At 70.4% G+C, this 57,671-nt stretch carries 53 protein-coding genes and 2 tRNA genes (1 of these 55 running past the window's edge); 17 read left to right on the forward strand and 38 right to left on the reverse strand.

Annotation, left to right across the window (positions count from 1 at the left end):
- From ABS52_09040 to ABS52_09085, 10 genes are all read right to left on the reverse strand, one after another.
- Positions 1-2,850 (reverse strand): hypothetical protein (locus tag ABS52_09040; protein ODT03349.1); only part of this gene is annotated, 2,850 nt, incomplete at its 3' end.
- Between the two features lie 10 nt (positions 2,851-2,860).
- Positions 2,861-4,942, reverse strand: a complete 2,082-nt coding sequence (locus tag ABS52_09045) for a hypothetical protein (protein ODT03350.1) — start codon at positions 4,940-4,942, stop codon at positions 2,861-2,863.
- Positions 4,942-5,877: a hypothetical protein gene (locus ABS52_09050; GenBank protein ODT03351.1), complete on the reverse strand. Its 936-nt coding sequence runs from the start codon at positions 5,875-5,877 to the stop codon at positions 4,942-4,944. The genes ABS52_09045 and ABS52_09050 overlap by 1 nt, the downstream gene beginning before the upstream one ends.
- A 3-nt stretch (positions 5,878-5,880) precedes the next feature.
- On the reverse strand, positions 5,881-6,918 hold the full coding sequence (locus ABS52_09055; GenBank protein ODT03352.1) for an AAA family ATPase: 1,038 nt from the start codon (positions 6,916-6,918) through the stop codon (positions 5,881-5,883).
- A 12-nt stretch (positions 6,919-6,930) separates the two neighbouring features.
- The gene (locus ABS52_09060) at positions 6,931-7,689 is read right to left on the reverse strand and encodes a hypothetical protein (protein ODT03353.1); all 759 of its coding nucleotides are present in this window, start codon (positions 7,687-7,689) and stop codon (positions 6,931-6,933) included.
- On the reverse strand, positions 7,686-10,319 hold the full coding sequence (locus ABS52_09065; GenBank protein ODT03354.1) for a hypothetical protein: 2,634 nt from the start codon (positions 10,317-10,319) through the stop codon (positions 7,686-7,688). The genes ABS52_09060 and ABS52_09065 overlap by 4 nt, the downstream gene beginning before the upstream one ends.
- Complete coding sequence (locus ABS52_09070) at positions 10,316-11,107, reverse strand: hypothetical protein (GenBank protein ID ODT03355.1); 792 nt, start codon at positions 11,105-11,107, stop codon at positions 10,316-10,318. Before ABS52_09070 ends, ABS52_09065 begins: the two co-directional genes overlap by 4 nt.
- Before the next feature lie 326 nt (positions 11,108-11,433).
- The gene (locus ABS52_09075) at positions 11,434-13,725 is read right to left on the reverse strand and encodes a hypothetical protein (GenBank protein ID ODT03356.1); all 2,292 of its coding nucleotides are present in this window, start codon (positions 13,723-13,725) and stop codon (positions 11,434-11,436) included.
- 258 nt (positions 13,726-13,983) lie between these two features.
- Complete coding sequence (locus ABS52_09080; GenBank protein ODT03357.1) at positions 13,984-14,460, reverse strand: CDP-paratose 2-epimerase; 477 nt, start codon at positions 14,458-14,460, stop codon at positions 13,984-13,986.
- 96 nt (positions 14,461-14,556) lie between these two features.
- Entirely contained in the window at positions 14,557-15,063 is a 507-nt protein-coding gene (locus ABS52_09085; protein ID ODT03358.1) for a hypothetical protein, read from the reverse strand.
- 146 nt (positions 15,064-15,209) lie between these two features.
- Here ABS52_09085 and ABS52_09090 point away from each other — a divergent pair, with 146 nt between their 5' ends.
- Complete coding sequence (locus ABS52_09090) at positions 15,210-16,745, forward strand: hypothetical protein (protein ID ODT03359.1); 1,536 nt, start codon at positions 15,210-15,212, stop codon at positions 16,743-16,745.
- Positions 16,746-16,754: 9 nt separating this feature from the next.
- On the opposite strand, the gene ABS52_09095 is transcribed toward ABS52_09090, so the two are convergent.
- Together ABS52_09095 and ABS52_09100 are read right to left on the reverse strand one after the other, a co-directional pair.
- Positions 16,755-17,318 carry an isopentenyl-diphosphate delta-isomerase gene (locus tag ABS52_09095; protein ODT03360.1) on the reverse strand — a complete coding sequence of 188 codons (564 nt, stop codon included), beginning with the start codon at positions 17,316-17,318 and terminating at the stop codon, positions 16,755-16,757.
- A 172-nt stretch (positions 17,319-17,490) separates the two neighbouring features.
- A tRNA-Met gene (locus ABS52_09100) sits at positions 17,491-17,564 on the reverse strand.
- Between the two features lie 223 nt (positions 17,565-17,787).
- Between ABS52_09100 and ABS52_09105 the strand changes: the two genes are divergently transcribed.
- The gene (locus tag ABS52_09105) at positions 17,788-18,240 is read left to right on the forward strand and encodes a hypothetical protein (GenBank protein ODT03361.1); all 453 of its coding nucleotides are present in this window, start codon (positions 17,788-17,790) and stop codon (positions 18,238-18,240) included.
- On the forward strand, positions 18,240-18,698 hold the full coding sequence (locus tag ABS52_09110) for a hypothetical protein (GenBank protein ODT03362.1): 459 nt from the start codon (positions 18,240-18,242) through the stop codon (positions 18,696-18,698). The genes ABS52_09105 and ABS52_09110 overlap by 1 nt, the downstream gene beginning before the upstream one ends.
- Before the next feature lie 72 nt (positions 18,699-18,770).
- Here ABS52_09110 and ABS52_09115 read toward each other — a convergent pair.
- The 8 genes from ABS52_09115 to ABS52_09150 form a co-directional block, all read right to left on the reverse strand.
- Positions 18,771-18,844: transfer RNA gene (locus ABS52_09115), tRNA-Met, on the reverse strand.
- A 57-nt stretch (positions 18,845-18,901) separates the two neighbouring features.
- The gene (locus ABS52_09120) at positions 18,902-19,189 is read right to left on the reverse strand and encodes a hypothetical protein (protein ODT03363.1); all 288 of its coding nucleotides are present in this window, start codon (positions 19,187-19,189) and stop codon (positions 18,902-18,904) included.
- Between the two features lie 12 nt (positions 19,190-19,201).
- Positions 19,202-20,488 (reverse strand): phosphopyruvate hydratase, encoded by a 1,287-nt coding sequence (locus ABS52_09125; GenBank protein ODT03364.1) that lies wholly within the window; start codon positions 20,486-20,488, stop codon positions 19,202-19,204.
- 65 nt (positions 20,489-20,553) lie between these two features.
- Positions 20,554-21,315, reverse strand: a complete 762-nt coding sequence (locus ABS52_09130) for a hypothetical protein (GenBank protein ODT03365.1) — start codon at positions 21,313-21,315, stop codon at positions 20,554-20,556.
- Entirely contained in the window at positions 21,315-22,265 is a 951-nt protein-coding gene (locus ABS52_09135; protein ID ODT03366.1) for a thiamine-phosphate kinase, read from the reverse strand. The genes ABS52_09130 and ABS52_09135 overlap by 1 nt, the downstream gene beginning before the upstream one ends.
- A 10-nt stretch (positions 22,266-22,275) precedes the next feature.
- On the reverse strand, positions 22,276-23,805 hold the full coding sequence (locus ABS52_09140; protein ODT03367.1) for a hypothetical protein: 1,530 nt from the start codon (positions 23,803-23,805) through the stop codon (positions 22,276-22,278).
- A gap of 31 nt (positions 23,806-23,836) precedes the next feature.
- A complete protein-coding gene (locus tag ABS52_09145) occupies positions 23,837-24,022 on the reverse strand; it encodes a hypothetical protein (GenBank protein ID ODT03368.1) in 186 nt (61 codons plus the stop codon).
- A gap of 63 nt (positions 24,023-24,085) precedes the next feature.
- On the reverse strand, positions 24,086-24,472 hold the full coding sequence (locus ABS52_09150) for a hypothetical protein (protein ID ODT03369.1): 387 nt from the start codon (positions 24,470-24,472) through the stop codon (positions 24,086-24,088).
- A 357-nt stretch (positions 24,473-24,829) separates the two neighbouring features.
- Between ABS52_09150 and ABS52_09155 the strand changes: the two genes are divergently transcribed.
- Both ABS52_09155 and ABS52_09160 read left to right on the forward strand, forming a co-directional pair.
- Positions 24,830-25,477, forward strand: coding sequence for a hypothetical protein (locus tag ABS52_09155; protein ID ODT03478.1), 648 nt, complete (start codon positions 24,830-24,832; stop codon positions 25,475-25,477).
- A 63-nt stretch (positions 25,478-25,540) separates the two neighbouring features.
- The gene (locus tag ABS52_09160) at positions 25,541-25,933 is read left to right on the forward strand and encodes a hypothetical protein (GenBank protein ID ODT03370.1); all 393 of its coding nucleotides are present in this window, start codon (positions 25,541-25,543) and stop codon (positions 25,931-25,933) included.
- 103 nt (positions 25,934-26,036) lie between these two features.
- Here the strand turns inward: ABS52_09160 and ABS52_09165 are convergent, their stop codons facing one another.
- From ABS52_09165 to ABS52_09180, 4 genes are all read right to left on the reverse strand, one after another.
- The gene (locus ABS52_09165) at positions 26,037-26,525 is read right to left on the reverse strand and encodes a hypothetical protein (protein ODT03371.1); all 489 of its coding nucleotides are present in this window, start codon (positions 26,523-26,525) and stop codon (positions 26,037-26,039) included.
- A complete protein-coding gene (locus tag ABS52_09170; GenBank protein ODT03372.1) occupies positions 26,522-26,989 on the reverse strand; it encodes a hypothetical protein in 468 nt (155 codons plus the stop codon). Before ABS52_09170 ends, ABS52_09165 begins: the two co-directional genes overlap by 4 nt.
- A gap of 24 nt (positions 26,990-27,013) precedes the next feature.
- On the reverse strand, positions 27,014-27,328 hold the full coding sequence (locus ABS52_09175) for a sulfur relay protein DsrC (protein ODT03373.1): 315 nt from the start codon (positions 27,326-27,328) through the stop codon (positions 27,014-27,016).
- A gap of 76 nt (positions 27,329-27,404) precedes the next feature.
- Complete coding sequence (locus ABS52_09180) at positions 27,405-28,673, reverse strand: oxidoreductase (protein ODT03374.1); 1,269 nt, start codon at positions 28,671-28,673, stop codon at positions 27,405-27,407.
- A 277-nt stretch (positions 28,674-28,950) separates the two neighbouring features.
- Between ABS52_09180 and ABS52_09185 the strand changes: the two genes are divergently transcribed.
- The 7 genes from ABS52_09185 to ABS52_09215 all read left to right on the forward strand — a co-directional run bounded on the left by ABS52_09185 (position 28,951) and on the right by ABS52_09215 (position 34,421).
- A complete protein-coding gene (locus ABS52_09185; protein ID ODT03375.1) occupies positions 28,951-29,517 on the forward strand; it encodes a hypothetical protein in 567 nt (188 codons plus the stop codon).
- Between the two features lie 92 nt (positions 29,518-29,609).
- Complete coding sequence (locus ABS52_09190; protein ODT03376.1) at positions 29,610-30,203, forward strand: hypothetical protein; 594 nt, start codon at positions 29,610-29,612, stop codon at positions 30,201-30,203.
- 178 nt (positions 30,204-30,381) lie between these two features.
- Positions 30,382-30,624, forward strand: coding sequence for a hypothetical protein (locus ABS52_09195; protein ID ODT03377.1), 243 nt, complete (start codon positions 30,382-30,384; stop codon positions 30,622-30,624).
- A 49-nt stretch (positions 30,625-30,673) separates the two neighbouring features.
- Positions 30,674-31,219, forward strand: a complete 546-nt coding sequence (locus ABS52_09200) for a hypothetical protein (protein ID ODT03378.1) — start codon at positions 30,674-30,676, stop codon at positions 31,217-31,219.
- Between the two features lie 17 nt (positions 31,220-31,236).
- Positions 31,237-31,773, forward strand: coding sequence for a hypothetical protein (locus ABS52_09205; GenBank protein ID ODT03379.1), 537 nt, complete (start codon positions 31,237-31,239; stop codon positions 31,771-31,773).
- Between the two features lie 120 nt (positions 31,774-31,893).
- Positions 31,894-32,820: a hypothetical protein gene (locus ABS52_09210; protein ODT03380.1), complete on the forward strand. Its 927-nt coding sequence runs from the start codon at positions 31,894-31,896 to the stop codon at positions 32,818-32,820.
- Complete coding sequence (locus tag ABS52_09215; protein ODT03381.1) at positions 32,817-34,421, forward strand: hypothetical protein; 1,605 nt, start codon at positions 32,817-32,819, stop codon at positions 34,419-34,421. Before ABS52_09210 ends, ABS52_09215 begins: the two co-directional genes overlap by 4 nt.
- A gap of 96 nt (positions 34,422-34,517) precedes the next feature.
- Here the strand turns inward: ABS52_09215 and ABS52_09220 are convergent, their stop codons facing one another.
- Positions 34,518-35,153 (reverse strand): peroxidase, encoded by a 636-nt coding sequence (locus ABS52_09220; GenBank protein ID ODT03382.1) that lies wholly within the window; start codon positions 35,151-35,153, stop codon positions 34,518-34,520.
- Positions 35,154-35,478: 325 nt separating this feature from the next.
- Here ABS52_09220 and ABS52_09225 point away from each other — a divergent pair, with 325 nt between their 5' ends.
- The 3 genes from ABS52_09225 to ABS52_09235 all read left to right on the forward strand — a co-directional run bounded on the left by ABS52_09225 (position 35,479) and on the right by ABS52_09235 (position 38,608).
- A complete protein-coding gene (locus ABS52_09225) occupies positions 35,479-36,231 on the forward strand; it encodes a hypothetical protein (GenBank protein ID ODT03383.1) in 753 nt (250 codons plus the stop codon).
- A gap of 284 nt (positions 36,232-36,515) precedes the next feature.
- Positions 36,516-37,121: a hypothetical protein gene (locus ABS52_09230; protein ID ODT03384.1), complete on the forward strand. Its 606-nt coding sequence runs from the start codon at positions 36,516-36,518 to the stop codon at positions 37,119-37,121.
- A 272-nt stretch (positions 37,122-37,393) separates the two neighbouring features.
- Positions 37,394-38,608, forward strand: coding sequence for a hypothetical protein (locus ABS52_09235; GenBank protein ID ODT03479.1), 1,215 nt, complete (start codon positions 37,394-37,396; stop codon positions 38,606-38,608).
- A gap of 116 nt (positions 38,609-38,724) precedes the next feature.
- Here ABS52_09235 and ABS52_09240 read toward each other — a convergent pair whose 3' ends face one another.
- The 13 genes from ABS52_09240 to ABS52_09300 all read right to left on the reverse strand — a co-directional run bounded on the left by ABS52_09240 (position 38,725) and on the right by ABS52_09300 (position 54,319).
- Positions 38,725-40,023, reverse strand: coding sequence for a serine hydroxymethyltransferase (locus tag ABS52_09240; GenBank protein ID ODT03385.1), 1,299 nt, complete (start codon positions 40,021-40,023; stop codon positions 38,725-38,727).
- Entirely contained in the window at positions 40,020-40,472 is a 453-nt protein-coding gene (locus ABS52_09245; protein ODT03386.1) for a ribose 5-phosphate isomerase B, read from the reverse strand. Before ABS52_09245 ends, ABS52_09240 begins: the two co-directional genes overlap by 4 nt.
- A 164-nt stretch (positions 40,473-40,636) precedes the next feature.
- The gene (locus tag ABS52_09250; GenBank protein ID ODT03387.1) at positions 40,637-41,713 is read right to left on the reverse strand and encodes a leucine dehydrogenase; all 1,077 of its coding nucleotides are present in this window, start codon (positions 41,711-41,713) and stop codon (positions 40,637-40,639) included.
- Between the two features lie 105 nt (positions 41,714-41,818).
- Positions 41,819-42,982: an acyl-CoA dehydrogenase gene (locus ABS52_09255; protein ID ODT03388.1), complete on the reverse strand. Its 1,164-nt coding sequence runs from the start codon at positions 42,980-42,982 to the stop codon at positions 41,819-41,821.
- Positions 42,983-43,078: 96 nt separating this feature from the next.
- On the reverse strand, positions 43,079-43,927 hold the full coding sequence (locus ABS52_09260; GenBank protein ODT03389.1) for a 3-hydroxybutyryl-CoA dehydrogenase: 849 nt from the start codon (positions 43,925-43,927) through the stop codon (positions 43,079-43,081).
- A gap of 6 nt (positions 43,928-43,933) precedes the next feature.
- Positions 43,934-44,824 (reverse strand): hypothetical protein, encoded by an 891-nt coding sequence (locus ABS52_09265; GenBank protein ODT03390.1) that lies wholly within the window; start codon positions 44,822-44,824, stop codon positions 43,934-43,936.
- Positions 44,825-44,853: 29 nt separating this feature from the next.
- Complete coding sequence (locus ABS52_09270; protein ID ODT03391.1) at positions 44,854-46,059, reverse strand: acetyl-CoA acetyltransferase; 1,206 nt, start codon at positions 46,057-46,059, stop codon at positions 44,854-44,856.
- Positions 46,060-46,240: 181 nt separating this feature from the next.
- Positions 46,241-47,227, reverse strand: coding sequence for a hypothetical protein (locus tag ABS52_09275; protein ID ODT03392.1), 987 nt, complete (start codon positions 47,225-47,227; stop codon positions 46,241-46,243).
- Entirely contained in the window at positions 47,224-49,191 is a 1,968-nt protein-coding gene (locus tag ABS52_09280) for a hypothetical protein (protein ODT03393.1), read from the reverse strand. Before ABS52_09280 ends, ABS52_09275 begins: the two co-directional genes overlap by 4 nt.
- A gap of 194 nt (positions 49,192-49,385) precedes the next feature.
- Positions 49,386-49,745 (reverse strand): mannose-6-phosphate isomerase, encoded by a 360-nt coding sequence (locus ABS52_09285; GenBank protein ODT03394.1) that lies wholly within the window; start codon positions 49,743-49,745, stop codon positions 49,386-49,388.
- 24 nt (positions 49,746-49,769) lie between these two features.
- Positions 49,770-51,110 carry a hypothetical protein gene (locus ABS52_09290; protein ODT03395.1) on the reverse strand — a complete coding sequence of 447 codons (1,341 nt, stop codon included), beginning with the start codon at positions 51,108-51,110 and terminating at the stop codon, positions 49,770-49,772.
- Between the two features lie 3 nt (positions 51,111-51,113).
- On the reverse strand, positions 51,114-53,039 hold the full coding sequence (locus ABS52_09295; protein ID ODT03396.1) for a threonine--tRNA ligase: 1,926 nt from the start codon (positions 53,037-53,039) through the stop codon (positions 51,114-51,116).
- On the reverse strand, positions 53,024-54,319 hold the full coding sequence (locus ABS52_09300) for a hypothetical protein (GenBank protein ODT03397.1): 1,296 nt from the start codon (positions 54,317-54,319) through the stop codon (positions 53,024-53,026). Before ABS52_09300 ends, ABS52_09295 begins: the two co-directional genes overlap by 16 nt.
- Here ABS52_09300 and ABS52_09305 point away from each other — a divergent pair.
- The gene (locus ABS52_09305; GenBank protein ID ODT03398.1) at positions 54,318-57,071 is read left to right on the forward strand and encodes a valine--tRNA ligase; all 2,754 of its coding nucleotides are present in this window, start codon (positions 54,318-54,320) and stop codon (positions 57,069-57,071) included. The genes ABS52_09300 and ABS52_09305 overlap by 2 nt on opposite strands.
- Positions 57,059-57,671: the start of a hypothetical protein gene (locus ABS52_09310; GenBank protein ODT03399.1), read on the forward strand. Its footprint extends 833 nt past the window's final position; the window shows 613 of its 1,446 coding nt (coding positions 1-613); the start codon lies at positions 57,059-57,061; its stop codon lies beyond the right edge, outside the window. Before ABS52_09305 ends, ABS52_09310 begins: the two co-directional genes overlap by 13 nt.

Here is a 57,671-nt window from a genome sequence, read left to right on the forward strand (position 1 = left end):
CACGGCGGCCGCCGACGCGCCGGCGACCCGCTCACGCAGGCGGTCGAGGTCATCCGCGATCTGCCCCTCGAGGTTGTTCGCGTACTCGCGTGAAGCGCCGCGCATCACGTCGCGCGAGAAGCGGATCTTGTCGTCGATCCGTCCCTCGCGAATCGCGTTCGCGGCATCCTTCAGCTTGCGCGCCGTCTCCGCGCGATCGCGCAACGCGTCGCGCGCGAGCTGGTCCAGTTGCTGCTCCAGCGCTTCCACGCCCTGCGCCATCTGCTCCTTCCGGTCGTCGAGCCGTCGCTCACGTTCCGCGCGGTTCTCCCCGTCGCCCAGGCGCGCGACCTCTTGCTGCACCTCCCGCTGCTGGCGGGCGAGCTCGCGCGCGCGCTCGGCCGCCCCCTCGACTCCGCGGGTGGTCTGTCGGCCACGCGACTCCTCCAGCAGCCGTCGCGCCGACTCCAGGCGATCCTGCGCTGCCGTCCCGCTGCCACGCCCCTGCTGCCCGTTGCCGGCCGCCGAGCGTCGCATCGCATTGGCCGCGTCCTGCAGCGCGCGGGCCGTCTCCTGCAGCTCGGGCGACTGTTGTTCCCGCGCCAGGCGCTCGAGCCGTCGGGCCAGCTGCTCGGCCTCCTCGGCCATCTGGCGCCGCCCGCCGCCCCCGCTCCCTCCCGCCGCCCCGGTCTGCGCGCGCTGGCGCGCGCGCTCGTTCTCCTGCTGCTGCCGGGCCGCCAGCCGCTTCAGGCGTTCCAGTGTCTCGTCCACCTCGCGACCGGCTTGCTGCTGCGCCCCGCTCTGCACCTGCTCGTACTGGTTGCGCAGCTTGTCGGTTTCCAGCTCGAAGAGGTCGGCCAGGTCTTCGGCGTCGGCGTTCGCGCCGCCGCCGCCCCCTCCGCCACCGGACTGCATGCCGACCTGCACTTCCCGGAACAGCGCGTCCACGCGCTCCAGCAGCTGCAACGCACGCTGCTCGGGCGCCAGCGCCTCCTTCAGCTTGCGTGTGGCGAGCAGTTCCTCCGCCGTCCCCATCTCCGCCACGACCTTCGGCATCAGCCCCGCCATCACCCGGAAGGTAGTGTCGGCAGCCTGCACGGCCGGCCGCTGAATGCGCGCGAGCGTCTGTTGCACCTGCTCGCGCAACTGCCCCTGCGCGAGGTGGATCGTCGTCACGTCGTTCCGGAACGCGGCGGTCTCGGTGGCCGGCCGGTCGCGCTCGGTCTTGAAGGTGGCCGAGATGATCTCCCGCTGCCGCGCGACCAGCGTCCCCGGATTGTCCCCGCCCTGGCCACTGCCCCCGCCGCCCCCCTGCTGGTTCTGCCGGTACTCGCGGTCGAACGGACGGATGGTCAGGAAGTAGATGTCGGTGGTCGCCCGCTTTGCCCCCGTGACGGCGTCGTTGTCCCACGCCGTCACGAAGTAGGAAACGATATCGCCCGGCTGCAGCCCGAGTTCCTCCAAGAAGAGCGTGTGCCCGGCCGAGAGCTCGCGCGGCCGTCGCCCGCGCCCGTCGGAGAGCACGACCGTCTTCGTCTCGCCGCCATTGACCTGGTAGTGCAGCTCGACGCGCCCCACACCGTAGTCATCCGTGGCCTCGGCCTCGACGAAGACCTCCTCGACGCTCGTCGGGCGCACGTCGCGTCCGGGCTTCCGCACCATCACCTGCGGTGGAAGGTCATCCATCGCGTCGATGACGTAGTCCACGTTCCCCGCCACGCGCGTCCCGTCGGCACTCTGGAGCTCGACCCGGTAGAATCCGTCGCGTCGCACGACAATGGTCGCCGAGAGCGTCGAGTCATCGACCGGCAGCAGCGCCGCCGCCGAATCGCCGTCGAGGACGAGGCGCCCGCCTGCCACCGCGCGCGTCGCGCGCACGCGAATCGTCACCCGGGTCCCCTTCACCGCCGCGATGTCCCCCACATCATCGAGACGCTCGACGGCAAGTCCGGTGTAGGGCGGGAACTGCAGCTCGAGGTCGACGCGACGAACGGCGGGCAGCTCCTTCACCGCCAGCTTGAACGGCGGCGACCGCACGCCGTTGGACTCCACGAAGTACTCGGCGCCCTCCTCGACATCGAACAGTCGCGCGGTGAATCGCGTGGAGTCGCGCGCCGGGCCCATGGGGACGTGCTCCCACTCCCCATTCGCTCCCCGCCTCAAGGAGAGCTCGACGACGTCGCTGGCGAAGCCGAGGAGCCGCGCCCCGATCTCGACGTCGCTCCCCCGCGCCACGGTCGCGTCGCCGGGGGTGACCTCGATGGCGTACACCGGAGCCGCACCGGCGTCGCGCCACGGGACCAGGAGGAGGCGCGCCGACTGGCCCACCCACGACGGACCGAGCAAGACGAGCGCCGCGAACGACGCCGCGATCAGCGCCGAGAGCGCCAGCGCACCACGGGTAACACCGTCCTCCAGGCGACCGACGGCCGGCGTGCGCGCGAGACGGCGAGCCGCGTCGCGGAACAATCCGTGCGTGAGGAGGGCCGAGCGCCCGTCGTCTGGTAACTGGACCTGCGCCACCTCGACCGCACTCAGCACCGCACCGCCCAGCTCCGGGACGCGCTCCTCCAGGTACAGCGCGAGCCGTGCATCGGGCACTCGCCGCACGAGGGGATACACCATCCATCGTCCCGCGACGGCCGCCACGAGGATGCCGAGTCCCCATCTCGCGGCCGTGATCCCCTGCGCGGGAAAGCGGGTCGCCTGGAGGGCGGCGGCAGCGATCCAGAACGCGATCAGCGCCACCCCGAGCGTCACGGCGAGTCCCACCGCCGCGTGCCGCCAGCGCCAACGGCGCCGCAACCCGTTGAGTGCGTCGGCCAGTGGACGCGACGAGCCGCTGACGGTCGGTTCGGCGAAGGTTGCCATGGCTCCGCTCCTACTTCGGCTGTAATCGCCGCTGCGAGACCCGCCCGGCCAGCCAACCCTCGGCAAGCAGGACCAGTGTCGCCACGACCAGAAGGTACCACCAGATCGACTGTCGGCGCTCCTGCTCCACCAGGCGCTGGGCCGGGTCGGCCGTCCCCTGGCTCACGACCACGTCGTCGTCCGGTGCGAGGGCGTTGACGAGCCGCACGGGATCGAAGGTCGCGAACTCGAGCTCGGCCGGGGCGGGGTTGGCCGCGACCAGGCGCGGCCGCTCGTTAGGTACGCCGGCGCGCCGCATCTCGTACCACCCCGCCTGGCGCAGCTCCAGCGCCGGCGGCGCCCCCGCGCCCCCGACGGCGATCCGCTCCCCATCCGGCGTGCGGACCGTGAAGCGCTCCCCTCCATTCGACGCGTTGCGGTCCCCTGCCGCGTCGGTGAGGTCGACCGACTCACCGACCGCGTACGACCCGCGCTCCGGACGGTAGTCCGCGGCATATCGCACCAGCTGGTGCAGGAAGGGGAGGTAGACGGCCTGTCGCGGAAGGTCGTTCCACACTCCGTCCAGGCTGCTCCCCCACGTGATCACCCGGCCGCGCCCCACCCGGTGCTCGGCGAGGGCCACGGCCCCGTCGTCGAACCGGGCCAGGGCCCCGCTTTCCACCTGCAGCGGGCGATACCGGAAGAAACGGGCAGACGAGAGGTCGCCGCTGCGGGCGGCTCCAAAGATCGAAAGCGCTGGGTGCGTGCGATCGAGGTACCCGAGGACGCCGCCACGACCGCCCAGCCGATCGACCGGGTCCCCAACGGCGCCCGGCAGGAGGGCCCCGCCCTCCCCCGCGAAGGCGCGCGACGAGGCCCGCTCGCCTAACGCGCTGAGTATCCCGCCGCCGCCTCGCACGAACTCGAGCAGCGGCGCGCCACCGATGCCCGCGGGGACCCCCGCGTCGTTCAGCAGCACCAGTTGTCGCCCCACCAGGTCCGCCGCCGTGACGCTCCGCGATCTCGCCACTCGCACCTCGAAGGTGGGCTGGTCGCCGATCGCCAGGGCCCGGCGCACGAAGATCCCTCGTTCCGCGGGTGCATCCGAGTGCTCGACCAGCAGGACGCCAATGCTCGGCGGCCGGCGAAGCCGGAACAGGAACGCGTCGTCACCGGGGAAGGCATCGGCGTCGAGCACGACGCGAGCGGGGGCGCCCTCGCCTGCCACCGTCACCGGGGCGAACGTCACCGTCCCCCCACCATCGCTCGGCAGGTCGATGCGCCGTTCGTCCACCGTGCGCCCGTTCACCTCCAGGCGTGCCGCGACACCCTTCACCGCCGGCCCGGCGTTCACCACGCGGGCGCTCACGACCACGCGGTCGCGCGGCGCGCTCGCATCGCGACGCAAGTCAACCGACCGGACGGAGCGATCGGCCACCTCCCCGGCGCCGACGTCGACCGGGACGATCTTCGTCCCCGGCGGGAGCGTCACATCGTCGTCCAGGTCCCACGCGCTGCGCTGGAAATCGCTCACCACCATGACCTCCTTCAGCGGGAGCGCCGTCCCCGCGAGGATCCGCCTGGCGAGCGCCACCGCCGGGGCAAGGCGCGTCCCGGCATCGCTCGGCATGATGGAATCCAGCGCGGAGCGCAGCGCGGCGCCATCGGCCGTCGCCTCGTTCACCGCCGTCGCCCGCACGTCGAAGGGGACCAGCGTCAGTCGATCGCCCTTCCCCAACGAGCCGAAGCGGTCACGCACGGCCCGCTGGGCGGACGTCCACCGCTCACCGTGTCGCATGCTCATGGAGCGATCGAGCAGCACGACCACCTCGGTTCCGCCCCGCCCTCCCGGCGATGCCGCCGCCGTGCGCGCCAGCACCGGACGCATGAACGCCGCCGCCAGGAGCGCGATGATCAGGCATCGCGCGGCGAACAGGAGCCAGTCCCGGATCCGCTGGCGGCTGGCATGCTGGTAGGGCGTGCGCTGCACGAACATCAGCGAGGGGAAGGACACCGCCTCCTTCCGTTCCCTGTGCACCAGGTGCACCAGCAGCGGCACGACAATCGCCGCCAGTGCGCCTGCGAACAGCGGGGCCAGGAAGGAGAACCGCATCACTTCACCGTCCGCAGCCGCTCGCGCCGCAGCAGGTACTCGAACAGGAGCGCATCGAGTGGCTGCGACGTGTCGACGAAGGTGTAGTCGATCCGGTGCTCGCCGAGGCGCCGCTCCAGCGTGGCGATGTGGTCGGTGACCAGGCGCTGGTACGCCGGGCGCAGGCGCGCTGGCACGACGGGGAGCCGCACGCCGCTCTCCGCATCCTCGAAGGTCGCCGCTTCCTCGAAGTCGAAGTGGCGTTCCCGCGGATCGAGGAAGTGCATCACGACGACGTCATGCCCAGCGTCTCGCAGCGGGCCGAGGGCCGCGATGACCTTGTCCGGCTCCTCGTACAGGTCGGAGATGACCAGCATGAAGCCGCGCCGGCGCTGGCTCTCGGCGACCTTGGCGAGCGGGCGCGCCAGCGCGCCCGTCCCTCGCGGGACGGCGCGGTCGATGGCGTGCAGCACCTGCGGCAGGTGCTTGGCCGATGGCGGTACGACATCCACGATGTCGTCATCGAACGTCGCGATGCCGACCCGGTCACGCTGGCGATGGGAGAAGTAGGCCAGCGAGGCCGCGAGATACTTGGCGTACTCCAGTTTCGTCAGCGCGGTCGAGCCGAATCCCATCGACCCCGAGACGTCGAGCAGCACCATGAAGTTGGTGTTCGTGTCGGCCTCGTACTCCTTCAGGAAGTAGCGCTCGGTGCGCGCGTACACCCGCCAGTCGATGTGGCGGATGTCGTCACCCGGCATGTACTGGCGGTGCTCGGCGAAGTCGGTCGAGAAGCCGAGGTGCGGCGAGCGATGCAACCCCGAGATGAAGCCCTCCACCACCCAGCGGGCCACGAGCTCGAGGTTCCCCACGCGCGCGAGCGCCTCGGGGTCGATGAAGCGGACCCCGGGAAGCGCGTCGCGGCCGGACGACGATGGCGAAGCGGGCGACGGCATGCGCTAGAGGCGGGCCTTGGGGAGCGGGACGGCCTCGACGAGGCGCGCGATCACCTGGTCGGTCGTGATCCGCTCCGATTGCGCGTGGAAGTTGGTGAGGATGCGATGCCGGAGCACCGGCGCCGCCAGGGCCTGGATGTCGGCGAACGACACGTGGTAGCGCCCCTGCATCAAGGCGCGCGTCTTGCCACCGAGCACCAGGTACTGCGCCGCACGCGTCGATGCCCCATACGTGACCCACTGCGTGATGAAGTCGGGCGCGGTGGGTGAGGTGGGGCGGCTCGCGCGCACCAGGTGCACCGCGTAGCGCGCGACCGAGTCGGCCACCGGGACGCGCCGGACCAGGCGCTGGAACGCCACGATGTCGGGGCCCGTGATGGCATGGGTGAAGGAGTGCCGCTGGATCGCCGTGGTCGTCTGCACCACCTTGAGCTCGTCGTCCTCGCCCAGGTAGTCGATGATCACCTGGAACATGAAGCGGTCGAGCTGTGCCTCCGGGAGCGGATAGGTCCCCTCGAGCTCGATCGGGTTCTGGGTCGCGAAGACGAAGAACGGCTCCTCGAGCGAGTAGGTGCGCCCCTGCACCGTCACCCGGTGTTCCTGCATCGCCTCCAGCAGCGCCGACTGCGTCTTGGGCGGCGTGCGGTTGATTTCATCGGCCAGGACGATATTGGCGAAGATCGGTCCCGGGACGAACGCCATCCGCCGCCGCCCGGTGTCAGGGTCCTCCTGGATGATGTCGGTCCCCGTGATGTCCGACGGCATGAGGTCCGGGGTGAACTGGATGCGCGAGAAGCGCAGGTCCAGCACCTGGGCCAGCGTGTGCACGAGGAGCGTCTTCGCCAGGCCGGGGACGCCGACGATGAGGCAGTTGCCGCCCGCGAACAACGCGGTCAGCGCCTGCTCGACGACGTGCTCCTGCCCAATGATCAGCTTGCGCAGTTCGGTCATCACCTGCTGCTGCCCCGCGCGCAACTTGTCGGCCAGGGCGAGGTCGTCGGGCGCGTCGAGGGCGACGCCGTCGGGGGCGGTGGTGGTCACGGATCTCCTGGGTCAGTGCGTCATGGCGTACACGATGTAGTTCACCGCCAGCTTGTACGCCTCGTTGGTGAGCGAGATGGGGAGGAAGCCCTCGTCGGACCATTCCATGTAGTCGCCGATGTCATTGTTGTAGTTGGCGATCATCACCAGCCGCTTGGCCGGGTCGTTGTCCTCGAATGCGCCCCAGAACTCGGCCTTCACCCCGTAGTTGGGGTGGTCCATGTCCAGCGACTCGATGCGGAAGAACGAGTCGAAGATGGGATGAGACCGGTCCAGGCGCACGAGCGTGAGGCCGGGGAACGCCTGGTGCCACCGCCGCTCGAAGTTGAACCAGTGCTGCCCGGCGAAGTCGTCGAAGATGAGGAACCCGCCCTTCTGCACGTACGCACGCACCCCGGCGAGTTCCTGCTCGTTCATCGACCAGAACCCCGGTTCCGACACGTAGGCGATCGGGTACTTGAAGAGCTCCGGATCGTCGAAGCCGAGGATGTTGCTCCCCTCGAGATACGGCTTCACCGTCGTGAGCTCCTCGAGGATCTTCATGAAGTGATTCTCGGCACGGGGGTAGTCGTGGTCCCACTTGAGGTCCCACCCTCCGCCCAGCGGCTCGAACTTCACGCGCACGAAGGTGAATCGCCCGTCGTAGGCGACGTTCGGATTCGGCGCGCGCCCGGGGCTCCCCCGCCGTCCGCCTCGGAAGCCCTGGGCGGCGAGGGTGAGCGCAGGGACGAGCATGATCGCGACCATCCACCAGCGGCGTCGGATCCTCATGGGCGTCGCTCCCGCAGCGCCAGCAGCAATGCCTGCGCCTTCTCGAAGTTCGGGGCCAGGTCCAGCGTCCGCAGCACCTCCCGCCGCGCGGCGGCCACGTCGCCGGCGTCGGCGTACGCGCGCGCGAGCTGGTACATCGCTTCCACGCGATCGCTTGGGTCGAGCGCCAATACCGCCTGCCGTTCCCGGATGGCCAGCCCATGCCGGCTCGCCCGCCCCGCCCCCTCGGCCAGGCGTTCGTGCACGGACGCGTCGAACGGGGAGATGTACAACGCGCGCTCGAGTGCGGCGAGCGACGTGGCGGTATCGCCGCGCACTGCCGCCACGGCCGCCAGCTCGAGATTGGCCTCGTACGCCACCTCGCTTCGCTCGCTCATCGCCCGCAGCTCACGCAGCGCCGCCGCACTGTCGCCGCGTACCAGGTGGATGCGCGCGAGGGTGCGATACGGACTGTCCTCGCCAGCGTACCACGGAAAGAGCCCCTTGGCCCGCTCGAGCTCGCGGACGGCGCCGTCCCACTCCTGCCGCTCCGCGTACGACGTCGCTGCGCGCATCGCGTCGGCAAACGCGCCGCCCCATCGGATCTCCCCGTCGCGCTCGCCGCCACGCTCCAGCGCCACCGCCCCCAGCTCTCGCGCGAACCTTCCGCGCACATAGGCATCGAAGCGCGCATCGAGCGCCGCCAGGTCGAGTCCCATCACCTCGCGCATCGCCTGCGGGGTGCTCGCCCCGCGCCGGTAGGCCGCCAGCATCGCCCTGATGCCCGCGATCCCCTTCTCCTCCTCGATCCACTCGGCGACGAGCGACGCCTGATAGTACGACAGGACGACTTCCTGCGGGAAGCGCGGGCGCATGAAGCCGTCGTTCATGTGCGACGGCGGCGCGAGCATCCCGCCCTGGTAGGCCGCCAGGAACTCCGGGGTCACGTCGCTCCCCCACGACGGGCGCGCGCGTCGCTCCTCGTGCACCGACAGGCCTTCCGAGAACCAGCGCGGGACGCGATGATCGCTCGCGCCTAACGTGAAGGTATGCCCGAGCTCGTGCCAGAGCGTCGCCCCCCAGTTGAACTCGCCCACGCGCCGGGCCGCCGGCGAGTCCATCGCGATCACGGGCCCGAAGCAGACCCCCAGCGCCCCGAGCCCCGCCAGCCCCACCGTGCGGACCGAGAAGTCGGCGTGACTGCGGAAGAACTCGATGCGCACCGGCTCCGCCGGGCGATAGCCGTAGCGCGACGCGAGCGAATCGAACGCCTCCTCGGCCAGCGGCGCCACGTACAGCGACAAGAGCGGCGCGTCCTTCTTCTCGATCACGAAGGTGAAGCGCGGCGTCTGCACCTCGACATAGCCGTCGAAGGTGTCGAGCAGGTCGAGCGTGTTCTTCGCCCAGACGTCATAGGGATCGAGGGCGAAGGCCCGATCGAGGTTCGCGCGTCCTTCCGCCATGCGCCCGATGCGCAACTGGTTCACCCCCAGCAGGGCCAGGGCCCGCGCCGCCTTCGGGTCACGGGCCGCCCCCTGCTGGGCGAAGGCGACCGCCTGTCGGTACAGCCGATTCCTCGCCAGGACGTCGGCCAGCGTCACCTCCGCATCCGCTGCCCCCGGGAGCCGGGCGTGCGCCCGCGCGATGGCGCGTGTGAAGTTGGCCGAGTCGCCCGCGAGGAAGCGCGCCGCCGCCAGGGCGATGAGCGGCGACGGCGCCCCGGTGTCGGCCGCCAGCCCCCGGATCGCCTCGGCCGCGGCCTCGTCGTAGCGTTCGACGTCGATCAGGAGGAGCGCCGAGATCGCCCGCGCCTCGGGATCGCTCGGGTTGACCTCGAGCGATTTCCTCACGAGGGTCGACGCGTCGCCCCGCCCGTCGAACGAGACCACGCGCGACATCCCCAGCAGCGCGCGGGGATGCCGCGGGTTGATGGCTAGCACTCCCTCGAACATCGCGCGGGCATCGGTGCCGTTGTACTTCTCGAGAAAGAGGAAGCCCAGCTCGGTGCGCGTGTCGAGGTTGGCGGAATCGCGGGCGATGGCCTCGTCGTACGCCGTGAGCGCGTCCTTGAACAGCTGCGGATCGTCGCGCCCGAGGTACCGGCAGGCGACGGCGACCGCGCGCAGCTCGTCGGCGGTGAGGCGCGTGCGGTTCGCGTTGTAGGCGCCGATGAAGGTGTCGAATGCGCGCATGGCCTCGTCGCGCTGGCCGGCCTCGAGGGCCAGCGTCGCCAGTTGCAATCGGGCCGTGAGTGAGTCCTTCCCGCCCAGCGCGCGCTGATAGGCCTCCCGCGCTTCCGACGCGAGTCCGCGGGCGCGGAGGGCGTCGCCGGTGACGACGTCGGCGTCGACGGCGCCGCCGGAGGCGCGCCGGAAGGCCTCGCCTGCGGCGGCCGCGTCGGCGTATCGCCCCACGTCCATCAGTGCCCGCACCAGCAGCCGGGCCGCGGGGGCGTGTGCACTGTCACGCGCCAGTGCCTGCCGCGCGAGGCTAATCGACTGGTCGTACGCCCCGCGCTGCCTCGCCTCCGCCGCGCGGGCCGACAGGTGCACCGGATCGGCGTCCTGCGCGCACGCGACCATGGGGACCACCGCCGCCAGCAATGCCGTCGCGACTCGCCAGGCGCGCCAACCGCACGTCGCTCGCGTCATGGTCGCCGCCCCTCCAGCGCGCGAAGGGCGCGCGTCCTCTCGGCGAGCTCGATCATCAGCGGCTCGAGCGCCTTCTGGTACTCATCCTCGCGCATCGCCGTGCGCCGGGCCCGTAGCTGCTCGATCCGCCCCTCGATCTCCCGCCGCTCGGCCACCAACCGTGCGACGCGCGGATCGCCCACCGCCGTCGCCCCTCCCCGCGGTTCCAGGAAGGTCGTGCGCGCGCGAGGCCCATCCGGCCCTCGCTCGCTCGCATCGCCGTGCCCCACGCCGTCGCCGTCGTCGTCCAGCACGGCGTGCTCGGTGGCGAGGCGATTCCCCTGCTCGAATACCCGCTCCACTTCGTGGCGGGCGTAGGTGAAGGCCTCGAGCAGGTTCACGCGTCCATCCTTGTCGCTGTCGGCCCCATCCTGCGTGAGCGCCGCCACGAAGTGCGCGGGAAAGAGCGTCGCGTTCTGCTCGCGACCCGAGCGGGTCGCGGCGATAATGGTGCGATTGGGCGCCGAGAGCACCCTGACGAAGTCGCCGCTGGCGCTGGTGGTGTTCACGAAGACGACCGCGACGTCGCGCAGCGGCGCGAGCGCCGTCCGGAAGTCCTCGGCGGAGAGGTCAGGGCCGGGGACGTTGAAGCGCGCGGTGGCGTCCTGCGTGGAGCCATGCCCGAAGAGGATGATCACCAGCCGGTCGCCTGGGCGCGAGGATGCCACCAGTCGTGCGAGGTGGTGCAACACGTTGTCGCGCGTCGAGCGCCCGCGCACGCCGGCACGCGTCGAGTCTTCCCCGAGCACGGTGACGAGAGAATCCGGGACGCCGAAGCGAGCGGTGGCGGCGCGGGCGATGGTGGCAGCCCACCCGTGGAACGCCTCGGCGAGGCGTTTCTCTCCGCCGACCCCGACGACGACGAGGAAGGCGGTGCGCGGGGACTCGGCAACTGCTGCGGGGGGCGGTGCCTGTGCCGCCGCAGTGGCGTGGGGGGCCCCCCCCGATAACAACGCTACCAGCACGCCCCCCCAGGCGCCGTACCATTTCCGCGCAGGCCTCATCGCCCTCGCTCCCATGCCGGTCGGCTTCACGCCGCAGCCCGTTGTCACGCCGACTCCCTTCACCATACCCATCACGCCACCCCCCGCCGCCGCCGCAGCGCCCACTCCGCGCCTAACGCCGACAACAGCAGCACCAGCAGCGCCGGCATGTCCCACAGGTCCTTCCTCTCCACCACCGTCACTCCGCTTGCGCTGTACTGCAGGTCCCTCGCCACGTCCAGCGCGCGCTCGGCCGGGTAGTAGCGTCCCCCCGTCTCCTCGGCAAGCTGCCGCAACAGCGCCGGTCGCATCTCGGCGCCGAAATACTCCGCCGCCGGCGGCGCCACGCGCACGAACGCCGGCTCCGCCAGCACCGTATCGCGCCCGACTACCGCTCGCAGTCGCACCTCGTGCACCCCGTTCCCCTCCGGGACGTAGGTCGTCCGGTACTCCCCATCGCGCTCGACCGCCCACTCCAGCGCCACGTCCTGTGTGACACCGGATGCGGTGGTGATGGTCCCTGCCACCGTGGCCCCATTCGCCCGCAGGAATGCCGAGTCGCTCACCTCGGCGCGGACGGCGATCCCCTCGCCCGGGCCGCTCTCTTCCGCCACCAGCGGCTCCACCCGGTCGGGCACGTCGCTCACCAGCCAGCGCAACATCTGGCGCCAGAACGTCTCGTGCGTCTGGTCGTCGACCGCGATCGCGGCATCCATCTGCCAGAGCCACGAATCCTGTGCCGCAAACACGATCGCCTTGCCGCGGCCATAGCGCTGGAACGCCAGCAGCGGACGCGTCGTGCCGCCGTCAGCGGTCATCCCGTCCAGCAGCACCGTCGCCCCCGGCTTGGGCCGTCCCAGCCGGTTGACCGACGTCAGCGGCGGCAGCGCCTCCCACCGGGCGCGCGTCGCGCTGTCGGTCGCCGCGAGCTGCAATGCGGGGTGTCCGCTCCCCGCCCCGGTCGGCCGCGCGCGCAGCGCCGTGACGACCGCGGCATCGCCCGGCACCCCCTGCAGTTCCAGTGGGAGCGCGTCGCTCACCGCCGTCCCACCGTACCCTCCCTCGCCCAGGGCATCGCGTCCCCCCAACAGGAGCAACCCGCCCCCGCGCTCGCCGACGAAGTCCGCGAGCATCCGAAGCTGGTCGCCCGTGAAGAACGCCGCCTCGACGCTCCCCAGCACGACCGCGCGATAGGCGAACAATTCCTCGCGCGTGCGGGGGAAGCCGGCCGCCAGCTCGAGCGAATCGTCCACACCAAGGCGGAGGAACTTGTCGCGAGAGGAACGGAGGAGCGTGACCAACTGGATGTTGCCGTCCTCCTCCACCGCCCGGCGAAGGAACTTGAGCTCGAAGCGCGGCTCTCCCTCCACGTAGAGGATCTTCTCGCGTCGGTCGCGTACCGCCACCAGCGTCGCGCGCGCATTGTTCTCGGCAATCAGTTCGCCCGGCTGCACCGGAACCTTGACCTCGAGCAGCCGCGCGCCCACCTCGCTGGCGGGGACGCGAATACGGACCGACACCGCCTCCCCGTCGCGCGGCAGCACCGCCGTCGCCGTTCCCACGATCCGCCCCGAGTCCTCCACCACCACCGGGATCCGCGCGCCGCCGTAGCCGCGCTGCACCAGCACCACCTGCACGTACAGCGAGGCGTCGCGCAGCAACGTGCGCGGCGCCTCCACCCGGGCCACTTCCACGTCGCGCTCGAAGCGCTCGCGCCCGATCCCCACCGCATACACCGGAACGCGGCGTGCCCGCAGGGAAAGCAGCTGCTCGGTGAGTCCGGTCTCCCCCGGTGTCGTCGCGGAGTTGTCGGCCCCATCGCTCAGCAGGACCACGCCAGCGGTCGGCACCCCCGTCAGGTCGTCCTCCACGCGAAGGAGTGACGATGCCAGCCTGGTGCGCGTCCCGTCGAATCGAATGCCCGACGCATCCGCGAGGCGCCCGCCCCCTCCCAGCCGAAAGACCCGCAACTGGTAGCGACCGGCCAACGCCCGGAGGAGCGCCGAATCGCTCCCTCCCGCCAGGTGCATCACGATGTCGCGGCGCGCCCCGCCGTCCAGGTCGCGTACCGCCATGCTGCGCGAGTCGTCCACCACGACCGCCACCACGTTGCGCTGCGGGATCGAACTGCTGAGCACGAGGACCGGGCGCGCCACGGCCACCGCGAACAGGGCGATCGCCGTGGCCCGGAGCGTCACCAGCGTCCATCGCGTGGCACGGGACAGCTCACCGGGATGGCGAAGGTACGCCGCGGTGGCGGCCCCGATCGCCCCCGCGGCGAACAGCGCGATCACCCACGCCGGGATCGGCGCGTCGAACCCCAGGCGTCCCTGCGCGAAGGCGAAGGGACGAAACTTGAACAGCAGTTCGACCAGTCGATCCAAGCGCGCCCCCCCTCGCCATCGGCGTTTGGTCGATCCCCGAGTGCACGATGTACGTACGAACCGGTGGAACGTTCCGCTGGGGCACCGGGCGGCGCCAGCACCGCCCCTCCCACGCCACGCCCGTCATCGCCCACGCGTCCCCGCGCTCCAACGTGCGCAGGCTCAGGGCGCTCCGCCCGCTCAAGGGGACGAGCCGCTTCGCCAATCCCACGACGGGAGGGGGTGGCCGACGAGGCGCTACGCCCCGTCCGCGGGTCGTTAGGCGACCGCCCCGCGCGCCTCGTCCAGCACGATCCGGCGCACCGCCTCCGTCCGATAGGCGAAGATCCGGCGCAGCTGCCGCTTCACCAGCGGGAGCGCGATGTCGCCCAGTGGGGCCAACGGAAGCCGGTACCGGACCTCATCATCGATGAACGTCCCCCCTTGCCCGTCGGGGCGGAATCGGTGGGTGTGGTGCCATAGCGCGTATGGCCCCTCGATCTGCTCGTCCACGAATGCGTGCGGAGGGTCCCACGTCGAGATGAGGGTACGCCACCGCATCGGGACGCCGTGAAGCCGGATCGTGTAGTCGATGAGCGTCCCCTCGTGCATGGCGATGGGGAGGGGCGTCCGGATGGCGAAGCCAAGTTCAGGCGGGGTGATCCGCCCCAGGTTCTCCGCCCGGGCGAAGAACTGGAAGACCTGCTCGATCGCGATGGGAAGGTGCAGTGAAGCGGTCAGTCGATGCGTCGGCATGGATGCGGCGGGAGTGCTTCACGGAAACGTCCAGGGGACAAAAGGCAAACGACCGGGTCGCCCCGGTCGTTCCTCCGTGCACATCCGTTCCGTCCCTCAGGCGACGCGCGCCGCCCCGCCCAGGTCGAGCTCCGCGTCGGGGACCACCTTGCGATAGGCCGACACGGCATGCTGCAGGGCGAGCAACGCCGACGCTTCCAGGTCGTATTCCATCGCCAGCTCGCCGAGCCGGGTGGGCGAATGGTCGGTGAAGCGACGGCTCCCCTGGTCGCACCCCTGATGGCGCCGGTTGTACTCGCGCACCGCGTGCCACAGCGCGTTGGCCTTGTGCCACCACTCCTCGTCGCGGTGCGAGGACGCGTTGGCCGCCACGGCCTCGTACGACCGGGCGCTCGAGACGAGGACCTCGTCGCAGATGCAGGCGACGCGGAGCGCCCCCTGCTGCTCATCCTCGTGCGCCCCATGATCGACGAGTCGCGCATAGCGCTGGCGCTGGCGCGCGCACTCCTGCGCTGCGCGGAACATCCGGTCGGCCTGCGTACGGGGCGTCTCGATGACGGGGTTGTCGCCGGTGATCGCTGCTGGACGTTTCGACTTCGGCATACGCGGATGGGGGGAAATGAGGACGGGAAGTTAATAGGGGAGGTGCTCCCGAAGGGAACCCTCCCACCATCACGACCCACCGGTGACGCGCCTCCAAACGGACAGTCATTGGAGGGAACTGGTAACGCGCCACTCTCCACCCCTCCATGCCCCTCCCCGAATTCATCGAAGAGCTCGAGCTCCTCGTCCGCTCCCGTTATGCACTCATCGTGGTCGACACGTGGGAGTACGAGCGCGCGACCGAGGTCCTGCGGCACGTCGCCTCCCGCCTCTCGCTGCACTACTTCGAGTGGCGGCGCTCCAAGGGCGTGCGGCGCGGGAGCGCTCCGGGCGACCCCTTCGCCGATGAGACCGCCCTCCCGACGCAGGCCCTCCGGCACGTGGAGCGGGAGGGGGCCGGCATCTACCACTTCCCAGCGCTCGACGCACACCTCGGCGACCCGGAAGTGGTCGCCCAACTCCATGACGTGGTCGATCGCTTCGCCACGCGACGCGGGGCGATCGTCATCAGCGGTGGCGACGTCCGGCTCCCGGAGTCGCTCCGCCCCCACGCCATCGTGGTCTCCCTCCCGTCGCCGGAGCCGGAGGAATATCGCGCCCTCCTGGAGCGCGTGGTCCGCGACCATGCGGCTCGAATGCCGGTGCGAGTCGACCTCACTCCGACCGATCGCGCTCGCCTCCTGCACAATCTCGCCGGGCTCTCGCTGACCGAGGCGGAGAAGGTTCTCACCCGCCTGATCATGACCGACGGCGCGCTGTCCGCGCTCGACATCCCACGAGTGACGGCGGCGAAGCGCCAGGCGGTGGAGCAGGACGGGCTGCTCGAATACTGGCCCACCGAGACGGGCATGTCCCAGGTGGCGGGGCTGGCGGGACTGAAGAGTTGGTTGGCACGTCGCCGGGGCGCCGTCCTCGAGCCCGATCGCGCCAGCGCCTTCGGCCTCCCCTTCCCCAAGGGGATCCTCCTCCTCGGCGTTCCGGGGTGTGGCAAGAGCCTGTGCGCCAAGTCGGTCGCGCATGAGTGGGGGCTCCCCCTCCTTCGGCTCGACCCCGGCCTGTTGTACGACAAGTACGTCGGCGACAGCGAGAAGAACTTCAAACGCGCGCTCCGGACCGCTGAGCGCATGGCGCCCATCGTCCTCTGGATCGACGAGCTCGAGAAGGCCTTCGCCGCGTCGTCCGGTGAGCACGACGGCGGCGTGTCGCGACGTGTCTTCGGCTCGTTCCTCTCCTGGCTGCAGGACCGGCGCGGCGACGTGTTCGTCGTCGCCACCGCCAACGATGTCTCGTCGCTCCCGCCGGAGTTCATTCGCAAGGGGCGCTTCGACGAGGTCTTCTTCGTCGACCTCCCGCGCGCCGCCGCGCGTCGGGAGATCTTCGAGATCCACCTGCGCAGGCGCGGGTGCGATCCTTCCGCCTTCGCGCTCGACCAGCTCGCTGCCGCCTCCGATGGCTTCAGCGGCGCCGAGATCGAGCAGGCCATCGTCTCCGCGCTCTACGACGCCTTCAGCGCGGGGAGCGCGCTGGCACATGAGCGCGTCGAACACGAACTGCGCGCCACCCGTCCCCTCTCTCGCACCATGTCCGAGCCGCTGGCCGCCCTGCGATCGTGGGCGCGGGACCGGACCGTGCACGCGGATGGCGAAGCACCACCCCTCTCACGCCCGGCGCTCGTGACCTGACGTCGCCCCTCAGGCGAGGGGACGCTCCGCCCGACGGCACACGTCCAGGGGCGCCAACCGCTCGAGCGCGAGGGGAAACCACGCCGAGTAGCGAGCCGGGTCAGCGCGCACCTCGGCCAGCGCCTCGGCCAACGACGACGCGCGCCACGCCTCGACCTCGTCCGCGTTGGGCCGCGGCGTGTCGACGACCCGCGCCACGAAGACGTGATCGTACTCGTGCTCGATGAGCGCCGGGGCAACCTGCGCGCGGTAGACGAACGCGAAGGCCGCCTCCAGCGTGGCGCACTCCACCCCCATCTCCTCGCGCACGCACCGACGCGCGGCATCGGCGGGACTCTCGCCCCGCCGCGGATGCGTGCAGGCGGTATTGGACCACAGCCCGCCCGAGTGGTACTTCCCGGCGGCGCGGCGCTGCAGGATCAGGGCGCCCGACGCGTCGAAGGCGAAGACGGAGACGGCGCGGTGCAAGGCTCCCGTGTGATGCGCCTCCAGCTTCCCCGCCGTCCCGAGCTCGCGATCGTCCTCGTCGACGAGGATGACGGGAGGAACGGCGGTAGTCTCGGTGGGTGGCATCGGCCGCTGGGGTAGTTGACGGACGAGGGGACGCCGGGCGGCGCCTCGAGCGACGCCTCGAGCGACGCCCACTGACGATACGAGCCGTCCCCTCTCGCGAACCGGGTCCGTGACCCGCGCTCGATCAAACGCAGCAGGGCACCCTGGCCAATCGCCAAGGCGCCCTGCTCGATAGCTGGGGCCGGATTCGAACCGGCGACCCCGGCATTATGAGTGCCGTGCTCTAACCACCTGAGCTACCCAGCCGTGTACGTCCCGAGGGAGGGGAAACCTAACCACCTCCCGGCTCGCGTCATAGGGGGGAGCGTTCGCCACGAAGACGATGACGCAAACGCCAGCCGTGCGTCCTAGGAGGGGAACCATCCGGTACGCGCGTTCTCCCTCGAGCCGGTCGCCCCGAACCCTCTCCCAACGAATGCCTCCGAACCCAACACCCACGCCGCGACGCCCCGATGCGGCGGTCCAGGCCATGGTCAACGAGTTCATGGAGGAGAAGCGGCGCGAGGTCGAAGCATCGACGCCCTTCGCTCCGTCCACGGGGATGCGGCACACCCTCGTCGCCATACTCTCGGTGGCCTGCCTCGCCGTCTGGTTCGCCCCGTATCCATCGTTCGCGACTGGCGGACCATCGGTGGACGAACTCCAGCGGGAGCTGCAGCTCGAGGAGGCGAGCGCCCGTGCGAAACTCTACCTCGCCGCCAACAGCGTGGCGCATTTCCGGGCGACCCAGGGACGTCTCCCCCGCACGCTCTCCGAGGCCGGGGTCGCGCAGCACGCGGCGATCGACTATCGCCCCCGCACCGACTCCGTCTTCACCCTATCCACGCACGTCGACTCCGTCACCCTGATGTACGACTCCCGCACTCCCGCCTCCAGCATCCTCGGGCGCAGCGAGGAGCTCATCGCCAAGCGGGGACACTGATGCGCGCGCGTCGAGGGTTTTCCATCCCCGAGCTGATGGTGGTCCTCATCCTCCTGGGACTCCTGGTCCGGCTCGGCTTCCCGCGCTATACCGAGCTGCGGGCGAAGGCGGAGGCCCGCGCCGTCGTCGGCGATGTGCAGGCAGTACGGCTCGCCGCCTACAGCTACAACACAGAGAAGCAGGGCTGGCCGGCGGATGCAGGGACCGGCGTCGTCCCGGCCGAGCTCAAGTCGCTCCTCCCGACCGACTTCACGTTCCAGCGGCAACACTGGGTGCTCGACTGGGACGTGTGGCCGGGCGCGGGGCCCGGAGGATCTTCCGTGATTGGCGTCACGGTGGACGCGAGCGACCCGAAGCTCGTGACCGCCATCCGCTCCGCCGCCAGGCTCGGCATCCCCTACATGACTTCCGGTGCCCAGACGACCTTCCTGCTGGCGGGCTTTGGCGGCAACTACTGACGCGCCGGGTGGGGCAAACGAAAACGCGGTCGGCGCCAAGGGCACCGACCGCGTTCTGTTCGTCGTGCGAAGTAGCGGGGGCGGGATTTGAACCCGCGACCTTCGGGTTATGAGCCCGACGAGCTACCAGGCTGCTCCACCCCGCGTCAGGATGGTGAAATCTAGACGCCGCGGGAGTGAAGTCAAGGGAACGGCCGTGGTCGCTACTGCCCTCCCTTTCCCGGCTCCACGAACCGGTACACCAGCTCCTTGTCGCTCCGCACGAATCCGTTCTCCTCGCGGGCAATCCGCTCCTGCAGCGCCGGGTCGGTGGCGATCCGGCGCTTGAATCGCGCAAGCGAATCCACGTCGTGCTTCAGCGAGTCGATCGTCGCGCGCAGTGCCCGCTCCTTTCCCCGCTGCATGATCAGGTCGGTCGTGGAATACTCCCCGCCCTGCACCGCGAAATACACGGCGAGCAGGCACCCGAGCGCGACGAGGAATCGCTTCATGATGCGAACGAATCAGAGTCCGTAGATCGCGCCGCCGGGATACTCGGCCACGCCGCCCAACTGCTCCTCGATGCGCAGGAGCTGGTTGTACTTGGCAACACGGTCCGTGCGAGATGCGCTCCCCGTCTTGATCTGGCCGGCGCCGGTACCGACCGCGAGGTCGGCGATGAAGGTGTCCTCCGTCTCGCCGCTGCGGTGCGAGATGATCGACAGGTACCCCGCCGCGCGCGCCATCTCGATGGCCTCGAGCGTTTCGGTCAGCGTCCCGATCTGGTTCACCTTGATCAGGATCGAGTTGCCCACGCCGCTCTCGATCCCCTTGGCGAGCCGCTCGGTGTTGGTCACGAAGAGGTCGTCCCCCACCAGCTGCACGCGGTCGCCGAGTTGCGCGGTGAGGACGGACCAGCCCTCCCAGTCGTCCTCGGCGAGCCCGTCCTCGATGGAGACGATGGGGTACTCGTCGAGCCACTGCGCGTACAGGTCGACCATCCCCTTCGCGTCGCGTGTCCCCGCCCCGCTCTTCTTGAACGTGTAGTGCTTCGCCTTCTTGTCGAACAGCTCCGACGCGGCGCAATCGAGGGCGAGGGCCACCTCCTTGCCCGGTGCGTAGCCGGCCGATTCGATCGCCTCGATCACGACCTTCAGCGCATCCTCATCGCTCTTGAGGTCGGGAGCGAAGCCCCCCTCGTCGCCGACGCCGGTCGAGAGCTTCCGTTTCACGAGCACCTGCTTGAGCGCGTGGAAGACCTCCGCCCCCATCCGCAGCGCGTCGGCAAAGGTCTCGGCGCCAACCGGGACGATCATGTACTCCTGGAAGTCGACCGTGTTGGTGGCGTGCGCACCACCGTTCAGGATGTTCATCAAGGGCACCGGCATGGTGCGCGCCAGCGGACCGCCAAGGTAGCGATACAGCGGGAGCCCGCTCTCCACCGCGGCGGCACGGGACACGGCCATCGAGACGCCCAGGATCGCGTTGGCGCCCAGCTTTTCCTTGTTGGGCGTGCCGTCCAGGTCGAGCATCGTGCGGTCGATCTCCACCTGTTCGGTCGGATCCATCCCGCGCAGCGCAGGGCCGATCTTGTCGATGACGTTCTGGACCGCGTGCTGGACCCCCTTGCCGAGGTAACGCTTGGCATCGCCGTCACGCAGTTCCAGCGCCTCGTGCTCGCCCGTGGAGGCGCCGCTCGGGACGGCGGCGCGTCCCGCGGCCCCGCTCTGCAGCGTGACGTCGACTTCGATGGTGGGATTTCCCCGGCTGTCGAGGATTTCGCGGGCGTGGATGTCGAGGATGGTGCTCATGGTGAATGAGAAGACGAGAAGACGAGAAGACGAGAAGACGAGAAGACGAGAAGACGAAAAGTCCTTCAGTCGGCGATGGTCGCGCTCAAGCGCCGGCTGGGCGTCGTGCTGTCGATACCGTAGTGCTCGCGAAGCGCGTCGGCCATGCGATCCCAGGTGAGTTGGGCCAGTTCATTGCGCTCCTCGTAGGAGTGACCCGCAGTGAAGATCTCCTCCAGGAAGTGGATGTGCACGTCGCCGCGGCGCACCCGCCATGCCCCCTTCGGATGCACGGCGATGGTTCCGTGCACGAGCGTGGGCACGATGGGGACGCCAGCCGCAACGGCGAGGACGAACGGCCCCTTCTTGAACGGGCGCAGCTCGTAGCGCTCGCCGCGGGTTCCCTCGGGGCAGACAATGACCGACGCGCCCTGCCGGATGCTCTCCGCCGCCTTCTCGTACTGGGCGAAGGCCGCCTTCCGGTTGTTGCGCTCGATGAAGATCACCCCGGCCGCCCGCGCGGCGGGGCCGAAGATCGGGATGCGCGCCAGCTCGGCCTTGGCGATCCACTTGCTCCGCGGCAGCACGGACGCCAGCGCGAAGACGTCGTACCACGACACGTGGTTCGAGACGTAGATGCGCGAGCTTCCGTGCCTGATGCGCTCGGGGTGATGCAGGTGCAACCGCACCCCGCCGGCCCACAGGAGCATGCGGGCCCACACGCGCGGCGCCCAGTCGAAGATCGAGCCGTCACGGTCGGGAACGCGCAGCAGCGCGGCAAGGAAGACCAGCCCCCCGAGGGTAGGCGTGGCCACGAGAAACGTCAGGCCGACGAGGAGCGCGCGCATCACGACGAAAAGTGGTCGTGCCCCACACCGAGGTCAACGCGCTCGCCGCTCCCCGCGCGCGACGCCACCACGACCGGCACCTCGGCACGACGCGCGCGCCCGATTTCACTGAGCGGGAGCGCGAACGTCCGCGCGAACGCGTCGACATCGAGCGGGTGGGGCGCCGCGACGACGAGTTCGTATTCCTCGCCGCCGTGCGTCGCATCCGAGAAGGTGCATCCGCGCATGACCGGTATCCGGTCGGCGTCGATCCGCAGTTCGAGCCCGCTCGCGACCGCCAGGTGCTGCAGCTCCGAGGCCAGGCCGTCGGAGATGTCGATGAGGGCGCGGACGCCGTGCTGCGCCAGCCACGCCGCCTCCGCCAGGCGCGGGCGCGGCCGCGCGAAGCGCTCGCGCAGCGCTTGCTCGGGCACCTCTCCGCGCTCCAGCGCCCGCAGGGCCGCCGATGGCCCGCCAAGCACGCCGGTCACATAAATGATGTCACCCGCCGCCACGGCATCGCGTCGCGCCGGGACCGCCGTCGAGCCGATCACCGTGATGGCGACGGCGAGCTGTCGGCCACGCGTGATGTCACCGCCCACGATCGGCGTCCCCGTCTGGCGGGCGGCATCGCCGATGCCGTCGGCGAGCGCCTCGACCTCCGCCATCGACGCCTCGGGAATCGTGAGGGCGACGACCATCCCGCGCGGTGCCGCGGCCATGGCCGCCAGGTCGCTCAGGGCGGCCGCGCTGGCGCGGTACCCGAACTCGCGAAGGGAGAGCCATTCCCGCCGAAAGTGCACCCCCTCCACCGATGCGTCGGTGCTCACCACCACCCGTTCGCCTGCGGGGACGTCGAGGATCGCCGCGTCGTCACCGACTCCGCGGGCCAGCTCGCCCCAACGCGCCAGCATGGCGCGCACGAGGTCGAACTCACGTCCGGGGCCCAGCCCGATGTGCGTCGAATGCACGACGGCGCCGTCAGCCTTGGCCGATGGCCGGGAGGCGCGCCATGACGCCGACGTCGACGGGATCGGAGTCGCCCCACGCCATCCCCAGGGCACGCACGACGTCGTCGAGCACGATCCCGCGAGCCGGCCGCCCCGCGTTGGCGATCTCCCCTGCCCGGCCGTGCGCAAAGGCCGCGCAGGCGGCGGCGGCGAACGGATCACCCGTCTGCGCCAGCAGCGTCGCCGCGATCCCTCCCACGATGTCGCCGCTCCCCGCCGTCGCGAGCACGGGGGTCCCCCTCGCGCTCACCATCGAGGTGCCATCGGGGGCCGTGATGACGGTCGGGACCCCCTTCAGCAGGACCACCGCGTGCAGCGCACGCGCGAGTCGCGCCCCGATGTCGAACCGCTCTTCGAGGACCGTGTCGACGTCGACGCCGATCAGCCGCGCGAATTCGAGCGGGTGCGGCGTCACGATGGCCGGTCGTCCGTCGAGGAGGTCGCCAAGCGCCGCCTCATCGCCAGCGAACGCGTTCAGCGCGTCGGCATCCAGGACCACGGGCCCCGTCCACTCCGACAGCCAGCGGGTCACCCGTTCGCGCGCCGCGGCGTCACCGCCCAGCCCGGGGCCGATCAGGACGGCGTGAGGCCACGCGACCAGCGTGCGATCGGGATCGCCGTCGGGCCAGGTCACCGCCGTCGCCTCCGGGACGCCCCCCTGCAACGGTGTCAGGCTCGCCTCGTGGACGCACAGCTTGACCATCCCCACTCCCGAGCGCAGGGCGCCGTGTGCGGCCAACCCGACGGCTCCCGCCATGCCGCGGTCGCCACCGACGATCAGGATCCTCCGTCGCGTTCCCTTGTGGGACTCGGCCGGCATCGGGGGTACGTGGTGGGCGAACCACGCCGGGTCGACGAGCGTTGGCGCCCCATCGGCGAGGGCGGCATGCCTCCCCAATCCGATGTCGACGACGAGGAGTTCGCCGCAGGGCGAGCGCGACAGGAGGTGCCCGCGCTTGACGGTGCCGAAGGTGATGGTGGTGTCGGCGACGACGCCCCCCTCCGCCATCTCGCCCGTGGTGGCGTCGAGCCCGGTGGGAAGGTCGAGCGCCACCAGGCGCGCGCCGCGACGCCGCTCCGCATTGGCGTAGGCCGCGAGCTCGGCGATCGCCCCGCGCAGGGCGCCGCGGGCCCCCGTCCCCAGCAAGGCATCCACCACCAGGTCGGGGGGGGCGTCGGGGGTGCCTAACGACACGACGCCCAGCGCCTCGTCCCGCGCGGTCGCGGCGTCGCCGCTGCGCGGTTCGCCCGCGGCCCGCACGTGCACCGACATCCCGGCGCGAGCCAGCGCGGCCGCGACGATCCAGCCGTCCCCCCCGTTGTTGCCGGGGCCGCAACACACCACCGCACGCTGCCCCGCCTCAGGCGGGCACAGGGCGCGAATGGCATGCGCCGCGCCGAGGCCGGCGCGGCGCATCAACTGCATCGAAGGGACTCCGGCGGCAATTGCCGCCGCGTCGCGTGCCGCGGCCTGCTCGGCTGTCACGACGTGGACCGTCATCGGGCTGGCCGCGGCCGGGGGACGCCGCGGCCTACTTGTGGGACTGGCCGACCGTCCGTCCGAAGCTGATCTCGCCGTTGTCGATACGGATGTTGAAGCCGCACTCCGGGTTGCTGCACACCCACGCCTTGTAGGTGATCGGCGCGCCGTCGCGTCCGTAGTCGCTGAGAGGGAGCAGCACGCCCTTCTCGCACTTCTGGCATTGCGGAAATTCCATGTTTTGGGTCACTGCGCCTCCAAGCGCATGAGGGGAGGACGCGTCGCCGGTCGCGACGCGCCGTCAGGCCAGGTGTTCTGCACTCCAGGGATATGCCCGTTCGAAGGCCTGATCGAACTCATAGACGTTGACGAAATCAAGTCGCGAATCGTTCGGCTGCGTCATCAGGAGCCCGAGGTCCACCATCGTGAAGACGATGTCCCCCACGTCCGCCGTCGCCCGGATCCCCCAGTGCTCGAGCACCAGGCGAGCCATGACACCGAACTTCTCCAGCGCCAGGTCGCGCACCGCCGTGGCGAGCTCGCGACCATCCACGTGACGTCGTTCGGCAAGACGAGTGTGGTGAAACTCCAGCGCCGCGAGCACGAAAAGATATGCGTGCTCGTGGTACCGCGTCTCACGCAGGCGGATCTGGTCCCAGATCCCTTCTCGAAAGGCCAACTCTGCCACCTTCGCGAACTCTCCCGCGGGGGTCTCCCGCCCGTTGTTCGGATCGCACAGCGTGGATAAAAATGCGTGCGGGGGGGTGGCTCCACAACTCCCGCGCAGCAGCGGGAACGGGGGGCACCCCTCCTCCCCGCGCCGTCGCTCCCCTAGACGCGCAGGCGCAACCGCGATCATTGTTCGGCCCTCCGGTGCCGCGCACGAGGCGGGGCGCCCACCCATCAGCATGAGGTGTCCCACATGATCGCCTCCATCCGGCGTGCCGCTTGCGCCCTTCCCCTTCTGCTTGCCAGTGCCCAGGGCGTCCGGGCCCAGCATCCGGCCCCGCCCGGGCTCCCGTGGCCGCCCGTCGCCACCTTCTCGATCCTGGGATACGACCCGTCGACCGGCGAGGTGGGGGGGGCGGTGCAGAGTCGCGTCTTCTCCGTCGGGAACGGTGTGCTCTGGGCCGAGGCCGGCGTCGGCGTCGTCGCCACGCAGGCCATCGTCGACGTGAGCTACGGACCGCAGGCGCTCGCACTCCTCCGGCAGGGCCTGTCGCCTAAGGACGTCGTGCAGCGCGTGTGGAGCAGTGACCCCGATCCCCGCCCCGAGGACTGGACGAAGCACGGGCGACAGTTCGCCGTGATGAACGCGTCGGGCGACGTCGCCGCCTACACCGGCCCGCGCGCGAGCGCCTGGGCCGGCGACCGACAGGGGAAGTACTGCTCGGCCCAGGGGAACATCCTGGCGGGCGAGGGCGTGGTGACGGCGATGGTCAAGGCGTTCGAGGAGACGAGCGGCCACCTCTCCCTCCGCCTGCAGGCGGCGCTCGAGGCGGGACAGGCGGCTGGCGGCGACACCCGCGGGATGCAGTCGGCCGCGATGGTGATCGTCAAGAAGGGCGCCGGCGTCTGGCTCAACAACGACGTCGTCCTGCGCCTGCAGGTGGATGATTCCCCCGAGCCCATCAAGGAGCTGCGCCGCTTGGTGGAGAAGGCGGCGGAACAGCGCGAACGGATGCGCCGCTGACCCATCGCCACGGGCGCGGCTCCCTGGCCGCGCCCGCCCCCCCCCGCAGACGCTGGAGGTGCCATGACCGATAGCCCAGCCTCCCTCACCCGACTCGGCCAGGTGGCGATCCCCGCCCGGGACATCGAGCGGGCGATCGCCTTCTATCGCGACATCCTCGGACTCCGGTTCCTGTTCGCGGCACCTCCCGGGCTCGCCTTCTTCGATTGCGGCGGCGTGCGCCTGATGCTCGCCGAGCCCGAGGACGGCGAGGCCTTTCGTCCCGGCTCGGTGCTCTACTACGCCGTGGACGACCTGCCGGCCGCGTACCGGACCCTGGTGGATCGCGGCGTCGCCTTTGCCCAAGGGCCGCATCTGGTGGCGCGGATGCCCGACCATGAACTCTGGATGGCGTTCCTCGACGATTCCGAGGGAAACGTGGTCGCCCTGATGAGCGAGGTACGTTCGCCGCGCTGACGGGCGCAGCCCGCCGCTGGAGCGCGCACGGCGCGGCGGGCCGAAGCGTCGCGCCATGCCGCCGCGCGTGCGGCGCCCCGGCTCCCGTTCCCCTGCGGCCCGGTCAGCTGGCGCGGGTCTCGACGCCGACGACGACCGGGATGCCGTGTCGCACGCTCTCGGTGACGACGCAGAAGTCCTCGAAGATCTCGAGGCAGCGCTTCATGCGCTCCACGTCGCCAGCCGCAACCTCGGGAAACAGCTCCACGTGCAACCCGCCGACGCGGAGGCGCTTGCGCTCGTTGCGCACCAGGGTGCCGCGGGCCTCCACCCGCAGGCCCTTCACCTCGATCCGCGACTTGCGCAGGCAGAAGAGCAGCGACGACGCCAGGCACGACGCCATGGCCGAGGCCAGGGTGCGCGACGGACTGATGTCGGCGCCCTCACCCAAGGGGGGCGTCTCGTCGATGTGGAAGTGGCGCGCCCCGTCGAGCCCCGGATCGACGTCGAATCGATACCCCCCCTCGAGGGTCAGGGTGACGCGAAACTCCCCTTCTCCGTCCGCCGGCGCCGCGCTCCCCGGCGCGGCGCCGGCATCACCAGCCTGTGTCATGTGAAGATGACCTGTCCGCCAGCCGCAAGCTGGTAGAACTGTCCGACGGTGATGATCCCCTCGAGGTCGTCGATGAAGTCCTCGCGGGCAAGGCCGAACATGTCGACCGACGCCTTGCATGCATACAACTTGGCGCCCGAATCGGCCAGCAGCTGGATGAACTCCGGGATGGGCGGGAAGTCGAGCTCCTCCATCTTCTTCTCCATCTGGTGCGTCACGAACGTCGACATGCCGGGAAGCCCCCCCACCATGGTGGGGATGTGCAGCCCGGGGTTGCCGACGGTAGCCACCTTCAGGTGCTCGTTGCGCGCCTTGTTGATGGCGTCCATTCCGAAGAAGGTGAAGAAGACGTTGGCCTCGATCCCCTCCATGCGGGCGCCATTGGCCATGATGAGCGCGGGATACACGCCCTCGAACGAGCCCTTCGAGACGATGATGGAGACCTTCTCAATGGTGCCGGACATGACTGGAAGCTCCAGGTGAGGGCGTCAGATGCAACCGTGGGGTTTCGGGATGCCGCCGAGCTTCGCGGCGAGCTTGGCCGGCCCCTTGGGAAAGAGCTGGTAGAGCGCCTTGATGTCGACGCCCGATTCCTTTCCCAGCGAGCGGATGGTCGGTGCGTCGCCGGTCTCCAGGTACCGCTGGCGCATGAAACGGATCACGAGCCAGTGACGGTCGGTGAGGGTGATGCCCTCCTTGGCGGCAAGCTCCTCGGCCACCGCCTCGTTCCACTGTTCGGGCTTCTGGAGGTAGCCCTCGGCGTCCACGTCGAGCGTGGCGCCGGCAATCGTCATGGTGGTCATGGTGTCCCTGCGTGCATGGGGGATGGGCGGGGGTATGGGCGGCGGTGCCCGGCGGCGCCGTTGGTCGACGTCCCTGTCAGCGCCCGGCGAACTCGGCGGGCGGCTCCTTGCCGGTCATCGTCATCTGCGGCTTGATGCCCGGCATGTCGTGCCCCGGCAGGAGCAAGTTCCAGTAGATCCACTTGAAGGCCATCTTGCCGAGATGGTTGACCTTGCTCTCGCTGAGCAGCGACATCGGTCCGATCCGGGCGAACGGGAACTTCCCGGGGAGCGGCTCGGTGTCGTAGTTGAAGTCGATCAGGAGCGCCTTGTCGAAGCCGGTCTCGATGAAGCAGTTGGCGTGGCCGTCGAAGGCCGGCTCGGGGGGCAGTCCCTCGAGGAAGCGCGCGATGTTCTCCTCGAGGATCTCCCCCTCGAAGTGTGCCACCGAGCCCGCCTTCGATGCCGGGACGTTGGTGGCATCGCCGATCGCGAAGATCGAGGGGGAGAGCTTGCTCTGCAGCGTGTGATGGTCGGTCTTCACGAAGCCGGCATCGTCACCCAGCCCCGGGGTGTGCTTCACGAAGTCCGCCCCCTGGTGCAGCGGGATGCTCACCAGAATGTCGAACGGGACCTCGCGCTCGTCCCACGAGGCGAGCACTCCCGCTTCACCGTCCACGCGCCCGGCGTTGAACTCGGTCAGCAGATGGACGTGCTTCTCGTCGAGCAGATAGCTGAGCGCACGGGTGCAGATGGGCTTGGTGAAGGCGCCATCGAGCGGCGTCGCATAGGTGATGTCCACCCGGTCGCGAATCCCTCGCATGGTGAAGAACCAGTCGGCGAGGAAGGCGAACTCGAGGGGGGCCACCGGACACTTGATGGGCATCTCGACGACGTTGATCACGAGCCGTCCCCCGCCCCAGTTGGCGAACGCATTGGCGAGCGCCGTCGCCCCTTCCAGGGTGTAGAAATCGAACATCTTCGTGCGCCAGCCGGGGCCGGTGAGTCCTTCCGTCTCATCGGGGGCGATGCGCGTCCCGCTGGCAATGATGCAGGCGTCGTAGGGGATCCGTTCCCCGTCGGACAGCTCGACCTCCTGCGACTCCGGGTGCAGGCGCTGCACCACCGCGGCCACGTACTCCACCTTGTCGTGCAACTGCGCGCGGCGCGAGCGCACGATCTCGTCCGGATGGTAGATCCCGAAGGGGATGAACAGCAGCCCGGGCTGGTAGACGTGCTGGTCGTCCTGGTCGATGACGGTGATCTGCGTGGCGCCGCGGGCGACCTCCGACGCGTACCGGCGACGCAGGCGATTCGCCATGATCGTCCCGGCGGTACCTGCACCCAGGATCACGATGCGTGACATGGTTCCTCCCACGGGTCTCGGCCGACCCCTTCCGGCGACGCTCTACTGCTCAACCGAACATTCATATGGAAGATCGAAAGCTGCCATCAGGCGATCGGATTTCCGCCTGTCAGGGAGGCGATGACGCATGAACGGCTCGTCGATGGCGGCGCGAGGCGCAGTCCCTGGACGTCCCTTGAGGGGGCTGCCGGCCTGCACTAGCCTTCGCCGACGCGGGGGGGACGGCGGCGCCGCATCGCATCGCCCCCCCTTCGACGACCTTCCCGCTTCGTTAGGCATGCCCCTGCGTCTTCCCTCACGCTCCCGCTCCGCCCGTCTCGCGCTCCTGCTGGCCGTCCTCGGAGGGGCGGTGCCCGTGCGCGCGTCCGCGCAGGTCAACAATTGCATCCCGCCCACCGGGCACGCCGAACCGGTCGGGTCGCTCGACGCGTTGCGCGGATCGTTCCTGGTCATCGCCTACGGCACCAGCGGACCGCGGAAGGGGCGGATCACGTCGGGGACGCTGGAACTCGCCCCCGCCCCGGCGGAGATGCGCCGCGAAGGGACGCTCATGATCGGATCCTCGAGTCTCGACCTGGCGCGCGTCGGCGGACGATTCTCCGGCTCGCTGCGGTCGCGCGACCCGGGGGCGCCCGGAGTCACGCTCGAGGCGCCGCCCGGAGGGGGGCGCGCGACGCTGACCTTCGGCTCGGTGCGCACCCGGACGTCCGCCGGCGAACTTGCCGTGCCGGTCACGCGCTTCGAGCTGGCGGAGCGGTCGCTGCGCGGCTACCGCGGCTACTGGCGCACCCACGGCGCTGGGGGGCACAGCGCCGCGGGTTATTTCTGCGCGACGCGGTTCTAGTGCCCCGCTTCCCCACGTGGCGGGCAGCGGCGGGGCGCGCGAAGGCCACCGCCTCCCGCCCCATCCCCGCACCTCCCCCGCGCCCGGCCCTCGTGGCGAGCGCCGGGCGCTCGTGGCGCCGCGTCCGTGTCCCCGCCGTCGCGCGCCTGCTGCTGCTCGGCGTCGCCGTCGCGGGGTGTGCGGGGCGCACGCCCGTGCGCCTGTCGGCGTCGTCCGTCGGCACCGCCGTGCAGGTGTCGGGACACTTCACCGGGGCAGTGTCGATCGAGGACGACGTGCTGACGTTGCATCTGGACACCGCGGACGTGCAGTACCTCGGCTTGCAGCCGGGCGATGCGACCGCGCTCGAGGGGGTCACCCTCCGCGCCGTCGTGGCCGCCGACTCGTCGGGGCGCGGGATCCCGATGGGGGTGAGCGGGGCGCTGGCGGTGGCCGACGTGCTGCGCGCCGGCGAGCGGCGTGCCCTCGCCCCTCGGCAGCTGGCGGTCCCGCTCCCGCCGGGCGGGCGGGTGCGGGACCTCTGGCTCGCCTTCCAGCTGCGCGGCACCGCGCGGCCGCCGGGGGGCGAGCCGGCGCTCGTGATCGCGTACGCCTGCAGTGCGTCCAACGTGCTGGGCGACACCCGGGGGGCGCGCGCGCGCGCGCGCCGGATGCGGGCCGACCCTGCCGCGGGGTGCCGGTTGTAGCTGCAACGCCGGGGGGGCGGTTGCGGCTGGCAGCCCCGGGAAAGGCGCTCCCGGGGGGGAGCCCGCTGCCCGCTCTTTGGGGGCGAGGTTACGGCGCACGCCAGAATCGTTACATTTTCCCCGACGCCCCCACACTTCCCTGGGCCGTCACTCATCACTCCCACCCTTGGAGTGCCGTATGCCTGGACGTAAGCGCGACACGCGGTTCTCGTCGCGGCGCCAGCCGGCTCGTTATGCGGGCGCCGCCAATCGCAAGGGCAGCGACAACTTCGCGTCGAAGCTGACGGAGAAGGATGTCAGCCGGGCCCGCCAGATGCACAAGCGCGGCGTGCCGTTGCACGAGCTCGCCGACAAGTTCGGCGTGCACGCTTCCACGATGTCCCGGGCGCTGCGCAAGCTGACATTCCGGCACGTCCGGTGAGGCCGGTCGCGTGGTGAGGGGGGGCCGCATTCGCCGCGGCCTTGGGGCCGTGGCGATCTTCCTCACCGCGATCGCCCTGCAGCAGGCCTCGACCCGCCCCTGGGGATGGGGGAGCGCCAGCGACGGCTCGCGATACGAGCTGTCGCCCGTGGGGCTGTCCCGCCTCGAGGGGGGCGACGCGACGCGACGCGACGCCTCGGCGCGCACGGACTGCCGCTGGTGGCCGGTGTACGGCGACCCGGCGCTGTGCGGCGTGCGACCGGACGGCGAGGCAGCATATCGCCGCCTGCGTCTGGCCTACCCCGCCCTGCAGGTCGCCATGTGGCTCGCGGTCGCGAGCCTGCTCCTGCAAACGTTGCGGATTCCGCGCCAGCGCCTGTGGCAGGGCGCGGCCCCACTCGCCACCTGCGCCCTCTCCGCCGCGGGCGTGCACTTCGTGTCGCGTGAGGCACCACGGGCGTTGAACGCCCTGCAGCAGGTCGACCTGCACTTCGGCGAGTTCGGCTTCGTGTGCGGCGTGGCCGCGGTGGTGCTGAGCGGCTTCAGCGCGCTCGTGGCGCTGCGCGAGCCGCCCCCACCGGTGAGCGACCCCTGATGGGGGTCGCCTTCGCGATGGCCGCCGCCCTTGCCCTCGGCGCCACGCTCCCGGCAGCCGTCGGTCGGGTCCCGGGGCCACGCCCCCCCATGCCGCAGCGTCCGGCCCCGATCCCGGTCTCCCCCGACTCCGCCCGCGCCGACTCGGCGGCCTTCGCCGCGCTCCCTCCGGGCGTGCGCACAGTGCTCGACATTCGTGCACAGCTGCAACCCGACGGGGCGGATCCCGGACTGGCCTGCGTCCCGCTCAGCACCACCTCCGACGGGAGCCGACGGCAGCGCGTGCAGGGACGACTCGACGGGCTCGGCGTCGTGGTCTTCGCGCGCGCCAGCCGCACCGGCGTCCTGTCGCGCGTCGAGTTCGTGCGACGGCTCCCCGGCGGGGGGCAGCACGGCTACACCTGGGACGCCGCGGGCGATGCCACGACGGCGATGGAGTGGCCGCCCGGATCGAGCGAGGCCGTGTCGCACCCGGTCCCGAAGGGGTCACCCATACCGCGCGCGGTGCGAGGACTCGGGCGCCTCGTCCTGGCGTGGCCCTGCCGGGACGGCTAGCGCGCCGAGCCGCGGCGCCCTGCACCGTTTCGCACGGGAGTGCACCGGTGTATCGTCCCTGCGCGGCACAGCCGCGCCGGCGGTGCATGCCATCCCGATTCCCTCCACGCCCTTCGCTCCATGTCGCTCGCCCGCAACGCCCTCCTTCGGGCCTCGAAGTCCCAGTGGCTGGCCTCCCAGATGACCCAGCGGGCGTTCGCCCGCCGCGCCGTCAAGCGCTTCATGCCAGGCGAACGTCTCGAGGACGCGCTCGACGCGGCCCAGGGGCTCGCGCCGGCGCGCATCGGGACCATCATCACGCGCCTGGGGGAGACACTGACCGGTGAGCGCAACAGCGACGAGGTGCGGGAGCACTACCGATCGGCGTTGGGGGCGATCGCCCAGCGCGGCCTTCCGACCGAGCTCTCGGTCAAGCCGACGCAGCTGGGGCTCGACGAGTCGGTGGAGGAGTGCGTGCGGCAGCTCACACCGCTCGTCGCCGCATCGGCACAACAGGGGCGCACGCTCTGGATCGACATGGAGGACTCGAGCTACGTGGACCGCACGCTCGCGCTCTACGAGCAGCTCAAGGAGGGCCACGACAAGGTCGGACTCTGCCTGCAGTCCTACCTGTTCCGCACCCCCGCTGACCTCGAGCGCCTGCTGGCCATCAAGCCGGCGATCCGCCTGGTGAAGGGCGCCTATGCCGAGCCGGCCACCGTGGCCTTCCCGGCCAAGAAGGACACCGACGCCCAGTACGTATCGTTAGGCATCCGCCTCCTCGAGGCGGCCCGGACGGGCGGGGCCTTCCCTGTCTTCGGGACCCACGACATGGCGATCGTCAACCACCTCGTGGCCCGGGCCGCCGAACTGGGCGTGGCGCCGGGGCAGTTCGAGGTGCACATGCTGTACGGCATCCGTTCGGCCGAGCAGCGGGCGCTGGCGGAGCAGGGGCACGCGGTCCGCTGCCTGATCAGCTATGGGAACAACTGGTTCCCCTGGTACATGCGCCGCCTGGCGGAGCGCCCGGCCAACGTCTGGTTCGTGGTGCGCAGCACCTTCATGTGACGGAGCGCGCCGGCACACCGCGCGACCGCCCCCCGCGCGACCGCGGTCGCGCCTGGCGATGGCTCGCGTGGTGTGCCGGCGCGCTCCTCTGCGTCACACAATACGCCGCGCAGCGCACGCTCTGGGTCGACGAACTGGCGCTCACGCGCAACATCCTCGATCGCCCGCTCGCGGATCTCGTCACCCGTCCCCTGGCGTTCGACCAGGTCGCCCCCGCGGGATTCCTCGTCCTGCAGAAGGGCGTGGTCGCCACCCTCGGCGACTCGGAGCTGGCACTGCGCGCCGTGCCGTTCGCGATGGCGCTCGCCGCGCTCGCCCTGGTCGGCGCCCTGGGACGCGTCCTGATCGGCGGGTGGGCCAGCGCCATTCCCGTGCTGCTGCTCGGGGGCTCCGGGCGGATGATCTGGCTCTCGTCGCAGGCCAAGCAATACTCCACGGACCTTGCCGTCACGGCCGCCCTCCTCCTGGTCGCGGTCACGGTCCCGGCCTGGCGAACGCGGGGGCGCTGGCGATGGCTGGCGCTGCTGGTGGGACTCGTCGCCCCGTGGCTCTCCCAGCCATCGATCTTCTCCCTGTCGGCCGCCCTCCTGGGGGTGGTACTCGATGACCGCCGACCGGGGCAGTCGCCGCACCGATTCACCCGGCGCCTGGTCGCCGCGTGGGCGGTGTCGGCCCTGGCCGCCGTCATCGTCGCGCGAGCTCGCGTGACGCCGGAGACCATGTCGTTCATGCGCGCGTACTGGGCGGCGGGCTTCGCCCCCATCCCTCCGATGGGGTGGGGAGACCTGAAGTGGCCGCTGCACGTCGTGCGCCTCCTCGTGCGCGACATCGTGAACGGCGCGTGGAGCTATACCTACCTTGGCGTTGCAGCGCTCGGGGGGTGGGAACTGTTCCGGCGCTCGCGGACCACCGCCCTCGTCCTCGTGCTGCCGATGGCGGCCGCGTTCGGCGCGGCGACCCTGCGCCTCTACCCGCTGGCGGACCGCCTGGCGTTCTTCCTTTCACCGATCGTGGTCGTGCTGATGGGGGCCGGCATCGCCGCCGTGGCACGCGGGCTGGCGGAATTGCGGGGGAGCCTCCGCCCGGCGGCGCTGCTCCTGGTGGCCCTCCCCGCCGTGCCGCTCCTCGACCACCGCCCACCGTACGCGATCCAGCACCTCTCCCCCCTTCTCGGCACGTTGCGCCAGCAGCTGCGGCCCGGCGACCGCGTGTACGTGCCGTACGGAGGCTGGCAGGCGTGGACGCACTACGCCCCCCGGGCCGGGATCGCGGCCGACGTGATCCTCGGCCGCTGTCACGACCGGGACCTCGCGGCCTATGGCGCCGAGACCGAGCGGCTGCAAGGCGCGTCGCGCGGCTGGATCCTGTTCGTCCCCGCGGGGCGCCTGCAGGACGCCTCGGTCATCCTGCGTCATGCCGACCGCCTGGGGACGCCACGCGCGCATTGGGTGCGCGAGGACCGTGATGCCGCGGGACGGCCGCGCACCGTGGCCCTCTACCTGTACGACCTGCACCCGGTCGCCGACGGCCAGGGAGGACGACCGACGCCGTCCCTGGCCGCGACGGCGGCGGGGTGCCGGGGGGCCGCGGTCGACCGGTGACCCGACGCCGCCCGGCACCAGGGGCGGCGGCCACTCGCACGGTGGGCCGCGCCTCGCGCCCGGCCCGGCGGGCGGCGACGCGCGGCGCGCGAGTTCCTACGCGTTGGGCTGCGGCGTGACGCGCAGGTAGGGCTTCTTCTTCACGAACCCCTTGGGGAAGCGCTGTGTCGCCTCCTCGTCGGAGAGTGCGTTGGAGATGATCACGTCCTCGCCCGGCTGCCAGTCGGCGGGGGTGGAGACGGAGAAGTTGGCCGTTAGCTGCAACGAGTCGAGGACGCGCACGATCTCGTCGAAGTTGCGGCCGGTGCTCGCCGGGTAGGTGAGCATCAGTTTCACCCGGTTGTCCGGGCCGATCACGAACACCGAGCGCACCGTCTGCGTGTCGTTCGCGTTCGGGTGAATCATGTCGTACAGGGTCGAGACCTGGTGGTCCGGGTCGGCGATCATCGGGAAGTTGACGGCGTTGCCCGTCACGTCCTCGATGTCGCTCTCCCACTTGTGGTGCGACTCCACGGGGTCGACGCTGAGGCCGATGACCCTGGTGTTCCGCTTCGCGAACTCGGGCATGAGCTTGGCCACGGCGCCCAGCTCCGTGGTGCACACGGGGGTGAAGTCCCGGGGATGCGAGAAGAGGATCGCCCACCTCCCCTCCTTCCACTGGTGAAAGTGCACCGGCCCCTGCGTGGTGTCGGCCGTGAAATCCGGCGCGACGTCTCCGATTCGAACCGTCATGGTGGGCTCCGCTGGTGTCACGTGAGCCTAAGCGCACGCCACGCCCGGCGGAAGGCGGGGCCGTGCGGCGCCAGCCCCCTCTCCACCCCCCTGCGCCGCGAGCAAGCGCGGCTGTCAGGCAAGCGCCCACACCCGGATCCCGACTTCGCGGTAGCCGATCGTCCCGATTCTCCGACTTCGACCGCGCGTGCATCCGGCGAGCGTTGCGTGCGGAGGTACATGAATGCAGCATGAGCGAACCACAGGGCGGTCGATCGCGACGAGGCTGGGCCACGGGCTCCGGCGCACGGTCACGGCCGTTTCGCTGCTGGTCGCCCCCTGGCCGGTGCTCGGCGCCCAGGACGCCGGTGCCCCCCTCCCCTTCGGCATCGGCGAGGAACTTCGGTATCAGGTCACCGCCGGGCGGTGGGGACGCGTGGGGCGCGGGACGATGTCCGTGGAGGGCCCCGAGGACGTGCGGGGCCATCGCGCGCTCCTGTTGCGATTCGAGGTCCGGGGGCGCATCGGTCCGGTGTCGGTCGTGAATCGCACCGATTCCTGGGTGACGCCCTCGCCGCTCGCCTCGCTCCGCTTCTCGAAGTACGAGCGGCAGTTCATCCACCGCCGCGACGAGCGCGTCGAGATCTTCCCGCCCGACCAGCGCTGGCGCTCGCACGGCGATGTGGGCGACGCGGGGGAGGCGGGGGAGGCGGGGGCGGCCGGCGATGGCGGGACGACGCCGACCGACGCGCCGCTGGATGAGCTCTCCTTCATCTATTTCCTGCGCACGCTGCCCCTGTCGCTGCACGAGCGGCATTCGCTGTCGCGTCACTTCCGCGCGGAGCGCAACCCGGTCGAGGTCACGGTGCTCGGGCGCGAGGTCATCACCGTGCCGGCCGGCGTGTTCGCGACGGTGGTGGTGGAGATGCGCGTGAAGGACCGCCGCCACTACGACCGCGAGGGGGTCCTTCGCCTGCACCTGACGGACGATCGCGCGCACGTCCCCGTGCGGATCGAGACGGCCATGCCCGTCGTGGGCACGACGGTGCTCGTCCTCGAGTCCCGTCGCGACGGGGCCACGACGGTCGTCGGCCGGTGACGCCGCGCACACCTAACTGCGTCATGCGTGCGGCAACTGTTGCCGTCCGGCCGGTACCTAACGCCACTCGTCAGGCAACTCCCCACGCGACTGGCGTGGGCTCCTCACGAAAGTCGCATGTGACCCCCGACATTCGCGCCCCGCGGACCGTCCGATCCTTCGCCTCGAGCAGGGCACCAGACGCTGCTCGCGTGAGAGGCACCGGCGCCGCGCTGGCGACGCTCGTGCAACGCACCTGAGGCTCACCTGAGGCTCACCTGAGACTCGACCCGGAGCACCCCGACATGCGCAGCCCAACCATTCGCACCTTCCTCGGCCTCGCCTTCCTCGCGCCGTTCACGGCCGCGTGGACGACGGGAACCCGCTCGCTCGACCTCGAACCCAGCAGCAAGCTGTGGGTCACGGGCACGTCGACCGTCCGCTCGTGGCAATGCAAGGCCGCGACGTTCGACGCCGCGATCCAGACGACGCAAGACGCCGGCATCCCCGCCGCCATCCTCGCCGGCGACAAGGCGGTGCGCGCCGTGTCGGTGACCGTCCCCGTCGAGCGCCTCGATTGCAACAACGGCACGATGAACGAGCACATGCGCAAGGCCCTCAAGGCGCAGGAGTTCCCCACCATCACCTTCACCCTCGCCGGCTACGAGCTCGCCAAGCAGGCGGAGGGGGTGAAGGTGACGCTCAACGGGACGCTGACGCTCGGGGGCATGCAGAAGGCCATCACCATGCAGGCCGACGCCAGGGAGGAAGGCCCCGGGGCGCTGCGCGTGAGCGGCGTGCACGAACTGCGCATGAAGGAATACGGGCTGAAGCCGCCCACCCTGATGATGGGGACGATGAAGGTGAACGAGCTCGTGAAGGTGAACTTCGACCTCCTGTTGAAGGACTGACGCCACTGTACGCGGGGCGGTTCGCCCGCCCCGCGCCGACGGGCGCACGATGCGCCCGGTGATATCCTCCGAGGGCAACATCCATGACTGCCAGAACCACGTTCTCCGCGATCTTCGCTGCCTCGCTGCTCAGCGCCTCCGTCGTGATCGCCCAGCAGGCGCCGGCCAACAAGCCGTCCGACCCCGCCCCAGCCAAGAGCTCCGGCACGACCGACTCCTCGAAGACCGACAGCAAGGCGGCCAAGCCCGCCTCCTTCAGCTACGCGCCGCAGATCGGCATCCAGCGCCTTCGCCCGGTCGACCAGCGCGGGATCAACGTCTTCGAGACGCCGAAGACCGACGCCGTGCCGTACACCGGCTTCAAGCTCGAGTGGGGCGCCGCCTTCACCCAGCAGTTCCAGGACCTCGACCACTCCAACACGGCCGCGCCGCGCATGGTCGGGGGCACCGACATGAACCAGCCGGTGAGCATCGGCGCCGGATTCAACAACGCCAACGCCAACCTGTACATGAACGCGCAGCTCGCGCCGGGGATCCGCGTGGCGCTGACCTCGTACATGTCGGCCCGGCACCACAACGAGATGTGGGTGAAGGATGGCTACCTCCTGATCGACGAGTCGCCGATCAAGGTCAAGGCGCTCGAGACGTTGATGCAGTACGTGACGGTGAAGGCCGGGCACTTCGAGATCAATTACGGCGACGCCCACTTCCGCCGCACCGACAACGGGAACGCGATGTACAACCCGCTCGTGGGCAACTACATCATGGATGCCTTCACGACCCAGATCGGCGGCGAGGTGCTGTTCCGCAAGGGCGCCTTCCTGGCCATGGGCGGCGTGACGGGTGGTGAGGTGCGCGGCGTCGTCCGCACGCCCGAAAAGCGCTCCCCCGCGTTCCTCGGCAAGATCGGCTTCGACAAGCAGTTCACCCCGATGGTCCGCGTGCGCCTGACGGGCTCGATGTTCTCGCAGTCCAAGTCGGCCAACAACACGCTGTACACCGGCGACCGCGCCGGCTCGCGCTACTACTCCGTCCTGGACTCGGTGACGTCCAGCGAGACCTCGCAGGCCTGGTCGGGCGCCCTCCAGCCCGGGTTCTCCAGCAAGGTGCACGCGAACGTGATCAACCCGTTCGTCAAGGTCGGCGGCCTGGAGCTGTTCGGGAACATCGAGACCGCCAAGGGCGGCGCCGCCACCGAGACGGTGGATCGCGAGTGGAAGCACAATGCCTACGAGGCGACCTACCGCTTCCTGAAGGACCAGCTCTACGTCGCCGCCCGCTACAACACGGCGAAGGGACGGCTGCCGAAGATCGCCAACGACGTCTCCCTCGACCGCTCGCAGTTCGGCGGCGGCTGGTTCATCACGCCCAACGTGATGCTCAAGACCGAGTACGTGACGCAGAAGTACAACGACTTCCCGGTGAACGACATCCGCAACGGCGGGAAGTTCAAGGGCTTCGTGGTGGAGGGCGTGGTCGCCTTCTGACCCGGCCGGGGAGAACGCGGAGGGGCGCCGGTTCCGGCGCCCCTCCGTGCGTTTCCGGCGGCTGCGACGCCGGTTGCTGCGACGCCGGCCCCGGGATGCCTAACGGCTCCCCTCCCTCACCCGCTGGCCCCCGCCCCTTCCTCGGCCAGCGGGTACAGGGGGAAGTCGTCCGTCAGCGCCTTCACCGAGGCCCGCACCGCCTCGTGGGCGGCCGCGTCGTCGGGGGCGGCCAGCACGGCGTCGATCAGCGCGGCGATCCGGCGCATCTCCCCTTCCCGCATCCCGCGCGTCGTCACCGCGGGGGTGCCGATCCGGATGCCGCTGGTGACGAACGGCGACTGCGTCTCGCGGGGCACCGTGTTCTTGTTGACGGTGATCCCCGCCCGGTCGAGCACCTGCTCCGCCAGCTTTCCCGTGATCCCCTTGTTGCGCAGGTCGACGAGCATCAGGTGATTGTCCGTCCCGCCCGAGACGAGCTGGTATCCGCGCTCCGCCAGCGCCAGCGCCAGCGCCTGGGCGTTGCGCACGACCTGGCCGCAGTAGTCGGCGAACGACGGATGGAGCGCCTCGCGGAACGCGACGGCCTTGGCGGCGATGACGTGTTCCAGCGGTCCCCCCTGCGAGCCGGGGAAGACCGCCTTGTCGACCACCTTCGCGTGCTCCGCCTTGCACAGGATGAGCCCGCCGCGCGGCCCACGCAGCGTCTTGTGCGTCGTCGTGGTGACCACGTCGGCGTGCGGCATCGGCGAGGGGTGGTGCCCCGTCGCCACGAGCCCCGCGATGTGCGCCATGTCGACCATCAACAGCGCTCCCACCTCGCGGGCCACCTCGGCGAAGGCGGCAAAGTCGATCACGCGCGGATAGGCGCTCGCCCCGGCGATGATCATCCGCGGCCGCTCGCGACGCGCCACGTCGCGCAACATGTCGTAGTCGATGTACCCGGCGTCGGTGACGCCGTAATGCACCGCGCGATACAGGAGCCCGGAGAAGTTGACCGGCGACCCGTGCGTCAGGTGCCCGCCCTGCGAGAGGTCCTGCCCGAGCAGCGTGTCACCCGGCTTGAGGAAGGCGAGGCAGACCGCGCTGTTGGCCGAGGCCCCGGAGTGCGGTTGGACGTTCGCGTGGTCGGCGCCGAACAGCTGCTTGGCCCGGTCGATCGCCAGCTGCTCCACATGGTCCACGATCTCGCAGCCGCCATAGTAGCGCTTGCCCGGGAGCCCCTCCGCATACTTGTTGGTGAGGGGTGAGCCCAGCGCCTCGAGGACGGCCGGGGAGACGAAGTTCTCGCTGGCGATCAGTTCGAGCCCCTCGGACTGGCGCTCGATCTCACGCTCGATGAGCCGGGCGATCTCCGGGTCGGCCTCGCGCAGCGCGCTCCCCGGGGGACACCGATCCCACGACTTCCAGTCGCTCATTTCGCCTCCGGCGCAGGTTCGATCTTCTCGACGCGTCGCTCATGCCGTCCCCCCTCGAAGGGGGTCTTGAGCCACGTCTCGAGAATACGGGTGGCGTCCTCCTCGGACACGAAGCGCGCGGGGAGGACGAGGATGTTCGAATCGTTATGCAGCCGCGACAGCTCGGCAATTTCCGGCGTCCACGCCACGGCGGCGCGTACGTGCGGGTGCCGGTTGGCGGCGTACGACATGCCGAGTCCCGTCCCGCACAGGAGCACGCCGCGCCTGGCCTCCCCATGTTCGACGCGCAACGCCACCGGATGCGCGAAATCGGGATAGTCGGTCGACGCCGACGAGTTGGTGCCGACATCCTGCACGTCGTAGCCCAGCGCCTCGAGGCGCGCCACGAGCTTCTGCTTCAACGCGAAGCCGGCGTGGTCGGAGCCGATGGGGATGGTTTCCTTGGACACGAGAGGACGAAAGGACGAGAAGACGAGAAGACGAGAAGACGAGAAGACGAGAAGACGAGAAGACGAGCGGACGACCGAATTCTACAGTGCGGGACGCGACGCGGAGAGGGGGCGGGGCCGACAGGCTCCCACCCCCTCTCCGCCCCTCGGCCGCGCGCCCGCCCCTAGCTCCTTCTGGGCCACTGCGGCCAGGTGCGCACCAGCCCCCCCACCGCGGCGAGGCGGCGCTCGGCCAGGCGATCGGCCGCCTCATAGGTCGGGATCCCCTGCTCGCGGGCAATCTCGAAGACGCCGAGCGTCGTGTCGTAGATCTCGTCGGCCTTGCGCAGGGCGCGCTGCGCCGTCCATCCGGCCAGCTCGCTGTACACGTTGATGACACCGCCGGCGTTGGCGACGAAGTCGGGGGCGTAGAGGATCCCCTTCTTCTCCAGGTCGCCCCCGTGCTTCTCCGGGAGGAGGAGCTGGTTGTTGGCCGCACCGGCGACGATCTCGGCCCGCAGCTTGGGGATCGTGTCATCGTTGATGATCCCGCCGAGGGCGCAGGGGGCGAAGATGTCCGCCTGCACGCTGTAGATCGCGTCGAGGTCCACCGCGCGCGCCCCGCACTCGTCCACCACGCGCTTCACGCGCGCCGCATCGATGTCGGTGACGATGAGCTTCGCCTCGTGGGCGTGGAGTTCCTTGCACAGGTAGTAGCCGACGTTCCCCAGCCCCTGCACCGCGATCGTCTTGCCGGCGACCGACTCCGAGCCCCAGCGGTGCTTGGCCGTGGCCTGGATGGCGCGGAAGACGCCGCGGGCGGTGACCGGCGAGGGGTCGCCCGACTTGGTCGCCAGCCCGGCGACGTAGTCGGTCTCCATGTGCACGAAGTCCATGTCCGCCGTGCTCGTCCCCACGTCCTCGGCAGTGACGTACCGTCCGCCTAACGACTCGACGAAGCGCCCGTGGGCGCGGAAGATCATCTCGCGCTTGGCCGTCCGGTTGTCACCGATGATGACGGCCTTGCCGCCGCCGAGGTTGAGCCCGGCCACCGCGTTCTTGTAGGTCATCCCGCGCGCGAGGCGCAGCGCATCGATGATGGCCTCGTCGTCGCTCTTGTACTGCCAGAAGCGCGTCCCGCCAAGGGCGGGGCCCAGCGTGGTGTCGTGAATCGCGATGATGCCACGGTAGCCACTCGACTTGTCGTGACAGACGACAAGCTGCTCGTGGCCCATCTCGGAGATTACGTCGAAGAGGTTCATGGGTCTTGAGACGGGAGAGGGGAGGCGGGAGACGGGAGTGTGGGGCCGCGCTGGTGGGGACCAGCCGGCGTCACGTCGCCGCGCCGCGTGAGGTGCTGCATTGCGTCATGACTTGGCGTACAACTCGCGGGCAATCACGATCCGCTGGATCTCGGATGTGCCCTCGTAGATCTCGGTCACCTTCGCGTCCCGGAAGAGGCGCTCCACCGGATACTCCTTCACGTAGCCGTAGCCCCCGAAGATCTGGATGGCCTCGGTGGTGACCCACATGGCGGTCTCGCTGGCCATCAGCTTGCTCATGGAGCCGAACTGCGTGATGGGTTGCCCGCGATCCTTCGCCGACGCGGCCGCATACAGCAGGGCGCGCGAGGCGGCCACGCGCGTCGCCATGTCGGCCAGCTTGAACTGCACCGCCTGGAACTCCTTGATCGGCTTGCCGAACTGCTTGCGCTCGGCGGCATACCGTACGGCGTGCTCGAGCGCCGCGCGCGCGATGCCGATGGACTGCGCCGCGATGCCGAGTCGCCCGTTGTCGAGCGACTGCATCGCGTACACGAAGCCCATCCCTTCCTGGCCGAGCAGGTTGGCCGCCGGCACGCGCAACTCGTCGAAGACGAGCTGGTTGGTCTCGGAGCCGCGCAGCCCCATCTTGTCCTCCTTCTTTCCCACGGAGAAGCCGGGAAGGTCGGGCGTGACGATGAAGGTCGAGATCCCACGCGCCCCCTTTCGGTCGTTGGGCGCATCGGTGCGGGCCATCGCGAGGATCACGTCGGCGTGAGCGCCGCTCGTCACCCAGGCCTTCACGCCGGTCAGGACGTAGTGGTCGCCGTCGCGGACCGCCCGCGTGCGCAGCGAGGCCGCGTCGGAGCCGGCGTCCGGCTCGGACAGGGCAAAGGCGCCCAGGAACTCGCCCCGCGCCATGGGGCGGAGGAAGCGCTGCTTCTGCTCCTCGCTCCCGTATCGCAGGAGCATCTGCGTGGGAAGCGAGTTGTGCACGCTCATGAGCACGGCCACCGAGGCATCGACGGCGGCGATCTCCTCGAGCGCGACGAGATACGTACAGGTGTCGAGGCCCAGCCCGTCGTACGCCTCGGGGATGAGCATCCCGAGGAATCCGAGCGCGCCAAGCTTGTCGACGATGCGGCGATCGAAGATCGACTCGCGGTCCCACCGGTCGCTGTGTGGCGCGATCTCGGCGGCCGCGAAGTCGCGCGCGGTCTGCTGGATCGCGCGCTGCTCCTCGGTGAGGGGGATGAGTGCCCAGCTCATGGGAGGTGAGAAGACGAGAGGACGAGAGGACGAGAAGACGAGGCGCGTGCGGAGTGGGCGGCGCGCGCCCGACTCCGGCGTCCCGCCTCGCGGGGGCTAGTCATACTTGTGGAAACCGCGCCCGCTCTTGCGTCCCAGCCACCCCGCGGCGACGTACTTTCGCAGCAAGGGACACGGACGGTACTTGGAGTCGCCGAGCCCGTCGTGCAGGACCTCCATGATGGCGAGGCACGTGTCGAGGCCGATCAGGTCGGCCAGGGCCAGGGGGCCCATCGGGTGGTTCATCCCGAGCTTCATCACGGTGTCGATCGCCTCCACCGTCCCTACCCCCTCCATGAGCGCATACACCGCCTCGTTGATCATCGGGAGGAGGATGCGGTTGGCGACGAAACCGGGGAAGTCGTTCACTTCGACCGGCGTCTTCCCCACGGCCTTCGCCAGCTCGAGGACGCGCTGGGTGGTGGCGTCGCTCGTGGCGAGCCCCCGGATGACCTCCACCAGCTGCATCACCGGGACGGGGTTCATGAAGTGCATCCCGATCACCTGCTCGGGACGCCGGGTCCGGGCGGCGATGTCGGTGATGGAGATGGAGCTGGTGTTGGTCGCGAGGATCGCCCCCGGGGCGGCGAGGCGGTCCACGTCGCCGAAGATCTTGTGCTTCAGCTCCACGTTCTCGGTGGCCGCCTCGATGACGAGGGCCGCACCCGCGACGGCGCCGATGTCGGTGCTGTCGGTGAGGCGGGCCAGGGTGGCCGCCTTGGCCGCGGCGTCGAGCGTCCCCTTCTTCACCTGGCGGTCGAGGTTCTTGTCGATCGTGGCCCTGCCGCGCGCCAGCGCCTCCGCGGCCACGTCGATCATCGTGACGGGGAAGCCGCTTTGCGCGAAGACATGGGCGATCCCGTTGCCCATCTGCCCCGCACCAATCACCGCAATCCTGTCGGACATGTTCGTTCAGCTCCTTGGGCGCGCCCCGCGCCGCAGCAGGAAGACAATCGCGAGCAGCATGCCGGCGGCGGCAAAGAGCCCCGCTTCGGGCCCCCACGCGCCCCCGGTGGCCCAGTCCGGGCCGGCATCCACGGTTCGATAGTTCGGCGCCCCCAGCCCCGTCCCGCTCACCGACGTGTGCATCACGCCGGCCATCACGAAGTTCCACGCCACGTGCGCCGCCCACGCCGCGTAGAGACTGCGCATCGCCACCAGGATGCTCCCGAGAAAGATCCCCGCGAGCGTCACCACCGCGATCGACTGCAACGTCGCTCCCGCGTTCTCCAGGTGCATCAGGCCGAAGGCGACGCTCGTCAGCACGATCGCCGCTTGCGCCCCGAGCCGCTCTCGCAGGAGCGCGAACGCGTAGCCTCGCGTCGCCAGCTCCTCCCACAGGGCCGCCGGGACCAGGAGGGCGAGGGTGAGCAGCGCCTCCCGCCCCACGTCCCCCGGAGGCATCGCCTCCACGCGCAGCCAGCCGATCCCCAGCAGGGCCAGCGAGGGCACCCCGACCGCCGCCGCGCCTAACGCGCCCCCCACGAGCAGGGCCCGCGGCGTGCACGCCGCCCGGTCGAGCGCCACCAGGCGCCACCCATCCGGCTCAACGACCCGGAACGTCCACCAGTGCCCGACCAGCATCCCGATCGACCACGTCAGGACGTACGTGGGGAGGCGCACCCCGGTGGCCCCCTCGACCCAGGCGGCCACGGGCGGCAGCACGGCGCGGGCGCCGAGATACCCCACGGAACAGGCAAGCAGGAAGATCGCGAACTTCCACGCCGGGGCGACGCTCCCCCCGCGCCACTCGCGCCCACCGGGCGACGGCGCGAGGAGCTCCTCCCCTCCGGACACGGACATGGCCGCTCGCGCGCCGCCGTCGCTTCCGCTCAGCCGACGCGGGAGACCGAGAGCGCCACCGCGTCGCCGCCGCCCAGGCAGAGCGTCACCAGCCCGGTCACCTTGCCGCGGTCCGCCAGCGCGTGAAGGATCGTCACCAGCAGCCGCGTCCCGCTCGCGCCGATCGGGTGCCCGAGGGCGATCGCGCCGCCGTTGACGTTGACGCGATCCCAGTCCCAGCCCAGGGCGTCGCCATCGGCCAGCGCCTGCGATGCAAAGGCCTCATTGGCCTCGATCAGGTCGTAGTCGTTGATGGTGGTCCCCTGCTTCTTCATCAGGTTCCCCACCGCGTGGACCGGGGCGAAGAACAGCTCCTGCGGGTCCACGGCGCCGGTCGCATAGGCATCGATGCGGGCGAGGATCGGGAGGGCGTTGGCGCGCGCGAAGGCCTCGGACGTCACCACCACGGCGGCTCCGCCGTCGTTGAGCGACGAGGCGTTCCCCGCCGTGACCGTGAGGTCGCCGCCGTCCTGCGACGGGAAGGCGGGGCGCAGCTTGCCTAACGCCTCGACCGTCGAGTCCTTGCGCGGCCCCTCGTCCACGCTGACGATGGTCGGCCCCTTGCGGCCGGGAATCTCCACCGGGACGATCTCGGCGGCGAACTTCCCCGCCTCCTGCGCCGCTGCCGCCTTGAGGTGCGACTGCACTGCGAACTCGTCCTGCCGCTGGCGCGTGATGGCCGCCTTGCGCGCCGTGTACTCGGCGTGCCCGCCCATGTGCGTGTCGCAGGAAGCGCACCACAGCCCGTCCTTGATCATCCCGTCGACCAGCGTCTGGTCACCGATCTTCACGCCACCGCGGTGGTTGTAGAGATAGTGCGGGGCGTTCGACATCGACTCCTGCCCCCCCGCCACCACCACCTGGTTGTCACCGGCCTTGATGGACTGCGCGGCGAGCATCACCGACTTGATCCCCGAGCCGCACACCTTGTTGATGGTGACGGCCGAGACCGACGACGGGATTCCCGAACGAAGGAGGGCCTGACGTGCCGGCGCCTGCCCGGTCCCCCCCTGGAGCACGTGCCCCATGATGACTTCGTCGACCTGGTCAGCGGCGACGCCGGAACGCTTGAGCGCCTCGCGGATGGCGATCGCCCCGAGTTCCGGGGCACTGAGCGAGGCCAGGGAGCCGAGGTACTTGCCGATCGGCGTCCGCGCGGCGCCGACGATGACGGGAATGCGCGATGTATCGGACATGGCTGGAACGGCGGGAGAAGGCCCCCACCCGTTTGGGGAGGGGAGACCCGAAAGCTAACCGCGGGTCTCCCGCCGGAACAACGAGGCAGGGGCGGGACGCCCGGAGCCGGCGCGCGTCGTGAGCCACCCCTCGGCGCCGCCGCTCGGCGCGGCCCCTCGGCCGCTCCCCCTCCCCCCGTCGCTACCGCAGGCGCAGCGTCAGGTGGTGCGCCCCCCCCTTCCCGCGCATGTCTTCCCAACCGTAATCGAGCGACACGCGGTCGAACGACACCCCGGCACCGGAGGTCAGCGGACGCTGGGCCCTGAGTTCCGGCGCGCGAACCCCACCGCGCACGACGAACGCCACCCCCTCGATGGGGACGTAACTCAGCTCTCCCCCCGCGGCCGGGAGGACCCGGCCGTCGCGCCGCACCGCCAGGTTGGCGGCGGCGGCCACGTCGAACCACCGGAAGTTGCCGAATCCCCCCGCCGCACCGAACGAGAGCCGGGCGGGGAGTTGCGCTCGTGTCTCCCCGATGGCGAGGTCGCGCCCCAGGTGCTGCAGCGCCACCCCGGCCGTCACCGCCCCGTTGAGGAGGCTCCTGGAGGCGCCGAGGTCGAAGGAGGCCGAGGTCGCGCGCACATCGGAGACGCGTTCCTCCACGTAGCGCGCCGACGCCCCCCACCGCATCCCCTTCCAGGCAAAGGACGCCGCGACGTTGGCGCCCAATCCGGCGGTGGCGCGCGCCGCTTCGTCGGTCAGCACGTCGCTGCGCGCCGGGAAGCCGCCGAAGCGCGACCGCGCGTCCAACAGCTGCGTCCCGACCGAGATGCCGAGCGCCCCGACGGTCATCGCACTCGCCAGGTGCCCCACGGTCGCCCCGCTAGCATAACGAGCCCCGGTCAGCGAGACGGCATTGCTCCCCCCGGCGAGCGCCGGGTTGCCGAAGGCCGCGTCGACGTCCCGCGTCCCCATCGACAGGCCGCCCATCGCCACGGCCCTGGCGCTTGCCGGGAGCTGGAGGATGAGGGGAGCATAGCGCTCGCGCTGCGCCTGCGCGGGCGGCGCCGCCAGCACGACGGCGCACGTCGTCAGGAGCAAGGCGCGCATGGCTCCGCCGATGCGCAGGCCAGCGGTCGCCACCGCGGGAGGGGCGGCGACGACGTCGCCAGCGGGGCGGCCGCTCATCGCGCACCTCCCATCCCGGGGGCCAGGAAATCGGGGGACATGCGGGAGAATCCGATGTTGTCGAGGAGGACCGTCCCCGCGTCGGCGCGATCGAAGCGCCAGCGCACCATCGCGAGGCGGGACGGATCGAAGCCGGGGGTGACTCGCGCGAAGTCGGCGAGCGGGATGGCGTAGGTCTGCAGGACGATCTCGTACGTGCTGGCGAAGCCCTGCTTGTCACGCCCTGCGCGGCGATAGACAAACGACTCGAGCGGGCGCCGCGGGACGCCGTACGCGGACAGCGGCACGCTGGCCGTACGTCCCGCGGCGTCGACCCCCTCGATGCTCAGGTCGATCGGCGTCGTGTCGGTCGAGGCCTTCGTCCGTGGCTTGGGCTTCGCCCTGGGCTTCGCCGTCGCCTTGCGCGTGGAGTCGCCCGCCTTCGTCGTGTCCTTCGGCGGCTGGCGCGGCCCGGGGGTGACGTCGGTGGGGGCGAGCGAGAAGACGAAGGAGCTCCCGCCATCGATGCGCCAGGCCGCGCGCAACGAATCGCCTAACGACATGGCGTAGACCGCTGGCTGGCCGCGCGCGAGCGTGTCGTCGCCCGCGACCCGCCGGTTCCACCCGAGCGTCACCGCGGTGTGCCCCTGGTTGCTCCCCTTCCAGCGGAACGGGACCACCGCCTCCTTCCACGACGCCAGCGAGTCACCGCGCAACGTCACGCCGTGCACGCTCCCGGTGGTGACGTCCACGTCTTCCTCGTAGTCCGCCGCCGTGCGGAACGTGGCGTCCTCGAAGCGGGTGAGGTACATCGTCCTGGGGAGCCACCCCCCGGCCGCGCGATGGTCCCGGAACAGCGGGAGATACTCGCGCTTGTCGCGCAGCGTCGCCTCGAGGAAGGCGGTGATGGTCACCTCGGCGAAGCGGCGCTGCTCCTGCGGGGTCACGAGGCCGCGCACGTCGAGGTAGCGCGCACTGCGCGGGCCACCGTCGAGGTTGCCCCACACGGTGTTCCACTGCCCGTGGTTGGCGCGATACATGTAGATGGCGGACTTGAACCACGCGCCGCCGTCCGTGAAGTGCAGGCGCTCGTACTGGGCGAGTCCCGAGAAGGACGAGACGTCTCCGTCGTGCGAGCCGTGAATCAGGAGGTAGTTGTAGTTGGACAGCGGCGTGGGCTTGCCCGACGGGCGATACTGCCCGTCCACCGGGGCGATGGCCACCAGCGACCTGATGTCGAAGCCGAAGTCGAACGCGACGGACGCATCGTCGGGATAATGGGCCAGGCGGTTGAAGGCCCCCGCGACGGCGACCGCCTCGCCCCCCCGCGAATGCCCCATCAGGGCGATGCGGGTCATGTCCACCTTGCCCTGCAGCGGCGAGCCGGTGGAGTCGTTGAAGCGGCGCCAGGCCTGCAGGTGCTTGAGCAGCATCCACCCGCGCGCGTCGTTCTCGTTGCGCATGAAACCGTTGAGGAAGTTCTCGTCCACCGAGGCCAGGATGAAGCCGCGCGAGGCGAGCAGCTCTCCCAGGTAGCGGTAACCGGGGTCCGAGAACTCCTTCATGTTGTGGTTGCCGTGCACGATGAGGACGAGCGGGTACGGCCCGGCGCCATCCGGATACCAGACGCGCCCGTTCACCGGGAGCTTGCTGAAGTCGAAGCCCCAGAACTTCTTCCGAAGCTTCCCCTGCTGCGGATCGGGCGGGCCCGCGAGCTTGCTCCCGTCGACGGTTGCGGTGCGGAGGGTTACCGAGTCCCGGAACTCGGCGCGGCGCTTGTCGGTGCCGCTCCCGTAGTAGAGCGAGCGCACCGCCAGGGGACCGCGCAGGCCGGGATCGGGCGCGGCAATCGACTGCCGCGAGAGGACGATGGCGGAGTCGTCCCTGGCGAGCTTCAGCGGTGCCGCGATGCACGCCGCAAGGGCGACGGGCGTGACCGCCAGCACGAAGGGCGTCGCGAGCCGACGCCGGGGCGCAGCGTGCATTTCACCTCGAGGAGGGAGTCGTCCTGATCGCGCGGTATGACACCGGTTCGGGTGAAAAGGTGTGCACGGTGCCGCGCGCCGGTAACCCATGCGGGACGAACCGCGACTACCGAGCCGTCAGAGGGCGATCGTCGCCCGCCCCGTCACGCGCCCGCCCACGCCCCGCGGACACGGCCCTGCGGAAACGCCCCGATTCAGATCCACTCGAGCGCGGTCCGCGTTCGCTCGGTCACCACGTTGCCGGTGTGTCGCGTGGACTCGGGCTCGAAGAGGACCACGTGCACCTCCTCGTCGGCGACCGGGCGATGTTCGACGCCGCGCGGGACGATGTAGAACTCCCCGGCCCCGATCGTCACCTCGCGGTCGCGTAGCTGCATGCGCAGCGTCCCCTGCACCACGAGGAAGAGCTCGTCTTCATGCGCGTGGAAGTGCCAGTCGAATTCGCCCTTGAGCTTGGCCACCTTGACCAGCTGGCCGTTGAGGGCCCCGATGACGCGGGGGTGCCAATGGTCATCGAAGCGGGAGAATTTCTCGGCGAGGTTGACGGCGCGCATGGGCGTGGCGGATGAGGGGGCTCGTCAGGCGTGCCTGGCGACGGCCGAGTGCCGCGCGACCTGGCGATAGACGGGATAGCTCAAGGCCATGAAGATCACGGCGACCAGCGCCGTGCGACGATCGGCGGCCACGAAGCCGACCAGCAGGGCCAGCGACGCGAGCAAGGCGATCACGGTCGTCAGCGGCGCCCCCCACGCCCGGTACGGGCGGGCGAGCCCGGGCTCGCGACGGCGCAGCACGAGCACGTTCAGGGTGTTGACGGCGTCCACGACGGTCATGAGGACGGCCGTGAGGGCGAAGAGCCGCTCGAAGGTCCCGCTCAGGGCGAGCGCCACCGCCACGAGGGCCGTGAGGATCGTCGCCACCGCCGGCGTTCCTCTCCGGTTGACCGATGCCGCCCGGCGGAAGAAGAGCCCATCGCGGGCGATGGCGAAGAGGGCGCGCGGCGCGATCATGACGAGGGCATTGAGGATGCCGAGCAGCACCAGCAGGGCGAGTCCGGTGACCAGGCGATCGCTCGCCCCGCCGAAGACGCGTTGCATGGCGGTGGCCGCCGGGAGGGTGCTGGCCGCGAGCGCTCGGATCGGGAGGACGTGCAGGTAGGCGGCGTTCATCAGCAGGTAGATCGCCATCACGACGAGGACGCCGAGCAGGAGCGCGCGCGGGACGTCGCGCCCGGGGTCCACCTGTTCCTCGCCGAAGAAGGCGGCCGCGTACCAGCCGCCGTATGCGCCGATCACCAGCTGCAACGCGCCGGCGAAGGCGACGAGGGTCACCCCGCCGGACGCGTCGTCCCCTGGCGGGCTGCCGGCGTACGGCAGGGCGTCCGGGGCGGCGGGCGCCAGGAGGCAGGCGGCGACGAAGGCGAGGAGCGCCGCGGCCTTGGCCAGCGAGACCACCTCCTGCGTCCGGCTCCCCGCGCGTACCCCCGCCAGCTGCAGCGAGGCGAAGACCGCGAGGCCCGCCACCGCGACGACCGGTTCGAGGCCGGCCAGCGACGGGACGAGCCGCGCCCCGTACTCGGCGGCGGCCAGCGGGATGTACGCCGTCGCGACCGTCAGGGCGAGCCAGTCGCTCCACCCGATGAGGAAGCCGCCGTACGGGCCGAGGGCGCGCCGGGCGAAGACGTACGATCCCCCGGAGCGCGGGATCGCCGCCGCCAACTCAGCGAGGTTGTTGGCCTGCAGGAGGGCGTAGAGCCCCGCGAGGCCCCACGCCAGGAAGACCAAAACCTCGTGCTGCACCAGGCCGGCGATCGTCCCCGGCGTGCGCAGGATCCCGACACCGACGGCCCCACCGACGATGATGGCAAGGCCGAAGCCGACGCCGAGGACGCGCTGGAGGGCGCCACGCGGCGTCGGCATCGACTAGGCGCCGAGAGCCCGCGTCCGGATCTCCTCCTGCACCCGGGCAATGAAGGCATCCACGCCGACGATGTCCTGCTTCTTCCCCTGCCCGCGGGCGCGCACGGCGAGCGTCCCCTGCTCCGCCTCGCGCTTCCCGAGAACGGCCATGTACGGGATCTTCAGGAGCTCGGCCTCGCGAATGCGGTAGTTGAGCGTGTCGTTGTGCGCGTCCATCGTGGCGCGGATGCCGGCGCCCCGCAGCCTGGCCGTCACCTCCGCCGCCTGCGGGGCGAGGTCGTCGGTGATGGGGAGGATGCGCACCTGCTCCGGCGCGAGCCAGACGGGGAAGGCGCCGGCGAAGTGCTCGATGAGGATCGCCATGAAGCGCTCGAACGAGCCGCTCACCGCGCGGTGGATCACGACCGGGCGGTGCACCGTATTGTCCTCGCCGACGTAGGTCATGTCGAAGCGCTCCGGCGCGGCGTAGTCGAGCTGGATCGTCCCCAGCTGCCACGCCCGCCCCAGCGAGTCGGTGACGTCGAAGTCGATCTTGGGGCCGTAGAACGCGCCATCCCCCGGCTTGAACTCGTAGGGGAGCCCCGTCGAGTCGAGGGCCGCCTGCAGCGCCGCCTCGGCACGGTCCCACATCGCGTCCGTCCCGATCCGCACCTCGGGGCGGGTGGCGAACTTGAGCGTGGCCGTGAGCCCGAAGGTGCGGTAGTAGCCAAGGATGAAATGCAGCAGGCGGTGCACCTCCTCCGGGATCTGGGACTCCATGAGGAAGATGTGGCAGTCGTCCTGCTGGAACTGGCGCACGCGCGTGAGCCCCGACAGCGCGCCGGTGATCTCGTTGCGGTGCAGCACGTCGTACGTGTTGTAGCGGAGCGGGAGCTCGCGGTACGAGTGCTTCTTGCTGTTGTACAGGACGTAGTGCGAGGGGCAGTTCATCGGCTTGAGCGACATGTCGTGCTCGCCCGACTCGTTGTTCAGGACGAGGAACATGTTCTCGCGGTACTTCCCCCAGTGGCCGGAGGTCTCCCACAGCCCCTTGTTGTACAGCAGCGGGGTCTTGATCTCCTTGTAGTCGTCCCGTTGCAGCTCGCGGAGGTACTCGTTGATCGTGTTGACGATCGTCGTCCCGCGCTCGGTCCAGAAGGCCGCCCCCGGCGCGTAGGGGTGGAACAGGAAGAGGTCCAGCGCCTTCCCCACCACGCGGTGGTCGCGCCGCTTCGCCTCCTCGATGCGGAACAGGTGCTGCTCGAGATCCTCCTTCTTCCAGAACGCCGTCGCGTAGATGCGCTGCAGCATCTGCCGCCGCTCGTCGCCGCGCCAGTATGCCCCCGCCGTGCTCAGCAACTTGAAGTGCCTGAGGTACGACGTATCGGGCACGTGGGGGCCGCGGCAGAGGTCGATGAACGGGCCGTCGGTATAGGTGGAGATGATCTCGCCGGTCGGGAGGTCGTCGATGCGCTCCAGCTTGAGCGGGTCGTCGGCGAAGTGCTGCCGCGCCTCGTCGATGTTCACCTCGGCGCGGACGAACGGGTACTTCTCGGCCACGACCTTCCGCATCTCCGCCTCGAAGGCCTCGAGGTCCTCGGGGGTGAAGGGCTTCTCGACCTCGAAGTCATAGTAGAAACCGTCGTCGATGGCCGGGCCGAAGCCGATCTTCGCCTCGGGGCGCAGCCGCCGCACCGCCGTGGCGAGGATGTGCGCCCCGGAGTGCCGTAGCACCTGCAGCGACTCCGGATCCTTCTCCGTCAGGACCCGGAACGCCCCCGCGCGCCGCAGGGGGGTCATGAGATCCTGTACCTCGCCGTCGACGGAAACCGCCACCGCCGCGCTCAGGAGTCGCGGACCGATGGAGGCCACCACATCGCGCGGAAGCGTGCCGGCTGGGACTTCGCGGGTATCGCCGTTGGGAAGGGTCAGGGTCAGCAGTGCGGACATGGGAGCGTGGGGCGAGGCACGTGAGAAAATGGGTGCGCCGGGCGCGCGGATGGGGGAACCGCGCTAACGGACGCTTTCGATGAGCGGGGTGACACGCCCGGCATACCGGAACGCCAGCACGACCCCCCCGACGACGAGCGCGGCGAGGAGGAGCCACGGAATGAGGCGCGTGAGGGTGGAGGAGCGATGTTCCGGCGGCACAGATCGCATATTGACGACGCGCAAGTTATCGTACGACAGTGAGTTGATGCTACGGGGACGCGCGAGCGCCGCTCACGCCCCGCCACCCGAGACGACACATGGTTCGGTATCACGACGACGAGGATTCCGGCACGGGCCGCGCGCTCCTGGTCACCGCGGGAGTGGCCGCCGGCCTCCTGGCGGGGGCCGTGGTCGCGCAGCGGCTCGGCGGATGGAAGGGACTCCGCAAGCTCCTCAGGAATCGGCGCCACCCGCTCCACGCCGTGCTGAGCCGCGTCCTCCCTGGGGGGATCGTGGCGACGGTGCTCGACTCCATCGGGATCGACGAAATGGTGAGCGCCCTCCTGCACGGGCGACGGGGCTCGGGCGCGCGGCTCCGCCGCCGCCGCTACGACGAGGAGCTCGACGAGTACGAGCTGGACGAAGTGGAGCGCGCCACGGCGGGACTCGACGACGAGGACGACGAGGACGACGAGGACGACGAGGAGTCGCCGCGCGCCTTGCGGCTGCACGACGACGAACTCGTGGAGGAGGACGAGGAGGAGGACGAGGCCGAGGACGTCGACGCGTACGATGAGCTCGTCGACGACGAGGACGACGACGCCGAGGACGCGGAAGCCGAGGAGGCGGACGGCGACGACGTTATCGTCGGCGAAGACGAGTGGGAGGAAGGGGAGGAGGTGGTGGAAGGCTTCGACGAGGAGGAGGACGAGATCGTCGAGACCATCCCTCCCGAGGACGTCGAACGCGAGGTGTTGGCGGCCTTTAGGCGGCACCCGCTGCTGCGCCAGCGCGCGCTGGAGATCGCCGTCGACGAGGACGGGGTCCTCGAACTCACCGGTTGGGTGCGGCGCGAGCGCGAGCTGCGTATCGCCCGCCGGGTCGCCGCCCGGGTCCCGGGAGTGGAGCGCATCGTCGTCGACGTGGCCGTCCGCGATGGCGTACGCGAGGCCGCGCGCACCGACGTACGCGGGGACGTGCGGACGGACGGCCGCGTTGCCACCGAGGGCCGTCCCGTGCAGGACGGCCCTCGTCGCATTCGCCCCTCGCTTGCCCGAACGGATAGATTTCGCCCTCATGTCGACCAACGAATTCCCCTCGCAATACGACCACGCCGCCACCGAGCGCGCCCTGTACGAGCGCTGGCAGGAGGCGGGGGTCTTCACGGCGCAGCCCGAACGCTCCCGACGCGCCGGCGGCACGCGCGATCCCTTCACGATCGTCATCCCCCCGCCCAACGTGACCGCCGTCCTCCACATGGGGCACGGGCTCAACAACACCGTGCAGGACGTGGTGATGCGCTGGCGCCGGATGAGCGGAGACGAGGCGCTGTGGATCCCGGGGACCGACCACGCCGGGATCGCGACACAGAACGTCGTCGAGAAGCAGCTGGCCAAGGAGGGGAAGACACGCTTCGACGTCGGACGCGAGCCGTTCGTGGCGCGCACCGCTGCGTACGTGGAAGAGACGGGGGGGACCATCCTGGCCCAGCTGCGCGCCATCGGGGCGTCGGCCGACTGGACCCGAACGGCCTACACCCTCTCGCCCCAGCTGTCGCGCGCCGTGCGCGAGGCCTTCGTGCGCCTGTTCGAGCGCGGGCTCATCTACCGAGGCCATCGCGTCATCCACTGGTGCCCGCGCTGCCTGACGTCGCTCTCCGACGAGGAGGCCGAGCACCACGAGAGCAGCGGGAAGCTGTACCACATCAGCTATCCCATCACCGCGGCCAACGTCGCCGAGGAGCCACGATTCATCGTCGTGGCCACCACACGCCCCGAGACGCTGCTGGGTGACGTGGCGGTGGCGGTGAACCCCAACGACGACCGCTACAAGGATCTCATCGGGCGCACCGTGAAGCTCCCGATTGCCGACGTCGAGATCCCGATCATCGCCGACGACTACACCGATCCTGCGTTCGGATCGGGGGCGGTGAAGATCACGCCGGCACACGACGCCAACGACTTCGAGGTGGGGCAGCGTCACAGCCTGGCGATGCCGGTCATCCTCACGCCGACCGGCGAGCTCCGCGAGGTGATGGATGCCGGCGGGCGCGTCCCCGAGGACCTGACGGGGATGGATCGCTTCGCGGCACGCGACGAGATCGTGCGCCGCCTCGAGGCGCTCGGACGCCTGGTGAAGGTCGAGCCGCACCAGCATGCGATCCGTCGCTGCTACCGCTGCGACACGGTGGTCGAGCCTCGCCTGTCGGAACAGTGGTTCGTCAAGATGAAGCCGCTCGCCGAGCCCGCCCTGCGGGCGGTGCGCGAGCGGGAGGTCCGCATCCTCCCCGAGCGCTGGGAAGCGGTCTACATCAACTGGCTGGAGGGGATCCGGGACTGGAACATCTCACGGCAGCTGTGGTGGGGGCATCGCATCCCCGTCTGGTACTGCGACGGGTGTGGCAAGGTGACCGCCTCGCGCGAGGACGTGACGCACTGCCCCGCCTGCTCGGGACCGGTGCGGCAGGACGAGGACGTCCTGGATACCTGGTTCTCGTCGGGACTCTGGCCGTTCTCGACGCTGGGATGGCCCGACGACACCGCCGACCTCAAGGCGTTCTACCCCACCGACATGCTCGTCACCGCCCCGGAGATCCTCTTCTTCTGGGTGGCCCGCATGATCATGACCGGCTACGCCTTCATGGGTGAGGCACCGTTCCACACGGTGTACCTGCATGGGACGGTGCGCGACACCAACCACGTGAAGATGTCCAAGTCGCTGGGGAACGGGATCGACCCTCTCGACGTGGTGAAGCTCTACGGGGCCGATGCGCTGCGCTACACGGTCGTGGCGGGGATGGGGCTCGGGGCCGACACGATCCTCGATCCGAAGGACCTGGAGCGCTCGTTCGCCCCGGGGCGCAACTTCGTCACCAAGCTCTGGAACATCGGACGCTTCCTCCTGACCAACGTGGGGGACGACGAGGTCCTTCCGATCGACGCGATCCCTCCCGGCGACTTCACGCGAGCCGACCGCTGGATCCTCGGCCGGCTCGACGCCGCGATCGACGCATGCAACACGGCGTTGGGGCCCGCGCGCCCGGATGCGGGGCGCTGGCGCGAAGAGCAACGCTTCGCCGGGCTGCGCCTCAACGAATACGCCGAGGCGGCGCGCAGCTTCGTCTGGAGCGAGCTCGCGGACTGGTACCTGGAATCGGTGAAGGGACGCCTGACGGCCCCCGGCGAGGATCGCGAGACGGCCCGCGCCGTCCTGGTGCACGCCTTCGACCAGGCGCTCCGCCTCCTCCACCCCATCGTCCCCTTCGTGACCGAGGCGCTCTGGCAGCGCCTCCCGGGGCACGTGAACCGGACGTTCCTGGCGGTGGCGCCCTGGCCCACCGCACTCCAGCTCGCCGGGGAATCGAGCGAGTTCGAGCGGGTCATCGAGGCGGTCGTCGCCATCCGCCAACTGCGCGGCGAGTACGGCATCGCCCCGGGAAAGCAGCTCGCCGGCTTCGTCATCCCCGCCGCCGCTTCCGGCGCCCTGTTCGCGACCGAGGGGGCGCTCATCGAGCGCCTGACCCGCTGCGCCGTGACGGTGGCCGACGCCTCGCCGGCCGGGGCAGCGGCACACCAGGTCCTCTCCGATGGTACTGAGATCGTGCTCCCGCTGGCGGGAGCCATCGACCTCGACAAGGAATGCGCGCGACTCAAGGGAGAATTGGAAGGATTGGAGAAGCAGCTCACGGGGCTGCGTTCCCGCCTGCAGAACGAGAACTTCGTGGCTCGCGCCAAGCCGGAGGTGGTGGAGGCGGAACGACGGAAGGAGCAGGAGTGGAGCGCACGCCGCGAGCAGCTGGCGGCCAAGGTGGGGTCGTTGTGCGGCAGCTAGCGCGGCTGCTGGTCGTCGCCGCGGCATGGAGCTGTGCCTCGGCGGGGGCCCCGCCGGGCGGACCGGAGGACTTCGAGTCGCCCAAGGTCGTGCGCGTCCGCCCGGACACCAATGCGGTGAACGTGCGGGCCGGCGGCGTGACGTTCGAGTTCGACGAGGTGGTGAGCGAACGCCCGCGGGGCGCGACGGACCTCGCGGGACTCTTCCTCGTCTCGCCGAGTGCCGGAACGCCGAGCATCTCCTGGAGGCGGAAGACGGTGTCGGTGAGCCCGCGCGGCGGGTTGCGTCCCGGCACGACGTACACCGTGCGGATGCTCCCCGGCCTCACCGACCTCGAGGCGAATGTCGACTCCATCGGGATGCTCGTGGTGTTCTCGACGGGCCCGTCCATCGCGACCGGGCACCTGCGCGGCGTCATCTTCGACTGGCCGGCGGAGAAGCCGGCGCCGGAAGCGCTCATCGAGGCGTTTCCCATTCCCACGTCACGCGATTCGGTGCGCTACGTCGCCCTGTCCGACTCCTCGGGACAGTACGACCTGGCCCACGTCCCGCCCGGCCGCTACCTGCTGCGCGGGCTGGTCGACGCCAACAAGAATCGCC

The sequence above is a fragment of the Gemmatimonadetes bacterium SCN 70-22 genome, assembly GCA_001724275.1.
Classification (GTDB): Bacteria; Gemmatimonadota; Gemmatimonadetes; order Gemmatimonadales; family Gemmatimonadaceae; genus SCN-70-22.

Coding starts and splice junctions, on each gene's coding strand:
- ABS52_09045 (ODT03350.1), bottom strand. CDS start 4,942: ATGCGGTTCTCCTTCCTGGCCCCGCTGTTCGCAGGCGCACTGGCGGCG.
- ABS52_09050 (ODT03351.1), bottom strand. CDS start 5,877: ATGCCGTCGCCCGCTTCGCCATCGTCGTCCGGCCGCGACGCGCTTCCC.
- ABS52_09060 (ODT03353.1), bottom strand. CDS start 7,689: ATGAGGATCCGACGCCGCTGGTGGATGGTCGCGATCATGCTCGTCCCT.
- ABS52_09065 (ODT03354.1), bottom strand. CDS start 10,319: ATGACGCGAGCGACGTGCGGTTGGCGCGCCTGGCGAGTCGCGACGGCA.
- ABS52_09080 (ODT03357.1), bottom strand. CDS start 14,460: ATGCCGACGCATCGACTGACCGCTTCACTGCACCTTCCCATCGCGATC.
- ABS52_09085 (ODT03358.1), bottom strand. CDS start 15,063: ATGCCGAAGTCGAAACGTCCAGCAGCGATCACCGGCGACAACCCCGTC.
- ABS52_09090 (ODT03359.1), top strand. CDS start 15,210: ATGCCCCTCCCCGAATTCATCGAAGAGCTCGAGCTCCTCGTCCGCTCC.
- ABS52_09095 (ODT03360.1), bottom strand. CDS start 17,318: ATGCCACCCACCGAGACTACCGCCGTTCCTCCCGTCATCCTCGTCGAC.
- ABS52_09105 (ODT03361.1), top strand. CDS start 17,788: ATGGTCAACGAGTTCATGGAGGAGAAGCGGCGCGAGGTCGAAGCATCG.
- ABS52_09110 (ODT03362.1), top strand. CDS start 18,240: ATGCGCGCGCGTCGAGGGTTTTCCATCCCCGAGCTGATGGTGGTCCTC.
- ABS52_09120 (ODT03363.1), bottom strand. CDS start 19,189: ATGAAGCGATTCCTCGTCGCGCTCGGGTGCCTGCTCGCCGTGTATTTC.
- ABS52_09125 (ODT03364.1), bottom strand. CDS start 20,488: ATGAGCACCATCCTCGACATCCACGCCCGCGAAATCCTCGACAGCCGG.
- ABS52_09130 (ODT03365.1), bottom strand. CDS start 21,315: ATGCGCGCGCTCCTCGTCGGCCTGACGTTTCTCGTGGCCACGCCTACC.
- ABS52_09140 (ODT03367.1), bottom strand. CDS start 23,805: ATGACGGTCCACGTCGTGACAGCCGAGCAGGCCGCGGCACGCGACGCG.
- ABS52_09145 (ODT03368.1), bottom strand. CDS start 24,022: ATGGAATTTCCGCAATGCCAGAAGTGCGAGAAGGGCGTGCTGCTCCCT.
- ABS52_09160 (ODT03370.1), top strand. CDS start 25,541: ATGACCGATAGCCCAGCCTCCCTCACCCGACTCGGCCAGGTGGCGATC.
- ABS52_09165 (ODT03371.1), bottom strand. CDS start 26,525: ATGACACAGGCTGGTGATGCCGGCGCCGCGCCGGGGAGCGCGGCGCCG.
- ABS52_09170 (ODT03372.1), bottom strand. CDS start 26,989: ATGTCCGGCACCATTGAGAAGGTCTCCATCATCGTCTCGAAGGGCTCG.
- ABS52_09175 (ODT03373.1), bottom strand. CDS start 27,328: ATGACCACCATGACGATTGCCGGCGCCACGCTCGACGTGGACGCCGAG.
- ABS52_09180 (ODT03374.1), bottom strand. CDS start 28,673: ATGTCACGCATCGTGATCCTGGGTGCAGGTACCGCCGGGACGATCATG.
- ABS52_09185 (ODT03375.1), top strand. CDS start 28,951: ATGCCCCTGCGTCTTCCCTCACGCTCCCGCTCCGCCCGTCTCGCGCTC.
- ABS52_09195 (ODT03377.1), top strand. CDS start 30,382: ATGCCTGGACGTAAGCGCGACACGCGGTTCTCGTCGCGGCGCCAGCCG.
- ABS52_09205 (ODT03379.1), top strand. CDS start 31,237: ATGGCCGCCGCCCTTGCCCTCGGCGCCACGCTCCCGGCAGCCGTCGGT.
- ABS52_09210 (ODT03380.1), top strand. CDS start 31,894: ATGTCGCTCGCCCGCAACGCCCTCCTTCGGGCCTCGAAGTCCCAGTGG.
- ABS52_09220 (ODT03382.1), bottom strand. CDS start 35,153: ATGACGGTTCGAATCGGAGACGTCGCGCCGGATTTCACGGCCGACACC.
- ABS52_09230 (ODT03384.1), top strand. CDS start 36,516: ATGCGCAGCCCAACCATTCGCACCTTCCTCGGCCTCGCCTTCCTCGCG.
- ABS52_09240 (ODT03385.1), bottom strand. CDS start 40,023: ATGAGCGACTGGAAGTCGTGGGATCGGTGTCCCCCGGGGAGCGCGCTG.
- ABS52_09250 (ODT03387.1), bottom strand. CDS start 41,713: ATGAACCTCTTCGACGTAATCTCCGAGATGGGCCACGAGCAGCTTGTC.
- ABS52_09255 (ODT03388.1), bottom strand. CDS start 42,982: ATGAGCTGGGCACTCATCCCCCTCACCGAGGAGCAGCGCGCGATCCAG.
- ABS52_09260 (ODT03389.1), bottom strand. CDS start 43,927: ATGTCCGACAGGATTGCGGTGATTGGTGCGGGGCAGATGGGCAACGGG.
- ABS52_09265 (ODT03390.1), bottom strand. CDS start 44,824: ATGTCCGTGTCCGGAGGGGAGGAGCTCCTCGCGCCGTCGCCCGGTGGG.
- ABS52_09270 (ODT03391.1), bottom strand. CDS start 46,059: ATGTCCGATACATCGCGCATTCCCGTCATCGTCGGCGCCGCGCGGACG.
- ABS52_09275 (ODT03392.1), bottom strand. CDS start 47,227: ATGAGCGGCCGCCCCGCTGGCGACGTCGTCGCCGCCCCTCCCGCGGTG.
- ABS52_09280 (ODT03393.1), bottom strand. CDS start 49,191: ATGCACGCTGCGCCCCGGCGTCGGCTCGCGACGCCCTTCGTGCTGGCG.
- ABS52_09285 (ODT03394.1), bottom strand. CDS start 49,745: ATGCGCGCCGTCAACCTCGCCGAGAAATTCTCCCGCTTCGATGACCAT.
- ABS52_09290 (ODT03395.1), bottom strand. CDS start 51,110: ATGCCGACGCCGCGTGGCGCCCTCCAGCGCGTCCTCGGCGTCGGCTTC.
- ABS52_09295 (ODT03396.1), bottom strand. CDS start 53,039: ATGTCCGCACTGCTGACCCTGACCCTTCCCAACGGCGATACCCGCGAA.
- ABS52_09305 (ODT03398.1), top strand. CDS start 54,318: ATGTCGACCAACGAATTCCCCTCGCAATACGACCACGCCGCCACCGAG.
- ABS52_09300 (ODT03397.1), bottom strand. CDS start 54,319: ATGAGGGCGAAATCTATCCGTTCGGGCAAGCGAGGGGCGAATGCGACG.